Here is a 55812-nt window from a genome sequence, read left to right on the forward strand (position 1 = left end):
TGGAGTGATGACGCGATGACACCACGCCCGTGTTCCGGGTGCAGCTCCGTCCCACCTCGAAAATGGTGAAGCCGGTCTCTCCGGGCCGGAGGTCGGACGAGGCCATGCGAGATGAGTCGAGATCAGGCGAGGCCCGGCGAAATCAGGCGAGATCGAGCAACTGCTCGTAGAAGCCGCCGAATTCGCGCCGACGGTCCACGAAGTGCAGTTCGAGGATCCAGTGGCAGACCCGGCCCGCTCGGTCGGTGCGGCGCAGCCGCGTGGCGTTCTCCGGGGCGATGTAGGACTCCGCCTTCGCCCCGTCATTGGTCTCGTGCGGGAACTCCCCGACGAGATGCCCGGTGTGCCAGATGCCGATCTCCCATCCCGCTTCGGCCGCCAGACGTTCCACTTCGGCGTGGAGCTGCTTGCCGGAGATGTCCGGATCCGCCTGGAACGCCGCGCGTCCGGCGTCGAACACGCGGGGCAGGTCCTGGAGCAGTCGGTGCTTGACCGGGTCGTCGCCGAAGACGTAGGTGCGGCCGAAGTCGGCCTCGTACTCCTCGAAGATCGGGCCGAAGTCGGCGAAGGCGACGTCGTCCTCGCCGATGACGCGGTCGGGCGGGTTGTCCCGGTAGGGCAGCAGCGTGTTCGGGCCGGATCGGATGATCCGCTTGTGCCAGTGCTTGGTCGTGCCGAACATCTCGTTGGCCAGGTCCCGGATCCGGTCGCTCACCTCCCGCTCAGCGACGCCGGGGGTGACCAGTTCGCGGGTCTCCACCTCGGCGAAGAGAGCGACGGCCTTCTCCTGCGCCGCCACCAGGCCCGCCGCCCGCCGGTCCTCGTCCGGTCCGGAGAATTCGGACGTCATGTGGTTCCCCCGTGTCCTCCGTGTCCTGGCACCCCTCGCCGGCTCGGCGCGGCCGCCCGGCACGGAGCCGGCAGGTCCTGGGGTGGCGTCCGTTCCGTTCCCAGCCTGCCGGAACGGCGCATCTGCCACCTTAGACAATCAGGAGGCTCACATCTGCGCGCTTTTTCGCCAGATGATGGCGCACTTCAGTGGAAAGGTCCCGGGCGAATCCAATCCGGCGATCGGACCGCACCGAATAGTCGGTAGAGGGCTGCGGAGTGTGCCGCTCTCCTTCCGAGAGGCGGTACGTCATGATCACGCTGGTGCTGATCGGGGTGTTGGGAGGGCTGATCACCGCCGTATCGCCGTGCATCCTGCCCGTCCTGCCCGTGGTGTTCCTGGCCGGCGGTACCGGGCGGGCGGACGACGACGCGACGTCGGCCCCGGGCGCGAAAGGGGCCGAGGCCGCAGGCGGCGGGGTGATCACCGCCCCGGCCCCGGCGGCCCCCGTACGCACGCCCCGCAACCGGCGCCCGTACGCCGTGGTCGCCGGACTCGTCGTCAGCTTCGCCTTCTTCACTCTGCTCGGGGTGACGATCATCTCCGCCCTCGGCCTGCCGCAGGACATCCTGCGGTACGTGGGACTGGCGCTGCTCGTCCTGATCGGGCTCGGCCTGATCTTCCCGCCCGTCGAGCGCCTGCTGGAGAAGCCGTTCGCCCGCATCCCGCAGCGCCAGGTCAACAAGGAGGGCAGCGCGTTCGCCCTCGGTCTGGGCCTCGGCCTGCTGTACGTGCCGTGCGCCGGGCCCGTCCTGGCGGCGATCACCATCGCGGGCGCCCGGGGCGAGATCAGCTCCGACATCGTGGTGCTGACCCTCTCGTTCGCCGTCGGCACCGCCGTACCGCTGCTCGTGTTCGCCCTCGCCGGGCGCAGGGTCGCCGCCCGCGTCACCGCGTTCCGCAGGCGGGCCCGGGGGCTGCGGATCGCCGCCGGGTCCCTGATGATCGTGCTGGCGCTGGGCCTGGCCTTCGACGTCACCGCGGCCATCCAGCGGTCCCTGCCCGACTACACCTCCGGCGTCCAGAAGAAGATCGAGGACAGCGACGCCGCCCGGCAGCAACTGTCCGGTCTGTACGACGACTCCAACAAGGAGCTGTCCCGGTGCGAGGACGGCGCCGACGAACTGCGCTCGTGCGGGCAGGCCCCGGCGCTGGAGGGCATCGACTCCTGGTTCAACACGCCCGGTGACCGGCCCGTCGACCTGAAGAGCCTGCGCGGCAAGGTCACCCTGGTCGACTTCTGGACGTACTCCTGCATCAACTGCCAGCGCGCCGTGCCGCATCTGCGCGACTGGGAGCGCGCCTACCGGGACGCCGGGCTGCGGATCATCGGGGTGCACTCCCCCGAGTTCGCCTTCGAGAAGAAACGGAGCAACGTCGTCTCCGGTGCCGAGAAGCTGGGTGTGACCTGGCCGGTCGCCCTCGACAACGACCTCACCACCTGGGACAACTACCGCAACCGGTTCTGGCCCGCCAAGTATCTGATCGACGCCGAGGGCACCGTCCGGTACTTCAAGTTCGGCGAGGGCCAGTACGACCGGACGGAGAAGATGATCCGCGAGCTGCTGCGGCAGGCGGACCCGACCGTCGTCCTGCCGAAGCCCACGGACCGCGCCATGGACGATCTGGCCGCCGACCGGACACCCGAGACCTATCTGAGCAACCTGCGCGTCCGCGGCTACACCGGCACTCCGCTGGTGGACGACAAGCCGGCCGCGTACCGCTTCCCGAAGGGCACGCTGCCCCTCAACAAGCTGTCGCTGGACGGGACGTGGACGGCGGGGTACGAGAACTTCACCGCCGGGCGCGACGCCCGCCTGGCCTTCACCTACCGCGCGAAGAACGCCAACCTGGTCCTCGCCGGCACCGGAAAGGTCACCGTTCTGGTGAACGGCGAGGCCACCAAGACGATCACGGTGACCGGGACGCCGACGCTGTACCGCCTGACCGACGACCGGGACGCGCGCACCGCCCGCCTCGAACTGCGCGTCGACGAAGGTCTCCAGGCCTACGCCTTCACCTTCGGGTAGACCGCCGCCTCTTCCGGGCGGGCCGACGGTCTCACACGCTCCCGCCAGGCCGTGTGCGTGAGGTGTAATCCCCCGCGTTCCCGGAGCGTGACGGGGCGGAAACCCGGCTCTCCTACCGTGTCGGTCGGAGGGCTGCCCGCCGCGTTCCGCGCGGCCCAGGAGGTTCGCAGGCCGGAAGGTGGGAGGTTCGGTGCCGGTTGGCTCGGAGAAGGACAGCGTGCGTACGGTCTGTTCGTACTGCGGGGTCGGCTGCGGCGTCGTCCTCGACATCACGCGCGACCCCGCCGACGGCCGCCGTCGCGCGGCCAGGGTGTCCGGCGACAAGGAGCACCCCAGCAACTTCGGCCGCCTGTGCGCCAAGGGGGTGACGAGCGCGGACCTGATGGCCACACCCGGACGCCTGTCGAGGGCGCTGGTGCGGGACGAGCGCGGCGCCGAGCCCGCCGGGGCCGACGTGGACGAGGCGATCACGGCGGTGGCGGGCCGGCTCCGGGCGCTCCTGGACGAGCACGGGCCGGACGCGCTCTCCTTACTACGTTCTCCGGGCAGATGTCGCTGGAGGCGCAGTATCTGGCCAACAAGCTGGCCAAGGGGTTCGTCCGGACCAACCGGATCGAGTCGAACTCCCGGCTGTGCATGGCCAGTGCGGGCACCGGCTACAAGCTGTCGCTGGGTGCGGACGGTCCGCCGGGCTCGTACCAGGACTTCGACCGCGCGGACACGTTCTTCGTCATCGGCGCCAACATGGCCGACTGCCACCCGATCCTCCTCCTCCGCATGATGGACCGGGTCAAGTCGGCCGGGGCCAGGCTGATCGTCGTCGACCCGCGCCGTAACGCCACAGCCGACAAGGCCGATCTCTTCCTCCAGATCAGACCCGGCACCGACCTCGCCCTCCTCAACGGCCTCCTGCACCTCCTCGTCGCGAACGGCCACACCGACGAGGCGTTCATCGCCGAGTTCACCGAAGGCTGGGAGGAGATGCCCGCCTTCCTCGCGGAGTACCCGCCGGCGAAGGTCGCGGCGGTCACCGGGATCCCGGAGGCCGACATCCGGCAGGCCGCGCGGTGGATCGGCGAGGCGGGCGAGTGGATGAGCTGCTGGACCATGGGCCTCGACCAGTCCACCCACGGCACCTGGAACACCAACGCCCTGGTCAACCTGCACCTGGCCACCGGTGCCCTCTGCCACCCGGGATCGGGGCCCTTCTCGCTGACCGGCCAGCCCAATGCCATGGGCGTCCGGTAGATGGGCTACATGGGCCCGGGCCTGCCCGGGCAGCGATCAGTCCTGGTCGAGGACGAACGGGCCTTCAGCCTCCAGCCCCGCCTGTACTCCATCTCCTCCAGCCCGCTCGCCCACCCCGGCGAGGTGCGGCTCACGGTCTCCGTCGTCCGGTACGCGGGCGACCTCGGCCGGGACCGTACGGGCGTCTGCTCGGCCTACCTCGCCGACCACGCCGAAGACGGCCCGGTCCACGTCTTCGTCCAGCGCTCACCGCACTTCCGGCCGCCCGCCGACCCGGCCACGCCCATGGTCATGGTCGGCCCCGGAACCGGCGTGGCCCCCTTCGTCGACATCCTCGAAGAGCGCCGGGCCCTCGGCCATGCCGGACCCAACTGGCTCTTCTTCGGCGAACAGCGCCGGGCCACCGACTTCTCCTACCGCGAGGAGCTGGAGGCGTACCGGGCATCCGGCCACCTCGACCGGCTCGACCTCGCGTTCTCCCGCGACCAGCGCAACAAGGTCTACGTCCAGGACCGCATGCGCGAACACGGCCTCCGCCTGTGGCAATGGCTCCAGGACGGCGCCCACTTCTACGTCTGCGGTGATGCCTCCCGGATGGCGAAGGACGTCGACCAGGCCCTCCAGGACATCGCCGTCACCCACGGCTCCATGGACGCCGACGAAGCGGCCGCGTATGTGCGGCGCCTGGCCTCGGACCGGCGCTACGTCCGCGACGTCTACTGATCACCACGCGGAGGTTTCCGGACAGGTTCGGCATGTGAGGGAGACCACGACTTTCGGCGTTTGACAGGAAATTCTTCACGAAGCTGACGCTCTTGCCTCAAGAACTCCTGTCGCGATCCGGATTCACCACCCGGACAGCAAGATCAACTTGGTTGAACCCTGCACCGCCCACTTCGCCCTGTCCGTATGGCGGCCAACCGCTCCGACGCGACTACTGCCTGCCGCGCATGAGGCTGTAGGCATATTCCGCAACGGCACGCCGGACGCGTCGACCCTGACCGAGTCGATCACCCTTCCGGTGATGCGCCGTCATTCAAGGGGATTCGGGAGGCTTCAGCCTTCGATTCCCGCTCACCACCGCCATACTTGGGGGACTTTCCCATGTCTCAACTCACCCGTCGTCGCGCCCTCGGGGCTACCGCGACCGTGCTCACCGGCCTCGTCCTGACCGGCTTCGCACGGACGGCAGGGGCATCGTCCGAATCTCGGACCGCAGACCCGAAGCACCACGCGGAGCACGCGGCGCACGAGGGGCACGGAGGGCACGCGAGGCACGAAGGCCCGCAGCCGTTCAGCGAGACCTTCCGGGGGCGCCGCATCGAGGGCGCGCCGTCGCACGGCGACGGGCATCACGGGGGCTATGCCGTGCAGATCGACGGCGAGGAACTGCACGTGATGCAGAACGCGGACAGCACCTGGGTCAGCGTCATCAACCACTACGAGACGTTCGCCACCCCGCGCGCGGTCGCCCGGGCGGCCGTGATCGAGCTCCAGGGCTCCGAACTCGTACCCCTGGCCTGATCCCCCCTTGCCGCCCGAGCGATTCCGCCGACCTGACCCTTTCCTGAACCGGGGAGCACTCTCATGACCGTACGCAAGAACCAGGCGAGCCTCACCGCCGCCGAGAAGCGCGGCTTCGTCGACGCGCTGTTGGAGCTCAAGCGCACCGGCCGGTACGACACGTTCGTCACCACGCACAACGCCTTCATCATGAGCGACACCGACAGCGGTGACCGGGTGGGTCACCGGTCACCGTCCTTCCTGCCCTGGCACCGCAGATTCCTCATACAGTTCGAGCAGGCGCTCCAGGCCATCGATCCCGCTGTCGCCCTGCCCTATTGGGACTGGACGGCGGACCGTACCGCCTCGGCCTCCCTGTGGGCGCCCGGCTTCCTCGGAGGCACCGGCCGGAGCAGGGACGGGCAGGTCACCGAGGGGCCGTTCGCCGTCAGCGGCGGCAGATGGCCGGTCACGGTGACGGTCGACGGGCGCGGCTTCCTGCGCCGCGCCCTCGGGTCCGGCGTACCGCAGTTGCCGACCCGCGCCGAGGTCGACTCGGTCCTCGCCATGCCCACGTACGACACCTCGCCCTGGAACAGCGCCTCGGACGGCTTCCGCAACCACCTCGAAGGCTGGCGCGGCGTCAATCTCCACAACCGCGTGCATGTGTGGGTGGGCGGGCAGATGGCCACCGGCGCCTCGCCCAACGACCCAGTCTTCTGGCTGCACCACGCGTTCATCGACCGGCTCTGGGCGCAGTGGCAGGCCCGTCACCCCCGCTCCGCCTACCTGCCCGCCGGGGCGACACGGAACGTCGTGAGCCTCAACGACGTCATGCGCCCCTGGAACGACGTGACGCCTGCCGAGATGCTGGATCACACGGAGTTCTACACCTTCGACACGCTGGTGTAGCGCCGACCACCGGGGCGGGGGGATGGGGTCAACGGGGAGCCCGTGGTACGAGGCCGGCCTCGTACGCGGAGATGGCGGCCTCCACCCGGTTGCGTGCGCCGAGCTTCGCGAGAACCGCGCTGACGTGCGCTTTCACCGTGCCCTCCACGAGGTGCAGCCGGCTCGCGATCTCGGCGTTGGACAGGCCCGCCCCGAGTCCGGCCAGCACCTCGCGCTCCCGTTCCGTCAGCCGCTCCAGCGAGCGGTGCGGGTGTGCCGCCCGGTACGCGCGCATCCCGGCGATGACCCGGCCGGCGACCCGCGGGGACAGGTAGGCACCTCCGGCGCCCACCGCCCGCACCCCGTTGAGGAGTTCTCTCGGGTCGTCGGCCTTCAGCAGGAAGCCGTCGGCGCCCTCTCCCGGGGCGCGGATGGCCCGTACCCCCCGCCCGGACGGGTTCAGTGTCACCGCCGTCCTGCCGAAGTCCGCCCAGCGGCTCGCCTCCGTGCGGAGCGACGCCCGTCGCCGCTCCGCCGTCGCCTTCGTCGCCCCCGTGGTCGCAGCCCTCTTCCTCGTGCCGTCCGCCGGCTACCAGGCCTGACAGTTGACGACGAGCGTGCTCCCCCCGTCCCAGTTCGAACAACTGGTCACCGGCCGGCCGCGCGCCGAACTGGCACCTCTGCCGCCGGAGCCACAGGGTTACCGACGGATCTCCGGAAAGCCGCGTGCTCCGACGCGGTGGCCGATGACTTGAGAGGGGCAACAAGTGGCCCGGCGGAAGGGGACCTATGGAGCGGGCTGTTCCGGGACTGTCGGATTTCTTGGGCTCTCTGCTCATGACCGGTATCGGGGGGACCTTTCTCTACTTCGGTCTCCCCAGCAGTGGGCCGGTCACGTGCGGTGATGCCGTCATGTCCCCCGGGGAGTGGTGCGGACCGGCGGGCCACACCCAGATCCACGGGGGCAGCAATTACGACGCCATCGCCGCCGAACAGCACGCCGCCTCGGTTCCTCTGGTGGTCTTCGGCACCATTCTGGTCGGACTCGGACTGATCTGGTTCGTCATCCTCGTCTACGCGTCGCTCCGTGACAGCCGCTGAACCGAGCTTCGAGCAGGTCAGCTCATCCCCGCTCTCGCTGCGGGCATCACGTCCAGCCAGCCTTCGGAGTACGGCCGGGGCCCGCTTCACCCGTCGCTCTTCAGCGTCTCCATGATCGCGTTCACGGCCTGCTGCACCGTCTGTCCGCGCGGCAGGGATGGCGGGCTCCCGATGACGGCTCGGTCGGCGAAACCTGACTCGACGTGGTCCAGCCGCAGGTCCAGTACGCGTACGCCCTTGCGGCGTTGCTCGCGGCGTACGCAGGTCAGCCACAGCGCCAGGGCCGCCTTGGACGCGGTGTAGTCAGCCATGCCGACCGGGGCCAGGTCGACCACGACGCCGGTGGCAGCGGCCACGACGCCCCCGCGCGGCATCAGCGGGAGGGCGGCGCGGAGAAACGCCATGGGCGCCAGCGCGTTCACCGTGATCAGGTGCTCGGCGATGGCGTCCCCGACGGCATCCGCCCGTCCGAAGCCGGCGACCCCTACACATACGACGACGGCGTCAAGGCCGCCCAGCACCTCCTGCGCCCAGGTGACCGTGCCCGCGCACGAGTCGAGGTCGTAGGCATCGAAGCGCCGGGACGGTGCGCCGGAGCAGGTATCGGCGAGCCTTGTCAGAGCGGCCGCGTCCCGTCCGGCGATCGCGATACGGGCCCCCTGCTGGTGCAGTTGCTCGGCCAGAGCACTGCCGATGGCACCGGTGGCGCCCGGGATGAGGATGCGCGCGCCTGAGATCTTCACTTCGGCCCTCCTGTCGAATGATCCCCGGAGAGGCATTCCCGGCTCGGGTCGGCGGCGGATGCGACGGACTCGCCCGATGACCTGACCGGCCCTGCCGGGCCGCCCGACGGCCCCGGCGATCGACGGCTTGAAAAGGGAGTCGCGAGGCCGGCGCGACATCGGCGCGTGGAGATGCTCAACGCCCCGGAAGGCGTCCCTACGAGAGCCGGCCGAAAAGACGCCTCAGTACAGGCCGGCCCTCCGCGCGATGTCCTCCCCGTGCTGCATACGGTTGCGCGCGTCGTCGCCCAGGGTCGCGATGACCCCCGCCACGACGGTCTCCAGCACGGCGAGGGTCGGCACGAGGCTGTCGTACGGGGAAGGTGCCGTGACCCGGCTGGGCAGCACGACCTCGGCGTGGGGGGCGGCGGGGGAAAGCCAGGTGTCGGTGAACAGGACCACCTTGCCGCCCTTCTCCTGGACGAGCGTGGCGATGGTGGTCTTGTCGCTCTCGTAGCGGCGGTAGTCGAAGACGACCAGCACATCACGGCGGGTCAGAGCGGCGAGGACGGCGGTGCGTTCGACGTCGCGGTCGGGCAGGAACCGTACGTCGTCGCGCAGCTGCATCAGGTGCAGGCCGAGGTACTGGGCGAGAAGGTGGGTGAAGCGGCCTCCGGCCAGCGTGATGCGGCGCTTTCGGTCCGAGAGGAGGCGTACGGCGTGCTCGAAGTCGTGCGGCGGAAGCTCGGCGAGCGTGGCGGTCACGGCGTCGGCGAACAGCCGGCTGCCGTGCCGCAGGAGCGCCGCGTCAGGGGCGTCGTCCGCGCGGGTGCCGTCGCCCTCGCGGGTGGTGTCGTCCGCGGCCGGGCCGGCGCCTTCGCTCCCGTCCGTCCCGTTGCGGCCCAGGTCCGCGGACTCGTAGAGGGAGAGCGGGGAAGCGTTGCGCACGTCGAGTTCGTCGCGCAGGGCGGCCTGGAAGTCGGGGAAGCCCCGGTAGCCGAGCCGGTTGACGAAGCGGATCACCGTGGGCGCGCTGACGGCGGCCCGCTCGGCGAGCACCGCGACCGTCTCGAACCCTGCCGCCGGGTAGCCCGCCAGAAGCACCCGGGCGACCTTACGCTCCGCCGGACTCAGCGTGCCCAGCTTCTGCCGGATGTGGTCGGCGAGCGCGCCTGAGGTCATGGTGTCGGGGCTCCTTCGGATGTGCGGGCTGTCGGGGGAGCCTACTGGCGGGGCCGGCCGCTGATGACGACCGGCCCCGCCGTGCCCCGGTCAGCGGGCGGTGATCCGGATGTCCAGCCCGGTGAGCGTCTGCGGGGCGGCGTCGTCCGTCCCCCAGGCGGTGAACCCCGGCGCCTTGCGGAAGGTGACGGTGAAGCGCGGCCCGTCCTCGTACGTGGTCGCTTCGGCCTGATGCTGGACGCGGGTGGCCGCCAGAGCGCGGGCGGTGGTCAGGAAGGAGTACGGTACGCCGTCGGGGTTGGCGACCGAGTGGAAGACGTCGGTGTTGGCGGGCACGGGGGTGACCGAGCGCGGGGCGAGCGGCCGCTTGCCGGGGGCCGGGAGCGCGCGCCGGTGCCGGGGGTCGTACTGGTCCCCGTCGGTGAGATAGCTGTAGCGCACGCCGCTCAGCGACCAGCCCGGGCCGGTGGTGCCGCCGGCCTCTGTCACCTTCCGTGGCGCCCGCTCCCGGCCGCCGGGCATGGCGGTGGTGGTGCGGGCCCGGCGCAGGTCGAGGACGGCGACCCCGCGCGGTCCCAGGATCCGCAGCCGTTCGCGCGGCCCCCCGGGCTGCTCGACGACGAGCGCCGTGTTCTCCTCCAGGGCGTACACCCGGTCGTGCCCGGTGTCGGCGGCCAGCCGTATCGCCCGGCCCTCTCGGCCGTACGCCCCGGTGTGGGTGTCGATCAGCCCGGACCGGAGGAAGCCGAAGCCGCCGTCCGGCTCGTACCCGAGGCGCGTCGCGTCCTCGAAGTAGCCCGGGCTGCTGCCGTCCCGCAGTCCCTCGTAGGACTCGCCGCCGGTCACCATGTCGGCCCCCGCGGCGATCTGCGCCCCGGCGCTGGACCCTGCCACGACGGCTCCCCCGGCCAGCTTGGCCCGGATGGCCGCCAGCACCTTGGAGTCGGTGTGCGCGGCCCCGTTCAGAAGGGTGGTGAGGTAGCGGGACTGGTCCCCGCCGCCGAAGAAGAATCCGCTCATGGAGTTGACCTGGCGGACGACGGCTGCCGAGTCGGCGTTCGCGATGTGGTCCAGGTCGACGGGGATCCACTGGGCGTCGGCCGCACCGTGACGCTTGAACAGGGTCGAGTAATAGGCCCCGTTGCACTCGGAGTTGCTGCACCTGTCGGGATCGTCGGCGTACGGGTCCTGGGCGGCGGGCACCGAGGACGCGGTGATCACGCCGATGCGCGCGCGGGCACCGCCGGCCCGCTCGATGATCTCGCCGTAGACCTGGGTGTTGTTCTCCTTGAGGCCGCCGCCGACGAGCACCAGCGAGCCGCCCTGCCGCTGGGCCTGGTCGGTGTCCGCGACGGCTGCCGGGCTGACGGCCAGGGTGAGCAGGAGCGCGGTGGCACCGGTGAGAGCGGTGCGTCGGGAGCGGAGCGGGGTGCGCATGGAACCTCCGGAAGGACGTGGTGGAGAGGGGACGCGTGGGCAGGGGGGCGGAAGGGGTGGTGCTCAGCGGGCGGGCGGGCGGTGGCGGTGGCGCCGTACCGCATATCGCGAGAGGCGGCGGCGCGGGCGTCACCCGTGGCGGGCATCTCCCAGCGTGGCGACGAGCGCTGCCAGCAGGGCGACCCGCGCGGGTACGGACCTGGTGTCGAGCCATTCCTCGGGGCTGTGGTCGGCCCCGCCGACGGGCCCGAGTCCGTCGAGAACGGGTACGCCGACGCCCGCGATGATGTTGGCGTCTCCCACTCCGCCGGTCGCGGTCGCTCCCAGGTCGAGGCCCAGCTCCGTGCCCAGGGCGCGTACGTGGGCCATCATGCGGTGCGCGGTCTCGGTGTCCTCCATCGGCGGGCACAGGTCGAGTTGCTCCACCACCACGGAGGTGCCGGGCACGCGGGGGCGGGCGGCGGCCTCCTCGATGGCGGCCCGTGCCCGGGCTATCCCGGACGTGGTGGCCGAGCGGATGTCGACGCGCAGTTCGGCCTCGGGGCAGACGATGTTGGTCCGGGTGCCCGCCCGCACCACGCCGACGTTGACGGTCACGTCCTCCCAGCGCCCGTTGAGCGCCTGGAGTTCGACGACGAGGTGGGCGGCGGCGAGGGCGGCGTTGGCGCCGCGCTCGGGTTCGATGCCGGAGTGGGCGGCGCGCCCGGTGACCGTGAGGAGGAGGTCGGCGACCCCCTTGCGGGCGATGACCAGGTCGCCGTTCTCCCGGGCGCACTCCAGGGCGAGGGCGAAGTGCGCCTCCCGGGCGGCCCGTTCGGTCACGGGGCGGCTGGCGGGCGAGCCGATCTCCTCGTCGGGGGTGGCCAGGAAGACGATCTCGGCGTACTCGTCGACGCCGGCCTCGCGGAGGACGTCCAGGGCGGTGAGCCCGGCGAGCAGACCGCCCTTGTCGTCGCTGACGCCGGGGCCGTGTGCGAGCGGCCCCTGAAGGGTGAAGGGGCGGCTCGCGGCGGTGCCGTCGGCGAAGACGGTGTCCATGTGGGCGGCGAGCAGGACGCGCCGCCCGCCGTCCCGGGCGGTGAGCCGGCCGGGACGGCGGCCGATCAGGACGTCTCCGGTGGTCCCCCCGGCCGCCCCGCAGGGGGTGACCCGCTCGACGGCGAAGCCGAGCGCGGAGAGCCGGCCGGCTGTCCAGTCGGCGACCCGGTTCACCCCGGCGGGGCTGTAGGAGCCGGAGTCGATCGCCACCAGCCCAGCCAGCTCGGAGAGGAACCCCTCCAGGCGGGCCTCGGCGGACAGCAGCAGATCCCGGGAGCGCGGACGCTGCTTCACGGGCCCGGTCACAGGACCTTGGACAGGAAGGCGCGGGTGCGTTCCTGCTCCGGATCGGCCAGCACCTGCCGGGGGGCGCCGGCCTCGACCACGACACCGTCGTCCATGAAGACCGCCGTGTCGCCGACCTCGCGGGCGAACCCGATCTCGTGGGTGACGACGACCATGGTCATACCGTCGGCCGCCAGTTGCCGCATGACGTCCAGGACGTCGCCGACGAGTTCGGGGTCGAGCGCCGAGGTGGGCTCGTCGAAGAGCATCAGCTTCGGCTTCATGGCCAGCGCCCGGGCGATGGCGACGCGCTGCTGCTGCCCGCCGGAGAGCTGGGCGGGGTAATGGCCGGCCCGGTCCGCCAGCCCGACCTGCTCCAGCAGCCGCCGGGCGTCGGCGCGGGCGGCGGCGGTGCTCGCGCCGCTGACGCGGACGGGCGCCTCCATTATGTTCTGTTCGGCGGTCAGGTGCGGGAAGAGGTTGAAGCGCTGGAAGACCATGCCGATGTCCCGGCGGTGCGCGGCGATCTCCTTCTCCCGCAGCTCATGGAGCCGGGGGCCGCGCCGCCGGTAGCCGACGAGTTCTCCTTCGACGGCGAGCGTGCCGCCGTCGATCTTCTCCAGGTGGTTGACGCACCGCAGGAAGGTGGACTTGCCCGAGCCCGACGGGCCGAGCAGGCAGCACACCTGTCCGCGTTCGACGGTGAGATCGATGCCCTTGAGGACCTCCACCTTCCCGAAGTGCTTGCGCACACCCTGGGCGTGCACCATGGGCGCGGTCAACGGCCCTCTTCCTTTCCGGTCTTCGGCGTGGCCGGGCGGGTGAACCCGGTCAACATGCGCCGCAGGGGGGAGTTACGGGCTCCGTGTGCGGTGCCCCGGCCGTAACGGCGCTCCAGCCATGCCTGCGGAACGCTCAGCAGGCTGACCAGCGCCAGGTACCAGAGCGAGGCGACCACGAGCATCGGGATGACCTGGTAGTTCTGCGCGTACACCTCCTGGATGTTCGACATCAGGTCGTGGGCGGCGATGACCGAGACCAGCGCGGTCATCTTGAGCATGTTGATCGTCTCGTTGCCCATCGGAGAGATGATCACCCGCATGGCCTGCGGGAGCACGATCCTGCGCATCGTGAGGGCGGGCCGCATGCCGAGCGAGTGCGCGGCCTCGGCCTGACCGGGGTCGACGGACTGGATCCCGGCCCGGACGATCTCCGAGGCGTACGCGGCCTCGTTGAGGCCCAGGGCGAGCAGAGCGGCGACGGCCGGGGTGAGCAGGGAGTTGGTGTCGGCCTGGAAGAAGGTGACGTCGGTGAAGGGGATGCCGATGAGCACGTTCTTGTAGAGGGCTCCCGCGTACCCCCAGAAGATGATCTGGACGAGGAGCGGGGTCCCGCGGAAGGCCCAGACGAACAGCAAGGAGAGGCCGCGGAGGACCGGGTTGGACGAGAGGCGCATGACCGCGATGACGGTGCCCAGGGTGAGCCCGAGGGCCATGGCCGCGACGGTCAGCCAGAGAGTGGTGACCAGCCCGTCGAAGATCAGGCCGGCGAAGAGGTAGTGGCCGATGACGTCCCAGCGGAGATTGGCGTTGGTGGCCAGCGAGCCGACCAGCCCCGCCAGCGACACGACGGATACCAGGGCGGCGATCCAGCGGCCGTAGTGGCGTACGGGGACGACGGTCAGGTCCTGTTCGGCCTGGGCGGGGCGGGTGCCGAGTGTGGTGGCCATCTCAGTCGACCGCTGCGTTCCGGGTGGCTTCCTGGAGCGCGATGGAGGCGACTCCGTACTTCTCGAAGATCTTGGTGGCGGTGCCGTCGTCGATCAGGGACTGGAGCGCCTTCTGGATCGCGTCCGTCAGCTCGGGCAGCTTCTTGGAGACGGCGATGCCGTTGGGCGAGGCGTTGTAGCCGCCGCTCGCGGCGGGGTCGTCGACGACCTCGAAGGCGCTGCCTCCGTCGGCGGTCTTGGCGGTCCAGCCGGCCGCCGGTTTGGTCAGCACCTGGGCGATGACCTTGTCGGCGCGCAGGGCGAGCTGGGCGTCGGAGTCCTTGGGGAACGTCTGGATGCCGATCTCACCCGCACCGGCCTTCTCGCACGCCTTCTGGTGCTCCTTGAGCAGGTCCAGTTGGTTGGTGGCGGCCTGGACGGCGACCTTCTTGCCGCACAGGTCGTCGAGGGTGGTGATCTTCTCGGGGTTGCCCTTGACGACCATGATCCCGGAGCCGGAGACGGAGTAGTCGACGAAGTCCACGACCGCCTGCCGCTCCTTGTTGTCCGTCATCGCGGACATCGCGACATCGAACTTGCCGGCCTGGATGGCGGGCACGATGCCGTCGAACTTCTGCGGGGTGAAGGCGAACCTCACCCCGAGCCGGGCGCCGATCGCCTGCCCGAGGTCGTAGTCCAGACCGGTGAGCTCCTTCTCCCCCTCCGTCACGAACATCTCGAAGGGCGCGTAGGGCACGTCGGTGGCCACCCGTACGGTGCCGGACTTCTTCACCGTGTCGGGCAGCGATTCGTGCAGCTTCGCGTCCTTCTCCACGGTCACCCCGGCGACCTTCAGCGACGCGGGAGCCTTGGCCGCGGGGGCACTCCCGTCGCTCCCGCCGCAGCCGGCGAGCGCCAGCAGGGCGGTGGTGGTCACTGCGGCGGTCACAGCACGACCGGAGACGTGGGCGTACTTCATGTCGTTCCCTCCCGGAGGTTTTCCGGCCGGCGGTGACTTCCTCGCCCGGCCCGCCCCAGAAGTTACACATCGCGCATAATTATGCATAGATGTAATGAGCGTTACTTGTCCGTGACGCGCCGCTGCACTACGCGAAACATGCCGCCGGGACCCTGTCCGGACCGGATCACGCGGCTGCTCCTCCCTGAACGGCCGACCGGAACAACCGGCGTCGCGTTACATCTGGCGCACCGCACTCCACATCTGTAAGTTCCATCACCGCCGGCCCGGTCGGCCCCCACTGCGCCGTCCTCAGGAGACTCCATGCCCCGTAAGCCCCTGCGCCTGGCGACCTGCCTGGCCGCGTCCCTGGCCCTGCTGGCCCCCGCCCTCATCACCGCGGAACCCGCCCACGCCGCCGCCAAGCGCATCCGGCTGGGCAACTCCGCCGACGTCAGCCGCGGCGGCTGGTCCGGGCCCGCGTACACCATGAACGGTTCCGGCGGGGTGGTCCCCGCGACCATGAGCAAGGCCATCGACGCGATCCGCGGCGGCACGGGCACCTTGGACGTCGTCGTCCTCGCCGGCTCCGCGCCCACCTCCGGCAGCGCGACCCCCGAGTGCGACGCCGTCATGCCCCTCGCCGGCGTCAACTCCTGTACCACCTGGACCCTCACCAGCCGCAGCGACGGCAACAACAGCGCGGCCAACACCGACATCCGCAACGCCGAGTTCGTCTACTTCGCCGGCGGTAACCAGTGCGACTACGCCGACTGGAAGGGCACCGCCCTCCAGAACTCGGTGAAGTCCGTCGTCGCCAAGGGCGGCGGCTCCGGAGGCGGCAGCGCGGGTCACCACGTCAACAGCGCGGTCGTGTACGACGCCTGCCGCGGCAGCGTCACCTCCGACGAGGCGCTCTACGACCCCTACGATCCGGCGATCACCTTCACCACCGGCATGTTCGCCTGGCCGAACTACGGCAACACCGTCAACGACTCGCACTTCGTCTCGCGCGATCGCATGGGCCGCACCATGGCCTTCGTCGCCCGGGCGATCGAGGACGGACTGACCTCGGGAGGGGCGGCCTGGGGCGTGGGCGTGGACGACGGCGGCTCCCTCTTCATCGACAGGAACGGCCGGGCCACCGTCGCGGGCGCCGACACCTTCGTCGTCCTGGGCGACCACCGCCCCGAGCGGACCGACCCCGATCGCTACCTCACGTACCACGACTACAAGATCTGGCGGCTGCGCCCCGGCCAGACCTACGACTTCAAGAACCGTCCCACCTGCGGCCACTACCTGCGCAGCATCGTGAACGGCGTGCCCGACCGCGACCTCTACAGCGGGACGCCGGTCACGAACTGCGGCTGAGCCCGCACGGCCCCCTCACTCCGCCCGGCGCAGCGTCAGCATGCGGGCCGACGGGCCGGCCCGCCGCCCGGCCGGTTCGGTGACTTCCGGTCAGCGACGGCCGGCGGTGAGAGTGACGAGGAACTGGCCGCCTCCCGCTTGGATATCGGCGGTCACCGGCAGTTCCGGCACCAGTCGGGAGAACCGGTCCACGAGCCAGTCCGCCGCCGCTTGGGCATCCTGCCGGCTCGGACAGCGGCCCACCATCTCACGGCCCCCCTTGCGCTCCAGCCGGGAGGCGACGGTGAGCAGCGGCGCGGGTTCGACCACGTACAGGCTGTCCGGCCAGGCGATGACCACCTTGACCGCTCCCTTGCGGGAGTTGCACCCGCGGTGCGCGAGCCGCTCGGCGACCTTGGCCTTCCGGTCGGCGGTACGACTGTCGACGCTGGGGCCCTGCGGGTCGTTCACCGACTTGTCGGGGTCGACCGGTTCGTCGCACACCCAGCATCGCCAGCCATCGCGCTCGGCCACATCATGGAGAAGGCTCATCCGAGCAAGGTAGCCCCCTCGTCCGCCGCCCGCGCACGCGGGCCACGGTGAACCCTCCGGCCGGTGTACTCGGCAGACACGGCAGGTCGGAACATCCCCGCGTGCGCGTCAGGCGGCCAGCGGGGCGAGCCGGGTGCCCAGGGCCATGATCCGCATCGCGCGCTCCGTGGCGTCGGCCAGGAACTCGCCGCTCCTCCCGATCGCCTCCACCAGCGTCATCGGCGCGGGCAGGATCGCGCTGTACGCGTCCACACCCACCGCCCGCACGTCCTGGGCGCCCGGCCCGATCGTCCCCGCCAGCACCAGAACAGGCACCCCGCACGCGTGCGCCCGCCGGGCGACCTCCGCCGGAATCTTCCCGCGTACGGTCTGGCTGTCGAGCGCCCCCTCCGCCGTGATCACGAAATCGGTGCGGGCGAGGCGCGCGTCGAGGTCGAGACCGTCGAGCAGGACGTCGTAGCGGGGCAGCAGCCGCGCGCCCACGGCGGCGAGGCCGGCCCCGAGACCGCCGGACGCCCCCGTGCCGGGAGCTGTGCGCAGGTCGACCGGGGCGCCGGTCGCCGGGGGGAAGGCCGGGGCGAGGTCCCGGGTGAGGACATCGGCCAGCCGCTCCAGGCCCGCGGAGAGCAGCTCCACCTCCGCGGGGGTCGCCCCCTTCTGCGGCCCGAACACCCGGGCCACCCCGCGCTTCCCGCACAGCACGTTGTACGGGTTGCAGGCCACCAGCAGTTCGGCATCGGCCAGCCGGGGGTCGAGGCCGGAGCGGTCGATGCGCTCCAGCTCGTGCAACGCCCCGCCGCCCCGGCGCAGTTCGCGGCCGTGCCGGTCGGTGAGCCGGGCCCCGAGTGCCTGGAGCGCACCGGCGCCCCCGTCCGACGTACCGGAGTCGCCGCAGCCGATCAGGATGCGCCGGGCGCCCGCGTCCAGGGCCGCCCGGATCAGTTCGCCGACGCCGTACGTGGTGGTCGCGCCCGGGTGGCGCAGGCCCGGCGGCACCAGGGCGAGGCCGGCGACGGCCGCCATCTCGACGACGGCGGTGAGCGGCCCCGGTGTCGTGCCGCCGCCCAGCAGCGCGAAGTGCGAGCGGACGGGGTCGCCCACCGGGCCCGTCGCGGTGCACGGGACCAGCCGGCCCCCGCCCGCCAGGGCCAGTGCCTCGGCCGTGCCCTCGCCGCCGTCCACCAGCGGGATGAGGTCGAGTTCCGCGTCGGGGATCACGCGCCGTACGCCGACGGCGATGGCCTCGGCCACCCGGGCGGCCGAAAGGGACTCCTTGAACCCGCTGGGGGCGATGGCGATGCGGTGGGTCATGGGCGGGGCTCCAGAAGTACGGGCACGCCGAGCGACGGCCAGACGAAGAGGGCGAAGGCGAGGACGATGAGCGCGCTGAGGGGCGCGAGGAACGCGGACAGCCGCAGCAGGTCGCGCGGGGTGTAGGTGGGGGTGCCGGGCACGTCCGCGAAGAGCGCGACCGGCTTGGCGGAGGAGGGCAGCGTGTGGCAGAACCCGGCGGCGGCCGTGGAGGCCAGCGCCGCCGCGACCGGGTTGACCCCGGCGCCGACCGCCGCCGCGACCACCAGCGGGACCAGCACGGAGGACCGGGCGGAGCGCGACTGGAGCGCCAGATGGGCGGCCGTGCTGACCACGACGACTCCGGTCAGGAACATCCAGGGGGGTGTGGACGCCCCGAGGGGTATCCAGCCCACCAGCCAGTCGGCCGCGCCCGAGTCGGAGAGGGCGACGCCCATCGCCATGGTGGCCGCCATGAACAGCAGCAGCGGCCAGGGGACCGTCCGCAGACCGTCCTTGAAACGCACGGTCCCCAGCGCCGGAGAGGTCGCCACCAGCGCGCCGATGAGCGCGACCACGGCGGGCGACACCCCGTGCAGGGGCTCGCTGCACCACAGCACGACGACCGTCGCCAGCAGGAGCAGGCACCGGGACTCCTCCGGGGTGAACGGTCCCTCCACGGCCGTCTCGGAGTGCTCCTGGATCTGCGCCGCCGCGATGGTGACCGGACTCTTGCGGTCCGCCCGCCGGGTCGTCGTCAGCAGCACCAGTTCGGCGGCGAGATGGGAGGAGACGACGGCCAGCGGCAGCCCGAGGACGAGCCACCGCACGAAGCCCAGCCGCTCACCGGTCTGCTCCAGGAGCACCCCGGCGGTGATCAGATGCGCCCCCGCGCCGATCAGGGTCGCGACGGCCGACAGCAGGATGACCGTGGGGAAGAGCAGCGCCAGCATCACCACCAGCCGGGCGCGCTCGCGCAGGGCGGCGGCCAGCGCCACGAACACCGGGAGCGCGAGGGCGGCGCGCCCGGACGTGGCCGGCACGGCGAACGCGGTGACGACCAGTCCGGCCGTCGTCAGGTGCACCAACTGCCGTACGGTTCTGGCCCCGCCGACCAGGAAGACGGCGGCCCGCCCGGCCAGGCCGGTCCGGGTCACGGCCGCCGCCAGGACGAAGGCGCAGATCAGCAGCCATACCGTCTCGTCGCCCAGGGTGGCGAACAGGGTCTCACTGCTGATCACTCCCGTGACTGTCAGCGCGAGGCCCGCGCCGAGCGCGATGTAGGCGTCGTCCACCGGAGTGGCGATCCAGGCGGCGGTGGCCAGGGCGAAGACGGCGAGCGAGAGCCGGCCGTCGACACCGAGGCCGGGGGCGGCGCCGGGGACGGCGAGGAGAGCGCAGAGTCCGAGGACGGCACAGAGGCCGACGGTCTGCCGGAGTGGTAGAGGCACGCTGTACAGCCTCCGAAGGCGGGGTGAGTATCCGATGAGCTGCCGATGAAGGCCCTTTCATCGAATCCGCCGAGCGGCACCCACCCCGCTCGCCGTCCCGCCGGGGCCGGGCTCAGGGCAGGCGGTAGCCCATGCCCCGGATCGTCTCAAGACGCTCCGCGCCCAGCTTCCGGCGCAGCGCGCGCACGTAGACGTCCACGATGTTGGATCCGGGATCGAAGTCGTACCCCCACACATGGGAGAGGATCTGCTCACGCGACAGCACCTGGCCGGGGTGGCGCAGGAACATCTCCAGGAGCACGAACTCGCGCGCCGTCAGATCCACCGTCCGCTCCCCCGCGCGGGCCCGGCGCGTCCGCAGGTCCAGGGCGAGGCTGCCGCTGCGCAGCATGGTGACCTCGGGCGCGCGGGCGGCGGTGCGCTGCCGCAGCCGTACCCGGGCGAGCAGCTCCTCGAAGCGGAACGGCTTCGTCATCCAGTCGTCGGCCCCGCCTTCCAGCCCGGCCACCGTGTCCCGTACGGAGTCGCGGGCGGTCAGCACGATGACCGGCAGCGTGACGCGGGCCTCGCGCAGCTCCCGCAGCACGGTGAAACCGTCCCGTCCGGGCAGGCCGATATCGAGCACCATCAGGTCGAACCCGCCGGTCAGGGCGTGGCCCAGCGCCAGGTCCCCGTCCTCGGCGACGACCGTGGTGAAGCCGTTGGCCCGCAGGCCCTTCTGGACGAACGAGGCGATGCGCTCCTCGTCCTCGGCGATCAGTATGCGGTTCATGAATCGGCCTCCAGCATGAGTACGAAGGTGGCTCCGCCGCCCTCGGTCGGGCGTAGTTCGACGCGGCCGTGGTGGCCCTCCGCGATGGCCTTGACGATGGCGAGGCCCAGCCCCGCGCCGCTGGTGCGGGTCCCGCGCCGGGACGTGCCCCGGCGGAACCTCTCGAAGATCACTTCGGCGTCCTCCGGCGGAATCCCGGGCCCGTCGTCGGCGACGTACAACTCGACGCCGTCCGTCCCGTCCCGGCCCGCCTCGGCCCGCGAGCCGATACGGATGCGCTGGCCGGGCACGGTGTGCTGGACGGCGTTCTGCGCGAGCTGCACCATCGCCTGCGTCATCCGCTGCGGGTCCAGACGCACTTCGAGGTCCGCGACGCCGTCGAGCTGCCACTCCCGGTCTCCGAGGGTCCGCACCTTGACGAACACGTCGGCGGTCAGCTCCGCGAGCTGGACGGGTTCGGGGCGCACGAAGTCGGGGCGCTCGGCCCCCGCGAGCAGGAGCAGGTCCTCGACGATGCGGCTCATCCGGTCCAGCTCGTCCGTGACCAGCCGCACGGTCTCCTCCCGGTCCGCCGGGTCGTCGCCCATCAGCTCCAGGTGGCCCCGGACGATGGTGATGGGGGTGCGCAGCTCGTGCCCGGCGTCGTCGACGAACACCCGCTGCGCGGCGAACGCCCGCTCCAGCCGGTCCAGCATCCCGTTGAACGTCTCGGCGAGGGCCGCGATGTCGTCCCGGCCCTCCACCGGGATACGCCGGGTGAGGTCCTGCTCGGTCAGCTCCGCCGCCGTCGTCCGGACGATCCGGACGGGCGCGAGGATACGCCCGGCGACGGCCCAGCCGATCCCGGTCGTCATCAGCAGCGCCACACCGGACAGGGCGAGCAGCGTCCAGAACGTCTGGTCGGCGACGGACCGTTCGCGCTCCGGGTGGAAGGCGACGACGAACGCGCTGGGCTGCTCGCCCGTGGACGGCTCGATGGCGACCTTGGCCCAGCGCAGCTCTCCCTGCGGGCGGTCCAGGGTCCCGAAGGATTCCGGGGAGGCGTGGATCCGGGTGAGCGAGGCGTTGTCCTGCCACAGGGCGATGTCCCGCGGCAGTTCGCGGCGCTGCCGGATGGCGCCGGGGCGGTCGCCGGGCCGGCCGGTCAGGCCCAGCAGCTCCTCGTCGGGGTCCGCGTACTGCCGTTGCAGATAGACGCGGAGCAGCCTGTCCGCGGTGTCGAACCGGCCGCCGGTGTCCGGGTCCACCCCCTGCGGCACGAAGTTCGCGAACTCGCCGGTCTCCTGGGTGAGGAGCTGGCTGATGCGGTGGTCCACGTCCCGCTGGAGGAGCGAGCGTACGGTGACGGCGACCGCGCCCAGCGCGACGGCCATCACGACCAGCAGCCACAGCAGGATCCGTACCCGGGCGGAGATTCTGGGCAGGCTAACCGTCATCACCGAAGTCGTCGTCGTCATCGTCGTCGGCCGCCGAGGGGCCGGGGACGACGGAGCTGTCCGGTGTACGGGTCGGGGTGGAGGAGCCGCTCGGCGACGGGGCGTCGGTCGGCGAGGTCACACCGCTCGGCGGCGGTGTACCGCGCGGACTCTCCTCCAGCCGGACGGTGGGAGGAACCTTCGGTGGATCCGGGGTGTCGGTCATGGCATAGCTGGTGGCCGCTATGCCGAGGGGCACGGCGACGACGGCTGCCAGGGCCGCCAGACGAGGTGAGAAAGCCATGCGTTCACCCTGACGGTCCCGGACGGTACGAAGATGAAGCGAAAATGAACAATCCTTCATCTTGGATGCACGCGCCGTCCACCTGGGACTGTCGCGTCCATCGGGGACTCTCGGTGGCGACTCGGCAGACCCCGGCCTCCGGTGTGCGTCGACAGCGGCCGATCACGGCTCGCAGCCGGGCGGCACGTCGTCCGCGATGTGCCGCATCACGCCTCACTGATCCTTCGCCGCGGTCCTGTCGAACCGGTGGTCGTGCACGGCACGGATCTCGGCCTCGGCGCCGGGACTGCTGAGGTCGGGGAAGGAGTGGTGCTCGTGCGCGATCACCCAGCGGCCGGCCTCCTTGCACAGCCCGAGGGTGAGCCGCAGCCGGAGCCCGGGGTGAGCCGTGAGTTCGCCCTCCGTGCCGCATCGCACGAGTGCGTGGGCGAAGGCGACGTCCTCACCCGCGGTGACCTCCAGCTCCTCGATGTCGAAGGCCGCCCCCTGAGCCTGCCACGCGAAGAAGGCCGGCCAGACCTTCCGGTAGGCGTCGGCCCCGCGTACACCTCGGTAGGGCGGCGGAACGTCGAACATCACGACGTCCTCGGCATGATCGGCGACGACCGTATCGATACGGCCCTGGTGCACTGCTTCGGCCCAGCCCTCGATGAGCGCTCGGATCTGCTCGGCGTCGTCCCGCATGGTTCTTCGGTCCTCTCGGTCTCCGTCTGCATGTGCGCAGGGAAGGTCCGGCATCGGTGGTGAAGCCTCTTCCACAGGAGACGTCGAAGCTGATGGCGATCGTTCGACACGCGGCGGCGGGTCGCGGCGCGAGGACTCACGCGGAACTCTCACCGATGCCCCTTCGGTGACGAGTGCCCTGTCGTCATCACCGCCTGGCGCCGCGCCCCGCTTCTCGGTGTCGTGTGCCGGTCAGTTCTGGGTGAGCATCTCCTTGCGGAGCTTGGTGAGCAGCCGGGTCAGCAGCCGGGAGACATGCATCTGCGAGATGCCGAGGTGTTCGCCGATCTGCGCCTGCGTCATCTCCTGGCCGAAGCGCATCGCGACGAGCTCCCGCTCCCGGTCGTCCAACCGGTCCAGCAGCGGAGCCAGCGCGTGCAGGTCTTCGACCAGTTCCATGGCCGGGTCGACGTCACCCTTGATGTCTCCGTAGGTGACCGTCTCGGCGCTGTTCTGCTCGCCGCCGATGGGCAGATCGAGGGAGCCCGCGGTATAGCCGTTGGCGGCTATGAGTCCCTCGATGACCTCCTCCTCGCTCATGTTCAGGTGCTCGGAGAGTTCGGCGACGCCGGGGTCACGGCCCAGGACGGAGGTGAGACTCTCCTTGGCCTTGGCCAGGGCGACGCGCAGTTCCTGCAGGCGGCGCGGGACGTGGACGGCCCACGTCGAGTCGCGGAAGAACCGCTTGATCTCGCCGACGATGTAGGGGATCGCGAAGGAGGTGAACTCGACCTCGCGCGACAGCTCGAAGCGGTCGATCGCCTTGATCAGCCCGATCGTACCGACCTGGACGATGTCCTCCATCTCGCCGCTGCCACGGTTACGGAAGCGCTTCGCCGCGAAATGCACCAGCGACAGGTTCATCTCGATCAGCGTGTTCCGCGCGTACTGGTACTCCTGCGTGCCTTCTTCCAGTACCTGCAACTGCTCGAAGAACAACGACCCCAGCGCCCGCGCGTCCTTCGGAGCGATCTTCCCGGGATCCTCGATCCGCGGAAGTGCCGTGGGAGTGCCTGTGGCGGTTGCCCCGTGGTCCAAGGCGGCGGAGGGCCGGAGGCGTTGGGATGTGGTGGTCATGCGCGTCTCCCGATGACTGCTGTTCATGGACAACACGGGAGGGCACCGACAGGAACACCTCACGGCGGCCGGATGCCGCTCCCGCGAGTGTGTGCCTGTCTGCCCAAGCACGTCGAGCCGACGTATGTCCCCGATCGACGTCCTCAAACACGGTCGCCTGTCCGCTCTGCGCGTCGGAGGCCGACAGACCGCCCGAGGGCTGTGGTGCCTCCGTCCGCGAAGCCGAGCAGGTCCGGCTCGGGACCGGCCGGGACGCCGGGTGTCCCACCGGACCACCCGGCGGGCGGATCGTCCTGGGCCCAGGTGTAGGCGCGGAGCATGTTGCGGAGCTGGGCCATACCGGCGGCGGCTTCCAGGTCGTGACCGACGACGTCGCCGATGACCAGGGCGGTGTCGCCCTTGGGGAGGGGGAAGGCGTCGTACCAGTCGCCGCCGACGGGGGAGGCGTCCGGCGAGGGAAGGTAGCTCGCGGTCATCTCCACCCCGGTCAGCCGGGGAAGCTGCGGCAGGAGGCAGCGCTGCATGGTCGCGGCGACCTGCCGTCGGCGCTGGTAGTGGCGGCGTTCTCCAAGGCGATGCCGATGCGCCGGCCAATGTTCTCGAGCAGGTCCAGGGGGGCCACCGTGAACGGTTCCTCACCCCCGGTACGCCCCAGCGTGATAGCTCCGAAGACCTCCCTCGGTCCCTTGACGGGTGCGACGGCCGCCGTCTTGATGTACGAACTGACGTCACGCACACGTCCGCCCCGGCGTCCATGGCCCAGGTGGGCAAGTAGGGGTGAAAGGGCAGATGCACCCCAGGCTTCGTCCACGGTCAGCGGCAACCCTCTCTCATGGCATAGCGTCGCCGTAGCCTGCAGGTCGGCCCAAGTGCCGTAGGGGGCCGGACTGGTGATCCAGGCGCCCTGCGCGTCCGGATGCTCCGCGAACGCCGACTTGGGTGCTCCCAAGGTTGTTCATGCGTCATCGACAATGTGGCGAATTGCGTCCCGCCGGTGGGTAATTCGCGTAGCCGAAAGGGCTTTACGATCTCCGCGGACCGCGCCTCCCGGTCCGGCTGCGCCTCCAGCACCTCCGTACTCCATCCCGCGGTGGCGAGAGGATTCACCGCGACGAGATCACTCAGGCTCGCGCGGACGACCGTCGCGTCCGGCATCGCCGCCTCCTGACGTTCGCGCCGAGTCTCGACCGAGAAGCTGCCCTGCCGTCCCCTGGCCGACCGTGACGGTCACGCGACCTGGCGCTCACCCCTTGGCGTCCACTCGACCGCCGGTCGACCGGCGACGAACCGAGGCCGCCCTCCTTCTCCGCGTGAAGGTGGGGCCGCCTCTCGCGCGGCACCCGGCGTCGTCGGCCGCGTCAACGCTGCCGTCTCCCCTCCTCGACCCGGCCCGGGAGTCCGGATGCCACTCGTGCGCTATCTGCCGAACAGGGCACTTCCGTCATATTCACGTGTCTTATCTGACTTTTACGTCGATTCATGACATGCCTTAGGCGATCAGGTGATCAGTACGACAATCATCTCGGCTTGAAGGAGCCTCCATGCGTATCTCCAGTTCCGTCCGCTCCCGCAGCGCCCGCACGGGGGCCAAGGTGGCCGTCGCGGTCGCGGTCGCCGGCGCCACCCTGGCCGGAGCACCCGCCGCCTACGCCCTCCCCGGCGACAGCGGTGACATCGACATCACTTCGGTCAGCTGGCACTCGCGCGGTGACCGCGACGGGGTCGAGGTCTGCAAGTTCGTGCTGTCGGCGAGCAACTTCGAGTCGTTCCCCTCGGTCCCCTGGACGATCACCGAGCAGCCCCCGACCGTGCCGCCGGGCACCACCCTGCTGGACACCCTTCCGCTCATCAACGGCAGTGCGCGTAGTGAGACGTACCGGCTCCCGGAGGGCACGTACCAGCTGGTGTGGGTCGTCCCGGCGGGCCCGAAGCAGAAGAGCTTCAAGGTCGAGTGCCCCGACCGCGGTCACGGCGGCGGCAAGCCTCACAAGCCGCAGCGGCCCATCGGCGGGGTCCCCGCGGGCGGCGGCGGTGTCCCGGACATGGAGCCCGCCGGCTCCGAGAGCGACTCGAACACGGGAACCGCCGCCGCGCTGGTCGCCGGGGCAGCAGGAGCCGCGGGTCTGATCATGATGCGCCGTCGCCGTGCCCGTGGCGAGGCGTAACGCCCGCTGCCGACGGCGACGACGAGGACCGACACGCGCGTGCCGTCTCACCATGACGCTGTGCGTGACGTTCTCTCTGGTGGCCGGCATCGTCCGGGTGTCCTCGGACTCCTCCGAGGACACCCGGACGGTCACCGCCGCCCGCGGCAGCGACGCCGCGGGCGGCGGGCCCGAGCCCTTCCGTCGGGCACCGCACACACCGGAGAAGCACGTGCCCGCCTCGCACGCTCCCCTGGTGCCCTCCCGCCCGCTCAAGGTCGCCATTCCCGCCATCTTCATCGAGGCGCCGGTCACCGGACTCGGCCTCGACACGAAGGGCCGACTGGAAGCACCGCCGTTGAGCAAGCCCAAGCTGACGGGCTGGTACGAGAAGGGGCCCTCGCCCGGTGAGAACGGCACAGCCCTGCTCGTGGGCCACCGGGACACCCGGACCGGCCCCGCCATCTTCCTCAACCTCAACGCACTACGCCGGGGCGACAAGGTCAACGTGGTGCGCGCGGACCGCAGAACCGCGGTGTTCACCGTGGATGCGGTCAAGACGTACACGAAGGACAAGTTCCCCGACGACAAGGTGTACGGGGAGACCGGGCGCCCCGAACTCCGCCTGCTGACCTGCGGCGGGCGTTTCGACGAGAAGGCGGGCTACTCGGCGAACGTCGTGGTCTTCGCCCACCTCACATCACTGAAGAAGGTTGCCTGATCAGGGCGCTCAGGATGGGCCGGTACCTCGGGGACGAGGTACCGGCCCCCTTCACTACCGGGAGTCAGGGAGCGGGTGGGCCGGACGTCCTGCCGGCGGCCATCAGGAGTGACGGCCCTTCTTGCGGAGGGCGCTGGGCTTGTGGACGGCGGAGCGCCCGGACGTGTCGCTCTCCACCTCGTACTGCGGTTCATCGGGGGAAGCGTCGACGGTGCGGCCTGCCGCCTCGGTGCGACCGGTGATCTTCTTCTTCACCTTGCCGCTCACTTCCTGGCCATGGCTCTTCCACGACACTTCGTCGTCCTTCCCGAGCTTGCCCTTTCGAGGCATGGAGATTCCCTTCCCTGCGGCTGATTCACCCACACTCCAGGCTCGCCCCAGCAGGCCGGCTGCGCATCCGCTGGGGAAATGCCGAGAGTCATGACCCCGCCGCCGGACCGAGGAGAAGCGGTGACTTTGCGTATCAGTCATCCCGCCGGTCCGGGGTACAGGCGTGTCAAGAATGGGCGGGGCTTCGGCTTCGCCGACATCGACGGTCACCGGATCACCGCTGAACAAGAGCGCCGCAGACTCAAGGACCTCGCCATCCCGGTTGCCCCATCAGCAGGAACGGACGGTCGGGGACAAGGCCGCGGGCGATCTGGAACGCGAATCCGGTGAGTCCGTCGACGCCTTCCGCCAGGTGAACGGTGCCCGCCGACGCGGCAGCCGAGCTGCTCCAGGGACTGGGCCCGTTCAGCGCCCCGTCCACCTTGAAGGTAGCGAAGTCCCACGGGAACCGCCGCATGTCGTCCAGCAGCCGACCGGGCAGGTGCGCCGAGGCGATCAGCGAGCCGTAGAGACGTGGAGCGGAAGCATCGGCCAGGACGGCCCGGCGAGCAGCAATCGCCTCCGCGAACTCTGTACGGACGCCGACCGCGCGCCCTTGCCGTACGACGATCTCGGGCACCTGGTGGCTACACCGCACGCTTCCCCCGCGGCACTGCAGCCGCCGTCCCAGCGTGCTGGTGAGCGCCCCGGCGCCGCCGATCGGAACGGGGAAAGCCGAGCGACTGCCCCAGCCCGGAGAGGCCCAGCGAGCCGCCGCCGGCGCCCGTGCGCGGGCGTGACGCGTCCCACGAGTTGTCGCGGACAGGAGGGACGCGGCAGGCCTGCCAACTCTCAGCGACCGAGGCGCCCTTCGCAGGGGCGCCAGGTATGTGCAGGATCATGAGAGGCGGTCAGCAGCTCACGGCCCCGCCCGACGCCTCACGAACATCAGGTGGCGGGTGGACAGGCAACTCGGCAGCAGGTCAGCATCAGTACCGCTGGAGGACGCTTCCGGGCACCGAGGACCGCCACGATCGATATCTCACCGCACCTGCTTTCGCCAGGGAAAACGCAAGTCGACAAGCCCTGTTACGCGCACGAGGAGACAGACGTGAAAATGCTCATCAACGTCCCCGAGACCGTCGTCGGCGACGCCCTGCGGGGCATGGCCGCCGCGCACCCGGAACTGACCGTCGATGTGGAGAACCGGGTCGTCGTACGGAGGGACGCCCCGGTGGCCGGGAAGGTGGCGCTCGTCTCGGGGGGCGGGTCGGGCCACGAGCCGTTGCACGCCGGGTTCGTCGGGCCCGGGATGCTGTCGGCCGCCTGCCCCGGGGAGGTGTTCACCTCGCCCGTACCGGACCAGATGGTGCGGGCGGCAGCGGCGGTGGACAGCGGGGCGGGGGTGCTCTTCGTCGTCAAGAACTACACCGGTGACGTGCTGAACTTCGAGATGGCCGCCGAACTCGCCGAGGACGAGGGCATCCAGGTCACCCAGGTCGTGGTGGACGACGACGTGGCGGTGAGCGACAGCACCTTCACGGCCGGGCGGCGCGGTACGGGGGCGACGCTCTTCGTCGAGAAGATCGCCGGGGCCGCCGCGGACGAGGGCGCGCCCTTGGAGCGGGTGGCCTCGGTGGCCCGGCAGGTGAACGGGTCCGCGCGGAGCTTCGGGGTGGCCCTCGGCGCGGTCACCACCCCGGCGAAGGGCAGCCCCACCTTCGATCTGCCTTCCGGGGAGCTTGAGTTGGGCATCGGGATCCACGGTGAGCCGGGGCGGGAGCGGCGGCCGATGATGACCTCGGGCGAGATCGCCGACGTCGCGGTGGACGCGGTGCTGGAGGACCTCCGGCCGACCGGACCCGTGCTGGCGCTGGTCAACGGGATGGGCGCCACCCCGCTGCTGGAGCTGTACGGATTCAACGCCGAGGTCCAGCGGGTGCTCTCCGAACGGGGTGTGGCGGTGGCCCGTACGCTCGTGGGCAACTACGTGACCTCGCTCGACATGGCAGGCTGCTCGGTGACGCTGTGCCAGGTCGACGAGGAGCTGCTGCGGCTGTGGGACGCGCCCGTGGAGACGCCCGCGCTCCGCTGGGGCCGGTGAGCCCCGCGCCGGACCCGACCGTGCTCGTCACCCGTACCGACCGTGCCGGACAGGCCCGGGGAACAGGAGATCATGTGCTCGACGCCGACTTCTTCCGCCGCTGGATGGCGGCCACCGCGGCCGCCGTGGACCGTGAGGCGGACCGACTGACCGAACTGGACTCGGCGATCGGCGACGCCGACCACGGCAGCAACCTCCGGCGCGGCTTCACGGCGGTGGCGGCCGTGCTGGAGAAGGACGCGCCCGCGACTCCGGGCGCGGTGCTGACCCTGTCGGGGCGGCAACTGATCTCCACCGTCGGCGGGGCGTCCGGTCCGTTGTACGGGACGCTGCTGCGCCGTACGGGCAAGGCGCTCGGCGAGGACGCCGAGGTGTCGCGGGACCAGCTCGCCCAGGCGTTCGCCGCGGGTGTCGCCGCGGTGGGGCAGCTCGGCGGGGCGCAGGCCGGGGACAAGACGCTGCTGGACGCGCTGCTCCCGGCGGCGGAGGCGCTGGCCCTGTCGTTCCGGGGAGCCGCGGACGCGGCCCGCGCGGGCGCCGAGGCCACGGTGCCGTTGCAGGCGCGCAAGGGGCGGGCCAGCTATCTCGGCGAACGCAGCATCGGGCACCAGGATCCGGGGGCGACGTCGGCGGCCCTGCTGGTCGAGGCTCTGGCCCGCACCGCTGAGGACGGGGGTGCGGAGGCATGAGCGACGCACCACAGGTGGGCATCGTGCTGGTCTCGCACAGCGGTCCGGTCGCGGAATCGGTCGCCGAACTGGCCCGGGGCCTCGCCGCCGGGGGCGTGACGGCCCCCGTCGCCGCGGCGGGTGGGCTGCCGAACGGCGGGCTCGGCACCAGCGCCGAGCTGATCGGCCGGGCCGCCGCCTCGGTGGACCGGGGCGCCGGGGTCGCGGTTCTGGTGGATCTGGGGAGCGCGGTCCTCACGGTGAAGGCGATGCTCGCCGAGGGCGACGAGCTGCCGGAGAACTCGCGGCTGGTCGACGCGCCGTTCGTGGAGGGCGCGGTCGCGGCCGTGGTGACCGCGTCGTCCGGCGGGGACATCGCCGCTGTGGAGGCGGCGGCCTCGGAGGCGTACGGCTACCGCAAGACGTAGGGAGTCGCGCCACGCACGCGGAAGGGGACGGAGCCCGCATGGGCTCCGTCCCCTTCCGCGTCTGCCGCCCGTCGGTTGGCGTGCCGCCGACCGTGATTGCAGACTTGACGACATGTCGGCAGGCAAGCGCAGTGCGGGACTTCTCCTCTTCCGGACCGTCGGTACGGGAGGTGAGCGGGATGTCGAAGTGCTGATCGGGCACATGGGCGGGCCGTTCTGGACCGGGCGGGAGGCGGCCGCCTGGTCGGTACCGAAAGGTGAGTACGGCCCTGACGAGGAGCCGGCGGCGGCCGCGCGGCGGGAGTTCGAGGAGGAGCTGGGGCTGCCGGTGCCGGACGGGGCCTGGCTGCCGCTCGGCGAGTCGCGTCAGCGCAGCGGCAAGACGGTGACCGTGTGGGCGGTGGAGGCCGAGCTGGATGTGGCGGCCGTGGTGCCGGGGACGTTCGCGATGGAGTGGCCGCGCGGCTCCGGCGTGCAGCAGGAGTTCCCGGAGATGGACCGGTTCGCCTGGTGCACGCCGGAGGAGGCCGCCGAACTGCTGATCGTCGGCCAGCGCGTCTTCGTCAAGCGGCTGCGCGCTCAGGTGCGCGGGGAGGCCCCCGCTTCCCCGGAGGCGTAGGCAGGTTCCGGGCCGGAGAGCGGTTCCGGGCCGGAGAGCGGTTCCGGGCCGGAGGCCGGTGCCGGGCACGAGACCGGGCGGCCGGACCGCAACTCCAGTACGTCACCGGTGAAACGGGCCCGGAAGCTGCGGTCGTGCGACACGACGACGACGGCTCCCGGATACTGCGCGAGCGCCGCCTCCACCTCCTCCACCAGGCTCAGCGCGATGTGGTTCGTCGGCTCGTCCAGCACCAGCAGATCGGCCGGCCGGGTCACCAGCCGCGCCAGGGCCAGCCTGCGCTGCTGGCCGATGGAGAGCGACGCGACCGGCACGCCGAGGTCCTCGGGGCGGAACAGGCCGAGGCCGATGAGCTCGTCCGCGTACTCGTCGGGGAAGCCCGGGCGGCCCGCCGCGAAGGTCGCGAGCAGGGTGCGCCGGGTCGGCCGGGCGGGCAGCTCCTGCGGGAGGTGGCCGACCCGGGCGCGGCGGCGGACCGTCCCGGTGTCGGGCGCCAGCTCCCCGGCGAGGACCCGGAGCAGGGTGGTCTTCCCGGCCCCGTTCTCCCCGGTGACCAGCAGACGGGCCCCGGGCTCCACGCGCAGGGCGGGGAGGTGGAGCCGGCCTGCGACGGAGATGTCGTCCAGCTCCACCAGGGGGCCGGGACCGGACTCCCCCGCCAGGGCCGGGCGGCCGGTGAAGGCGAGCGGCTTCGGCGGGGCCGGTACGGGGGTGCGCCGCAGCGCCTCCAGCCGGGTGCGCGCCGCCCTGACCTGGCCGGAGAGTTTGGCCTCGTGGGAGCGGCGGTGCTTGCCGAACCCCTGCTTCGGGTCCTTGCCGGTGGCCGCGAGCCGCTGCCCGGCTGCGTCCACCAGCTCCGCCGTACGAGCCAGGTCGCTCAGGTACTCCTGGTGCTCCTGCGCCCAGCGGCGGCGGGCCGCCGCCTTCGCGGTGCGGTAGCCGTCCCAGCCGTCCCCGTACCGGGTGACCGTGCGCAGGTCGCGGTCGACCTCCAGGATCACCGAGGTGACCCGCTCCAGGAACGCCCGGTCGTGGGTGATGGCGACGACGGTGCCCCGGTGGGCGCGCAGATAGTCCTCCAGCCAGTTCACCGCCCGTACGTCGAGGTGGTTGGTCGGCTCGTCGAGGAGCAGCAGCTCCGGGGCGGCCGCCAGGACGCAGGCGAGGGCGAGGCGGGACTGTTCGCCGCCGGAGAGGGTGGAGAGCACGCGGTCGCGGGTGAGGTGGGCGAGGCCCAGGCCGTGGAGGGCTGCCTCGGTACGGGCGTCGGCGCGGTAGCCGTCGCGCTCCTCGTAGGCGGTGAGGAGGTCTCCGTACGCGGCGAGTTCCGTGTCCGTGGCCTCGCGGCCCGCCGAGAGTGACTCCTCCGCCTCGCGGATGGCCGCCTCCAGGGCGCGGAGTTCGGCCAGGGCCGCGTCGACGACGTCCTGCACGGTGTCGGCCGGATCGAGGGCGAGGGTCTGGGCGAGATAGCCGGTGGAGCCGGGGAAGCGGACGGTGATCTCACCGCTGTCCGGGCGCTCGGCCCCGGCCAGGAGCCGGAGCAGCGTGGACTTCCCGGAGCCGTTCTCGCCGATGACGGCGGCCTTCTCGCCGGGGCGGACGGTGAGCGTCACCTGGTCGAGTACGGAGCGGTCCCCGTACGCCTTGGAGACGTCCTTCATGGTCAGTTGGGCGCGGTCGCGCTGGGGGTGCATGGGTGTGCCTGCTCCCTGATTCCTGGGTGAGCGCCCGCGGCGGCGCGTGCGAGGACGCGCGGGGGCGGGGGCGTGGATTACCGGACGGCGGTGGGACAGCGGCGCACCGGGGCCGGATACGGCGAGGAGCCGCCCGGTGCGGTCACGGGCGGTGCTCGGCGGTCGGCCGGTGAGCCTCAGCCGGTGACGTCAGGCGTCGCGCGGCGGCTGTCCGGGCCGGGAATCAGCGGAAGTAGTAGTACGAACGCATGGCATCGAGTGTAACGGCGGGCCGGGGGCGGGGCCGGGGATTTTTCACCGGCCCCGCCCCCGACGGAGGAGGAGGCGCACTCAGCCGTTCGGGAGAATGACCGCGCGGCCGTTGATCCGGCCGTCGTGCAGCCGCTCGTAGGCGAGCGGGGCCTCGTCGATGGAGTACGTCTCCACGTGGACGTCCACGGCGCCCACGTGGGCCAGGTCGAGCACCTCGGCGAGTTCCTTGCGCGAGCCCCAGTAGGGGGCGCTGACGTTGGTGCCGTACGGGAGTGTGCCGAAGCCGACGGGGAGCGCGCCGCCGCCGATGCCGACGATGGTGACGTCGCCGTCGATCCGGGCGACGGCCCCGGCGGTCTCCACGGTGGGCGGGGCGCCGACGAAGTCCAGCACGACGTGCGCGCCGAGTCCGCCGGTCAGCTCCTTGACCCGGGCCGCCGCCTTCTCGTCGGAGACGACGGCCTCGTGCGCGCCGACGGCCCTGGCCAGGTCGAGCTTGTCCTCGGTGACGTCGAGGGCGATCACCCGTGCGGCCGTCATGGCGCGCAGGAGCTGGATCGCGACGTGGCCGAGACCGCCGGTGCCGATGACGACGGCCGTCGCACCGGGCACGAGCTTCGCCAGCGAGCGCTTGATCGCGTGGTACGGGGTGAGTCCGGCGTCCGTGAGCGACACCGTCTTCACCGGGTCCAGGCCGCCGATCGGCACGAGGTGGCGCGGGTCGTCGACGATCATGTACTCGGCCATGGCGCCGGGAGCGCCGAGCCCGGGCGGCATGATGCCGAGCTCCTTGGCGCGCAGGCAGTAGTTCTCCTTGCCCTCGGCGCAGTTCACGCAGATGCCGCAGCCCCAGGGCCCGTACACGGCGACGGAGTCGCCCTCCGAGAGGCCGTGCACACCGTCGCCGAGGGCGGCGATCTTGCCGACGCCCTCGTGGCCGAGGGTGAGGGGCAGCGGGAAGGGGATCTGGTCGGCGGGCCAGCTCATCACCGCGATGTCGGAATGGCAGACACCGGCGGCGGTGACCTTCAGCAGGATCTGGCCGGGGCCGGGCTCGGGGTCCGGCACGGTGACGACCTCGGGGGCTTCACCGACGGCCCGGTACTGGACGGCTTTCATGGGTCTCCTCGCTTCTTCGCTGCCTGGTGCTCTTGCTGTCGGCCCCCCGCGATGTCCCGCAGGTCCTTTGTCGCCCGCGGCTCCCCTGCCCGCCACTCGGGCGCCGTCACGGGGCGGAGTAGCCGCCGTCCACCAGGTGGTAGCTGCCGTGGATGAAGGAGGCCTTGTCGGAGAGGAGGAAGACGGTGAGTTCGGCGACCTCCTCCGCGGTGCCGAGGCGGCCGGCCGGGTGCAGGGAGATCAGGTGCTCGCGGGCCTGCGGGTCGGCGTTCCGCAGGAGCGGGGTGTCGATGAAGCCGGGGCCGACCGCGTTGATCCGGACGTTCTGTGCGGCGTATTCGAGCGCCGCCGTCTTGGTGAGGCCGACGACGCCGTGCTTGGCGGCGACATAGGCGGGCGAGCCCGCGAAGCCGTTGGTCCCGAGGATCGAGGACATGTTGACGACGGCTCCGCCGCCCGACGCGACGATGGCGGGCAGCTCGTGGCGCATCGAGTAGAAGACGCCGCTGAGGTTGGTGGCGACGACGCGGTCCCAGTCCTCGACGGGGTAGTCCCCGGTGGGGGCGGCCGGACCGGCGATACCGGCGTTGTTCACGGCCAGGTGGAGGGCGCCGAAGGTCTCCACGGTGAACCGCACACCGGCTTCCACGGAGGCCGGGTCGGTGACGTCCATGCGGACGGCGGCCGCCCGCGCTCCCGCGCTCTCCAACTGGGCGGCGGCCTTGCGGGCGCTCTCCTCGTCGTGGTCGGCGACGACGACGGCCGCGCCGGCGGTGGCGAGCAGCCGGGCCACGGCGAGGCCGATGCCGGAGGCGCCGCCGGTGACGAGGGCGATACGGCCGGCGAACTCGGCCGAGGGGGTGGTGGGGGTGGTGGTGGGGCTGGTGCTGGTGGGGCTGTTGGTGGTGCTGGTGGTGCTGGTGGTGCTCATGAGGTTGCCTCTTCTGCTGTGTCTTCTGTGGTGCTGTCCCGGCCCGGACCCTCGGTCGTGCCCGCTGCCGTGAGCAGGTCCGCCGACAGGGCGTCGAACGCCCCGGTGACCAGGGCGGGCAGGGCGTCCGGGCGGCCTCCGCGCACCCAGGCGGCCTGGGCGGCGAGCAGGGCGCCCGCTCCCGCCGCCACGGTCACGGCGGGCCGGATGTCGTGGCGCGGGTCGACGCCGAGCCGGTCCGCGACGATGGCGACCGAGTCCTCCTGGGCGTCCACCCGGATGTGGTGGAAGGCCGCGTAGAGCGTCGGCTCCTCCTCGGCGGCGGTCAGGAGGTCGAAGATCCGGGGGCGGCGGTGCCAGGGCTCCGCCTCGGGGTCGGCGAGCCAGGCCAGGACGGCGCGCCGGTAGGCGAGGAGCGGGGGCTCCTCGGCGGGGCGGGACCGCAGTGCCTCGTTGATCCGGTCGCCGTCGCCGCGCAGGGAGTCCAGGGCGGCGGCTTCCTTGCTCGCGAAGTACCGGCTGAAGGTGCGGCGGTCGACGTCGGCGGCCTCCGCGATCTCCTCGACCGTGACGTACCGCAGCCCCCGGTCCAGCACCAGCTCGAACGCGGCCTGCGCCAGCGTGTCGCGGGTGCGGCGGGCCTTGCGGCTGCGGCGCTCCGGGGCCGGAGGCTCCGGGACCTTCTCTTCCGGCCTCTTTCCCAGGCTCTCTTCCGGGCTCATATGTGCACCGTACACCCGAAAATGTCCCCACGCGACATTTGTCTCACAGGGACATCGGAGTCGGCGCGCTCAGTCGCTCACGGCCCCCGCGACCGGCCGGACGTCCTCGGCGGCGGCCGAGGACCGGGATGAGCCGCCTCCCGGCGCCCGGCCCAGGGCGAGCACGGCGACGTCGTCGCGCCGGATGCCTCCGGTGAACGTCTCCAGGTCGACGTGGAGCGCGTCCAGCAGCTCGCGCGGGCCGTGTCCGGCCCAGTCGGCCAGCCGCCGGTCCAGCGGGTAGAAGGCGTGGGCCGCGTCGCGGGCCTCCGTCACGCCGTCGGTGACGACGAGGAGGGTGGCGCCGGGCGGGAAGGCGAACGACTCCGCCGTACGGGTCTCCCGGCTGAGGCCGGCGAGGCCGAGGGGCACGTAGGTCCGCTCCAGCCGTACGGCGGAGGCGCGGCCCTCGTGCAGCAGCCGCGGCGGCAGATGGCCGCAGTTCACCGCCTGCACGCGGTCCTCCTCGTCGAACCCGAGGACCAGCGCGGTCACGAAGCGTTCGGCCTCGCCGGTCTGGGCGGAGAACGCGTTGTGCCGGACCACGGCGGCCTCCAGGGCCTCCACCACCCCGGTCAGCGTGGGTTCCCGGACCGCCGCCTCGCGGAACGCGGCGATCGCCGCGAACCCGGCCCCTATGGCCGCGATCCCCTTGCCCTGGACGTCCCCGATGATGACGCGGGTCCCGTACGGCGACTGGACGACCTCGTAGATGTCACCGCCGACGAAGCGGTCCTCCTCGATCGGCTCGTAGAGGCCGTACGCGAAGACCTGGTCGGTGATGACGGGCAGGGGGCGCAGGATCTGGCGTTGCAGGGCGACGGCGGCGGACCGGAGCCGGTCCATCTCGGTGGCGTGGCGTATGCGGGCCGCGCAGGCGGCGACGCCGAGGGCACAGGCCAGCACGGTGAAGCCGATACCGAACACGAAGTCCCAGAAGGTGCCGTTCCCGCCGAGCCCGGAGCCGACGACGACCAGCGTGATCCAGACCGCCACCCAGACGGTCTGCCGGAGGCTGCAGAAGACGGAGGCCAGGGCCGGGACGACCACGAGGAGGGGGATGACCCGGAGATCCTCACCCGTGACCACGTCGAGGAGGACGATCAGCGCGCTCAGCAGCAGCACCAGGCCGGCCAGCGCCCAGTTCCCGATCCGGCCCGCGGCCGCCGTGGCGCCCGCTTCCGTACCCGGTAGGACCATCGTCCGGCCCGGCGCCCTGCGCCCTTTCCCCAGCCTGCGCCCTCTGCCCAGGGACACGCGCCCTCTCCTCCTGTTCGATGCTCGGTGCCGCCCGTGGTCCGGACGGTCCCTTCCAGTTGACCGGCATCCGGGCCCCGGCGCAGCGGGGCATAGGGCCCGGAGGCGGGGCCGAACGTCCCGACCGGGACGTCCGGCCCGGGACCTTCGGCCCTGTACGGGTGCCCGTGGGCCCTGATCACCGCTGCGGAAAACGCACCGGGGCCAGGGCGGAGAGGAACTCGGGGTGGGCGCGGAGCTGGAAGCCGAGCGATTCGTAGAGCCGGATCGCCACCGCGTTGGCGGCGGAGGTGTGGAGGAACGGCGTCTCGCCGCGCTCACGGATCCCGTACGCGACCGCCCGGACCAGGCGGCTCGCCAGGCCCTGGCCCCGTACGGACGCATCGGTGCAGACCCCGCTGATCTCGGTCCAGCCCGGCGGGTGCAGCCGCTCCCCCGCCATCGCGACCAGGGCGCCGCCCCGGCGGATGCCCAGATAGGTGCCGAGTTCCACGGTGCGCGGCAGGAAGGGGCCGGGACGGGTGCGCGCCACCAGGTCCAGCATCTCCGGCACATCCGCCGGGCCGAGCCGTACGGCTTCCGCGTCGGGCTCCGGGACCACCGACATGTCGACGAGCTGCACTCCGCCGATCCGGTGAAGAATCTCCCAGCCCTGCGGCGGCTCCCCGCTCAGCGTGTTCATGCTGATGGTTCCGCCCGGACCGGCCAGCGCCGCGAGATCGGCCCAGTCCCGCGCGTCGGGGACGGTGGGGTGGGCGGTCCAGGGGGTGACGTCGACGGGGTAGCGCAGGATCCGGCCGCGGCGCTCGGCGAAGTGGGCGTGCGGGCCCGTGAGCGAGGCGAGCGCGGGGTTGTCCAGCGGATGGGGCGCGGCGGGGGCGGCGGCCGGGGCGGAGGTCCGCTCCTCCCGCGTCGCGGGGTCGACGGTGCTCACGGGCCCACCTCGGCGATCGGATCGGGCCTTTCGGCCGCACCCCGTGCCACCCCTCCGCGGCACTCTTCGTACGCGTACGGCTTGCGCATGCTCTCCCTCGATCCGGTCCATCGCGCGGTTCCTCCCGGCGGGCACCCCGGTGCCCTGGCGCCGCGCGCCCGCCACCCGCGAAAAGCTGAGGGACGCAGGGCGTATTCCGTGCCGGGGAACTGTTCACGATGCCGCAATCAACCGGGGTGCCCGACCGGCTCCACGACCCCGGACGGAGAGGTTCCGAAGCACGCCGACGACGGGTGTGCGCCTGCCCGGCGGAGCGGCGAATTCGACTCATCTCTCGGCCGATCCGCGCCGGTCCGGTCCCAACTGCCCGCCGGTTGTGGCACTCTGGTGGCGACCGCCCCACCGGGCTCCCCCGTACCGGTGGGGCGGTTCTGTGCGCCCCCTGTGGTCCGGCCCGTCCCCATGACGGTGTTTCAGGGCCGAGCGGGGCCGGTTTCCGGCGCTCTCCAGCCGTTTTCGGTCAACTCGCGGCGCCTGGCGCGATCGAACCCCGTCCCGCACGCATGAGGACCGGACGGCCGGGCAGGCGAGTAGACCTGAGGGCCTACGACCAGGGGAGGGTGACGAGATGACGGCGCACACCGCGCGCACCGACGGTACCGAGCAGCACACCACCGGTACCGGGCAGCGGACGGGCACCACGGAGGACCTCCCGTGGATCGAGGATGCCGGAAAGATCGCCCCCATGGACGCGCGAGCCCTGTCGAAGGTCTTTTTCGACCGCCTCCAGGTCCTGGAGGAGGGCACGCACGAGTACCAGTACGCGCGCAACACGCTCATCGAGATGAACCTGTCGCTGGTCCGGTTCGCCGCCAACCGCTTCCGCAACCGGGGCAGCGGCGACATGGAGGACATCATCCAGGTCGGCACGATCGGGCTGATCAAGGCGATCGACCGCTTCGACCTCTCCCGCGAGGTCGAGTTCACCTCCTTCGCCGTCCCGTACATCGTCGGTGAGATCAAGCGCTTCTTCCGCGACACCAGTTGGGCCGTCCACGTGCCCCGGCGCCTCCAGGAGCTCCGGGTCGACCTCGCCAAGGCGAAGGAGGCCCTCGCCGCCGACCTCGACCGGGACCCCACGGTGCGGGAACTGGCCGAGCACCTCGGGATGGACGAGGCGGAGATCACCGAGGGGATCGTCGCGTCCAACGGCTACACCGCGGGCTCGCTGGACATGCCGACGGACTCCTCGGAGTCGGGCCCCCAGAGCACCCTCGGGCGGACCTTCGCCGATGTGCTGGGCGAGTCGGATCCCGCCATGGAGACCGTGGAGAACCTGCACGCCCTCGCCCCTCTGCTGGGCGAACTGGACGAGCGGGAGCGCCTGATCATCGACATGCGGTTCGGCCAGGAGCTGACGCAGGCCCAGATCGGTGCCGAGCTGGGGATCTCCCAGATGCATGTCTCGCGGCTGCTGAGCCGGATGCTGGGCAAGCTGCGCAGCGGGATGCTCACGCAGGAGTGACGCGGCCCGACCTGTCCACCGGTCAGGTCTCCGGTGTTCTGTCCTGTCCCACGCCGGCCCTCTCCAGCATGCGCCGCTGATGCCCGCGCCCGATCGTCTCGTAGCCGATCACGGTCACGAAGGGCGCGAGCATGACGACGATCAGGCAGAGGGCCAACGGCGCCGCCGTCACGGCCAGCAGGCCGGCCGTCAGCAGGACCGCCAGGGTCAGCGCGATCAGGAGCAGGTGGAAGCGGTCGGCCGCCGAGAGCAGCAGGGTGTGCAGCAGGTGGACCACCAGGAGGTAGAGGCCCACCGGGAGAGCGAGGGCGAGGACGACCGTCGTCTCGGAGATTTCCGCGTGGTGCTCCAGGTAGAGGCCCGCCACGTGCAGCCCCGCCCCGGCTCCGGCGACGGCGATGAACAGGGGGATGTGGCCGTAGCCGAAGAGATAGCCACGGTTGCGGCGGCGCTCCAGGACATGGCCGAACGGGGTCGTGAAGTAGACCCACCACATGCCGAAGGTCAGGCCGACCCCCGCGACGACGACGGCGATCGCGTTGCCGGTCCAGGCCGTGCCGTCGGCCCCGCCGAGCAGTTCGCCCGATGAGGCGACCGTGCCGACCACGCTCTCCCCGAGCACGATGATCGCGAAGAGGCTGTACCGCTCGGCCATGTGATGCGGATGCCAGGGCGTGCCGCCCGCCGCGCCCTGGGCGAAGACCGGCAGGGCCAGCTCCAGCACGCCGAGGACGACGAACCCTCCGAACACGACGTAAACGGGCAGTGCGACGAAGGCCAGGATGACCCATCCGACCTGGGCGATCACCGTCCAGCGGATGTTGGCCAGGGAGACGCCCCGGAATTCGGGGGCGTCCCGGGCGGCGCGGGCCCACTGGAGCACCATGGCGATCCGCATCACGATGTAGCCCGCGACCATGGCGCGCAGTTCGAGATGGCCGCCCTCGTCGACGGAGCGGAACATCGCCGGAAGGCCGAGCGAGAACACGACGACGCCGACCATCTGGACCATCGTCAGGACTCGGTAGAGCCAGTCGTCGGTGGCGAAGGCCGAGGCGAACCAACTGAAGCTGATCCAGGCGACGCTGATCGCGAACATCGCCATGACGAACGCGGCGACCGCGTGCCCCAGGTGCCCCTCGGCCAGCAGCTCGGCGAACCGCGACGACGCCGTACCGACCGCGACGACGAACGTCAGGTCGAACAGCAGCTCCAGCGGTGAGGAGACCCGTCCGTCCTCGCCGGGGTCACGTCCGGTCATCGGGGCGAGCCGCCGTCGCGACCGACCGGATCCGTCGGACCTGGTACGCGTACCGTTCCTACCGCTTTCGGGATGTTCTGGCATGTGCGCCATCATTCCGAGGTGAGGCCGCCGCGACGGGGCGTCACACGCCGTCGCGCGCGGGGAGTACGGGTACTCCACCGCGATGGCCGGTCCGGCCCCGGGCCGGCCTCCGCGTTGCCGCCGTATTGCAGGTTCGTGGCCAAGCCGGCGACACGCTTCCGGGCCGGTCCGGCACGTCCTACGGTCCGTAATCAGCCCGTCGCCACCCGGGCTTCCGCCGACCGGCGGACGTACACCGCCGTACGGCGACCGAACCACGTGCGAGGAACCATATGAGCCAGCCCCTCGACTCCGTCACCGCAGGCCACACCCCCGAGGACGTCAACCGGCAGGAACCCGGCGCCGCGTGGTCGTTCGAGACCAAGCAGATCCACGCGGGCGCCGCCCCGGACCCGACGACGGGTGCCCGCGCGGTGCCGATCTACCAGACGTCGTCGTTCGTCTTCCGCGACACCCAGCACGCCGCCGACGTGTTCTCCCTCGCCGAGCCGGGCAACATCTACACCCGCATCCACAACCCCACGCAGGACGTCCTGGAGCAGCGCATCGCCGCACTGGAGGGCGGGGTCGCCGCCGTGGCGCTCGCCTCCGGGCAGGCGGCCGAGACCCTCGCCCTGCTGACACTGGCCGGGTCCGGCGACCACATCGTCTCCTCGCCCTCGCTCTACGGCGGCACCTACAACCTCTTCCGTCACACGCTGCCCCGGTTCGGCATCGAGGTGACGTTCGTCGACGACCCCGAGGACCTCGACGCCTGGCAGGCCGCCGTCCGCCCCGACACGAAGGCGTTCTTCGCCGAGACGCTCGGCAATCCGCGCGGCGACGTGCTGGACATCCGGGCGGTCGCCGACACCGCGCACGCCGCCGGAGTGCCGCTGATCGTCGACAACACCGTCCCGACGCCCTTCCTGCTGCGGCCCATCGAGCACGGCGCGGACATCGTCGTCCACTCCGCGACCAAGTTCCTCGGCGGGCACGGCACCACCATCGGCGGGGTCGTCGTGGACGCCGGCACCTTCGACTTCGGCGCGCACGCCGAGCGCTTCCCCGACTTCCACGAGCCCGACCCGAGCTACCACGGGCTCCGGTACTGGCCGGCGCTCGGCCCGAGCGCCTTCGCCGTCAAGCTCCGCGTCCAGCTCCTGCGCGACCTGGGCCCGGCGCTCTCGCCGCACTCGGCGTTCCTGCTGCTCCAGGGGGTCGAGACGCTGAGCCTGCGGCTGGAGCGGCACACCTCCAACGCGCTGGAGCTGGCCCGCTGGCTGGAGCAGCGCGACGAGGTGGAGACCGTGCACTACGCGGGTCTGCCCTCCAGCCGCTGGTACGAGGTGGGGCAGCGCTATCTGCCGCGCGGCGCCGGAGCGGTGCTGGCCTTCGAGCTGAAGGGCGGGGCCGAGGCGGGCAAGCGGTTCGTGGACGCGGTCGAGCTGTTCAGCCACCTCGCCAACATCGGTGACGTACGGAGCCTGATCATCCACCCGGCCTCCACCACGCACAGCCAGCTCACCGAGGAGCAGCTCGTCGCCACCGGGGCCACGCCCGGCCTGGTGCGGCTCTCGGTCGGTCTGGAGAACGTGGACGACCTGAAGGCCGACCTGGAGGCCGGGTTCCGGGCCGCGAAGGCGGCGTCCTGAACCGTGGCGCCGCGCCCGCCGCACTTCCCCTCCCTCCGGCCTCCGGTGGCCGGAGGGAGGGGGACCCGCCCGGTCGCCGCCGCTGGGTGACGATCGAGGACCCGCTGCCCCTGGAGTCCGGCATCCGGCTACCGGGGGTCCGCCTGGCGTACGAGACCTGGGGGCAGCGGGCGGCGGACTCCTCCAACGCCGTGCTGGTCCTGCACGCGCTGACGGGCGACAGCCATGTGGCCGGTCCCGCGGGCCCCGGCCACGCCACCCCCGGTTGGTGGGACGCGCTGGTCGGCCCGGGCCGGGCGCTGGACACCGACCGGTGGTTCGTCGTCGCCCCGAACGTGCTGGGCGGCTGCCAGGGCAGTACGGGCCCCTCTTCCCCGGGGCCCGACGGCACGCCCTGGGGATCCCGGTTCCCGTATCTGACGGTACGGGACCAGGTGGCGGCCGAGGCGGCGCTGGCCGATGCCCTGGGCATCGGCCGGTGGGCGGCCGTGGTCGGCGGCTCGATGGGCGGGATGCGGGCCCTGGAGTGGGCGGTGAGCAGGCCGGAGCGTACGGGTTCGCTGCTGGTGCTCGCCGCCCCGGCCGCCGCCTCCGCCGAGCAGATCGCCTGGGGTTCGGCGCAGATCGGGGCGATCCGCTCCGACCCGGGGTGGCGGGGCGGTGACTACCATGGCGCCGCGCCCGGCGGCGGTCCGCACCGGGGCCTCGGCCAGGCGCGCCGCATCGCCCACATCACGTACCGCAGCGAGCCCGAGCTCGGCTCCCGGTTCGGCGGCGCGCCGCAGCCGGGCGAGGAGCCGGGGCGCGGCGGGCGCTACCAGGTGGAGTCGTATCTCGACCACCACGCGGCCAAGTTGACGCGCCGCTTCGACGCGGGCAGCTATGTGGCGCTCACCGAGGCGATGAACGGGCACGACATCGGCCGGGGCCGGGGCGGCACCGCCCGGGCGCTGCGCCGGGCGGAGATGCCCGCACTGGTGGCGGGCGTCGACTCGGACCGGCTCTACCCGCCTTACCAGCAGGAGGAGTTGGCGGAGCTGCTGCCGGGGTCCGACAGCCTGCGGCTCGTCAACTCACCCTACGGCCATGACGGTTTCCTCATCGAGACCGGGCAGGTGGGTTCGCTTGTAAGGGAGTTGCTCCCACCGACCCCCGCCCCCCTCCCCTCCCCCGCCCTCACCAAGGAGCTTCCATGAGCCCGCATCCCCCACTGCCCGAGGACGCCTACGACCGGACACGGCTGCGGCAGTGGTCCGCCGGAACAGCGCGTTCCGCCGGGATCGACCGCCGCGATCTGCTGAAGCTCGTCGCGGCGGCGGCGGCGGCGACGGCGACGGCCGCCGTGCCGCCGGCCTCGGTCGCCGCCGCTCCGGCACACGCGGCCCCGGCACACGCGGCCCCCGCCACCGCCGCCGGGCTGCCCGGGGTGGTCAAGCCGCTGCCCCCGGAGCTGTTCACGTTGCGCGGCACCAACGCGGAGACCGACTTCGCCGCGCTGAAGGGCACCGGGCTCCTCACCCCCGCCGACCGGTTCTTCGTCCGCAACCACACCGCCACCCCGCACATCGACCGGGACACCTGGAAGCTGACGGTCTGGGGCGACGGGCTCACGGGCGGCCCGGTGGAGTTCACGTACGCCGATCTCCTACGGCTGCCGTCGGTGAGCCGCACCGGGTTCGTGGAGTGCGCGGGCAACGGGCGCAGCTTCTTCGCCTCGCAGCAGGGGCAGGCGGTCAGCGGCACCGCGTGGACGCTCGGGGCGATCGGGACGGCCCGCTGGCGCGGGGTGCGGCTCGGGGATGTGCTGCGCCGGGCCGGGATCGGGCGGCACGCGGTGGACGTGCTGCCGCGCGGGCTGGACGCGGAGGTCGTCACGGACGGGGTGAACCTGGGCCGGGTGCGCCGGCCGCTGCCGGTGGCGAAGGCGCTGGACGACGTGCTGCTCGCGTACGAGATGAACGGCGAGCCGCTGCCGCCCGACCACGGGTATCCGGCCCGCATCATCGCGCCGTCGTGGGTGGGCATCGCCAACATCAAGTGGGTCGGGGACATCGAGGTGAGCGCCGACCCGCTGCTCACCCCGTGGAACACGGGCCTCTACCGGCTGTTCGGCCCCGGATATCCGCCGGAGGGCAGCGCCCCGTTGACCCGGCAGACGTTGAAGAGCGCCTTCGAGCTGGTGCGGGGCGCCTCGTTCACCGCCCATCGCCGTACGGTGCTGACCGGCCGTTCCTGGTCGGGCGGGGCGCCGGTGAAGTCGGTGGAGGTCAGCACCGACGGCGGGCGGCGCTGGCGGCGGGCCCGGCTGCACGACGTCCCCCGGGCCGGGAGCTGGGTGCGGTGGTCGGTGGACTGGATGCCGACGCGGCAGGGTGCGACGGAGCTGCTGGCCCGGGCCACGGACCGGTCGGGGCGTACCCAGCCGAAGGCGACGGCCCACAACACGCAGGGGTATCTGTTCGACGCGGTGGTGCGGCACCCGGTGACAGTCAGCTGAGGCGGGCTCCGGCCCGTACGGCGGTGTGCACGGCACGGGCGATCCGCGCACCCCAGGTGGAGCGGGGTCCGGCGAAGGGCTCGCCGCCGTCGGGCCCCGGTTCGGGGGCGGCGACGCACACGGCGTCCGTGGGGGTGCCCGAGCAGTCGAGTCCGGCGTCCAGGAGTGCCTGCACCTTGGCCTCGGTGGCGGTGGCGACGGCGTTGACCAGGGCGGCGTCGGAGAGGGCGACCGGGAGCGTGAGGACGATGTTGATCGTGCCGGGCCGGTGCGGGGTGGCGGCTTCCGGGTCGGGGGCCGCCGCCCAGCCCCGTACACCGAGGCCCGTGGTGACGGTCGCGGTGACGCCGCCGTCGTGGCCCGTCGTGTACGCGGCGACGTCGGCGGCGGTCATCAGCCCGGCGCCGGGGCCGGTGAGCCCTTCGGAGGCGGCGATCTCGGCGAGGTGGCGGTCCGGGTCGAGGCGCGGGTAACCGCCGGGGACCTGGGCGTTGAGGATCCAGGCGCGCGGGCCGATGCCGCCGCCGAGCACCGCGCTGCTGCACACCCGCACCCCCGGGCCCAGCCGCCACACGAGGTGGTGGAGGTGGTGTCCGTCCTCACGCCGGTCGTGGAGTTCCGCGCGCGGTTCGCCGCCCGGTTCGCCGCGCTGGGCCGGGAGCTGGAGACGTACGGAACGAATGGCGCACCCCTGGTGGCTCGGCGGGACCGGCGGTGGCCCGTCCTCCCGGGGCTGCCGTGCTCCGCCGATCCTATGCGGGCCCCGCACCCGCTCACCCGATTGGCCTAACTGGTCCGGGGGCCGCTCAGCGGCGTCGTACGGGGCCAGCAGGGACCGCCGGGCCGTCGGATCCCCTCCGGCCGGGTGGCCGGGCGGTTGCAGCGTCCAAGGGGGTGGGGCGCGATGGAAGCCGGACGTGCCTACATCTGGTGGAGCCACCCACAGGGCGCGCCCAGCGAGGAGGGTTCGGTTATGGGAGCCGCTGACGGTTTCACGGATTCCGGAGAGCTCGACGGTCTGACCGTGTACGACAACGACGGCGAGAAGGTCGGCAGCGTGGGCCGGGTGTACGTCGACGACGACACCGGCAAGCCCGACTGGGTCACGGTCAAGACCGGCATGTTCGGCATGAAGGAGAGCTTCGTACCGCTCGCCGGAGCCCGTCGAGTGGGCTCCGACCTGCATGTCTCGCACTCCAAGGACACGGTCAAGGAAGCGCCCCGCGTGGATGCGGACGCGCACCTTTCCGTCGCCGAGGAGGAGGAGCTGTACCGGCACTACGGCCTGACCAGGAAGTCCGGCAACCTCGGTGACACCGGCAAGGACACCGGCACCGGTGCCGACGCCAAGACCGCCGCCGGAACCGGCGCCATGGGCGCGGCCGGAGCCGGTGCGGCGGGCGCGGCCCGCGGCACGGGCACTCCGCCGAACGCGAAGGCGACCGGCAGGACCACCACGAGCGCCGGAGCGGCGGGCACGACCGGAGCGGCCGGCATGGCCGGCACCGGCAGGCACCGCGACACGGACACCTCCGCCACGTCCCGCCCGCTGGCGGGCGCGGGAGCGGGCACCCGGGCCGCCGATATGAGCGGCACGGAGGAGATGATCCGCTCCGAGGAGCAGCTGCACGTCGGTACGGAGGAGTACGAGAGCGGCCGGGCCAGGCTGCACAAGTACGTGGTGACCGAGGAGGTCACCCGGTCCGTGCCCGTCTCCCACGAGGAGGTGCGGGTGGTCCGCGAGCCGCTGCGGCCCGGTGAGAAGGTGACCGGGACGACGGACTTCGGCGAGCAGGACGTGGAGGTCACGCTGCACGCGGAGCGCGCCACGGTCCGCAAGGAGGCCGTCCCGGTGGAGCGGGTCCGCCTGGAGACCGAGAGGGTCACCGAGCAGAAGGAAGTCTCCGCCGAGGTCCGCAAGGAGAAGATCGACTACGGCGACGGCAAGGACATGGACACCGGCAAGGACACCGGTGGCGAGTTCGGCCAGGGGCGCCGCCGCTGACGGCGGATCCCCTCCGGCGGCCGGAAGGCCGCTCCCATGTCCTCGGCCTTCGGGCGGGCCCGTGCGAACGGGTCCGCCCGGCGGGCTGTCCGGGGGCTGTCCCCGGGGGCGCCCTCAGCCTGCTGTTCAGCGGCGCGGCAGGAACCGTACCGAAGGGCGTCCGTCCGGTCCGTCCGGGGTGACCACCGCCCGGACCCCGTACACGTCCTCGATCAGCTCCTCCGTCATGACCTCGGCCGGGGTGCCGCCCGCGATGACCCGGCCCGCCTTCATCACGGTGATCCGGTCGCAGAACATCGCCGCGAGGTTGAGGTCGTGCAGGGCGATGACGCTGGTGAGGGGCAGTTCGGCGACCAGGGCGAGGAGTTCGAGCTGGTGCTGGATGTCCAGGTGGTTCGTCGGCTCGTCGAGGAGGAGTTCGCGGGGCTGCTGGGCGAGCGCCCGGGCGATCTGGACGCGCTGGCGTTCACCGCCGGAGAGGGTGTGCCAGGACTGTGCGGCCCGCTCGGTGAGGCCGGTGCGCCGAAGGGCCTCGGTGACGGCTTCCTCATCCGCGCGGTCCGGGGCGGACCAGGCGCGGCGGTGCGGGATGCGGCCGAGGCGGACGACGTCCAGGACGCTGAGGTCGACCTGGGTGACGGCGTGCTGGTCGACCACGGCGATCCGGCGGGCCACGGTGCGGCGGCCGAGGGCGGCGAGGGGGTCGCCGTCCAGGGTGACGGTGCCGGTGTCCGGGGCGAGGAGGCCCGCGAGGATCCGCAGGAGCGTGGACTTGCCGGAGCCGTTGGGGCCGAGCAGGCCGACGGTGGCGCCGGGCGGCGGGGTGATGTCGACCCCGTCGAGGATGAGGCGCCCGCCGGCCTCCCGGCCGACCCGCTCGGCACGCAGGCCGCTGTTCTCGATGAGGCTCATGGCGTGCTCCGGGTGCGGTACAGGACGGCGACGAACGCGGGCACGCCGATCAGCGCGGTGACGACCCCGACCGGCACCTCCTGCGGATCCAGGACCGTGCGGGCGAGCGTGTCGACCCAGACGAGGAAGATCGCCCCGGCGAGCGCGGTGACCGGCAGGAGCCTGCGGTGACCGGAGCCGGTGAGGGCGCGGGCGGCGTGCGGCAGGACCAGGCCGACGAAGCCGATCGCCCCGGCCGAGCTGACGAGGGCGGCGGTCAGCAGGGCGGTGGTGCACAGCAGCACGATCCGGGTGCGGGCGACGTTCACGCCGAGTGCGGCGGCCGCGTCCTGCCCGAAGGCGAAGGCGTCGAGCGTACGGGCGTGGGCCAGGCAGATGGCCAGGCAGACGGCGAGGACGGCGGCGCACAGGGCCACCTCGCCCCAGCCGACGCCGCTGAGCGAGCCGAGCAGCCAGAACAGCACCCCGCGGGTCTGCTCGGCGTCGGCGGAGGTCATCACGACGAACGAGGTCAGGGCGGAGAAGAGCTGCATCGCCGCGACACCGGAGAGCACCACCCGGTCGGTGGTGGAGCCGAGGGTGTGGCTGAGCAGCAGGACCAGGGCGAACGAGCAGATGGCCCCGACGAAGGCCCCGGCCGACAGCGACACCGCTCCCCCGCCGACGCCGAGGACGACCACCACGACCGCACCGGTGGAGGCCCCGGAGGAGACGCCGAGCACGAACGGGTCGGCGAGCGGGTTCCGTAGCAGCGACTGCATCACCGTGCCGCACACCGCGAGCCCCGCCCCGCACACGGCGGCGAGCAGCGTACGCGGCATGCGCAGGTTCCAGATGATGCCGTCCCGGATCGGGCTCAGCTCCGAGGCGCCGAAGCCCAGGTGGGAGGCGACGGCGGACCAGACGTCGGGGACGGAGATCCTGGCCGGCCCGATCGTGACGGCGACGGCGACGGAGAGCAGCAGGAGCAGGAGTCCGCCGGTCCAGATCAGCGCCTGGACCGGCCCGCCGACCCGCCGTACGTCAGTGGGCCGCTCCACTGTCGGGCCTCCGCCGCTCGCCCCGCACGCCTTCACCGTCGGGCTGCCGCCGCTCGCCCCGCACGCCTTTACCGTCGGGCTGCCGCCGCTCGCCCCGCACGCCTTCACCGTCGGGCTGCCGCCGCTCACCCCGCGCGCCTTCACCGTCGGATTCCCGTCGCTCACCCCGCGAGCCCGAAGTCGCGCAGCCCTGCGGCGACGCGCTGCAGTCCCTCGACCGTCCGGATGGTGGGGTTCATCGCCTGGCCGCTGAGCAGCACGTACCGCCGGTTCTTGACGGCGTCCATCGTCTTGGTGACCGGGTTGGACTCCAGGAACTCGATCTTCTTCTCGGCGCTCTCCGCCGTCTGCATCGTGCGGCTCAGGTCGCCGATGACCAGGACGTCGGGGTTGCGGTCGGCGACGGTCTCCCAGCTGATCTGGGGCCATTCGTCGTGGGTGTCGTCGAAGACGTTCTCCGCGCCGAGCTCCCGGGTGATGACACCGGGGGCACCGCAGCAGCCCGCGAGGTAGGGGGCCTTGGAGTCGGAGAACCAGTAGAGGAGGGAGGCCTTCGAGCCGTCGATGCCGTCGGTGGCCTTCGCCACCCGCGCCCGGAGCTTCTTGACCAGGGCGTCGCCGCGCTCGGGCACGCCGAACACCTGGGAGAGCTCACGGACTTCGGTGTAGACGCTGTCCATGGTGAGGGGTGCGGTACGGGCTCCGTCGCCGCCGCCGCTGTTGTCCTTGCCGACGCAGTCGGCGGGCGAGATGTAGGTCGGGACGCCCAGCTTCTCGAACTGTTCGCGGGGGGCGACGCCGCCCTTGGCGAGGGTGGAGGCGAAGGAGGCAGAGAGGAAGTCGGGCTCCTTGTCGAGGACCTTCTCGGACGAGGGCCGGTTCTCCGATATGCGCTCGACGCCCTTGTTGGCCTTCTCCAGGCCCTTCATCACCGGGTCGCTCCAGGTCGCGGTACCCGCGAGCCGGTCGGCGAGGCCGAGCGAGAGGAGGATCTCCGTCGATCCCTGGTCCACCGAGACGGCCCGCTGGGGCGGCGCCTTCACGGTGACGGTGCGGCCGCAGTTCTTCAGGGTGAGCGGGAAGCCCTCGGCCTTGGCGCCGCCGTCGGACGACGAGGTGGTGGTGGACCCACCGCCGCAGGCGGTGAGGAGGACGACGCCGGCCGCGAACAGGGCGGCGGTGCGTATCGGGGCAGGGGTGGCCTTGGACAGCACGGAGGACCTCGGTGTCTCTGGGCCCAGCCGCGGAGCCCGTCGTACGGTTCCCGTGCCCCGGTGCGGGGCGCGGGTGCCAGCAGGTCTTCGGACTCGGGTTCGTCCGGGCGGGACGCCTTCCCGGAGCACCCGTGTGCTCCAGTGGCCGTGGCCCCGCCCGTCCCCCTCACCGCTGCGCGTCAGTTCCGGTGTCGCACCGGATTCCCTGACCCCGTCGCTGGGGTTCGACTGGCCCCGGCAAGCTATCACGGGTCTTCGCGCAGCTCAGAGCCGGTGCGCGGACCGCTCCCCCCGGGTGGGCCGGTGCGGCGCGGGATCGTCCCGCCGCACCGGCCCGACAGTCGGCGAATGGGCTCAGGGAGCCTGGAGCGCGATCACCGCGTTCTGTCCGCCGAACCCGAAGGAGTGGCTGACGGCCCGTCGTACGGGCACCTCACGCGGTGCCTTGGTGACGCAGTCGATGGCGAACCCGGGGTCCGGCGCGTCCAGGTTGGCGATCGGCGGGACGATGCCGTGCTGGAGCGTCAGGACGGTCAGCCCCGCCTCGATGGCTCCGGCCGCCCCCATGCAGTGGCCCAGGACGCCCTTGGGGGCGGTGACGGGCGGCCGGTGCGGGTAGGCCCGGCCGATGAGCGCGGCTTCGGTCGCGTCGTTGAGGGGCGTCGAGGTCCCGTGGGCGTTGACGTGGCCGACGTCCTCGGCCCGCCACCCCGCGTCGGCCAGCGCCGCGTCGACGGCGGCCTGGGCGACCGCCCCGGAAGGGTGCGGGGAGGTCGGGTGGTGGGCGTCGGTCGTGGCGCCCGTACCCGCCAGCAGCGCCCGGGGGGCCGCTCCTCTGGCCCGGGCGTCCGCCGCCCGCTCCAGGACCATGATCGCGGCGCCTTCGCCCATGACGAGCCCGGCCCGGTCGGCGGCGAAGGGGCGGCAGAGGCGGGCGGGGTCCCCGTCCTCCTGCCGCAGGGCCGCCGCGCCGGAGCGGGCGAAGCCCGTCATGGCGACCGGGAAGACGATCGACTCGGTGGCTCCGGCGATCGCGATGTCGCACTGCCCGAGCGCCAGCATGTCGCGGGCCACCGAGAGGGCGGTCACCCCGGAGGAACAGGCCGTGCAGGGGGCGAGGCTGGGGCCCGTGGCCTTCATCTGGATGGCGATCTCGGCCGCGGGCATGCTCGGGATGGTGAGCAGGATGCCCGAGGGCGAGGTGGCCTCGGGGCCGCGCCGCTCCAGGGCGACGGCCTGTTCGGTGAGTCCGGCGGATCCCCCGCTGCTGGTGCCGACGACGACCGCGACCCGGGCACCGTCCCAGTGGGCGGGGTCGAGCCCGGCGTCGGTCACCGCCTCCCGAGCGGCGAGGACGGCGAACTTCACGTACCGGCCCATGCGGAAGGCGGTGCGGCCGCCGACCGCGTCGTCCAGGTCGATGCCGGAGACCGTACAGGCGAAGTCGACGGCGCAGCCGTGCAGTTCGGGGACGGTGCGGGCGAAGGACTCGCCGCGGCAGACGCCGGCCCAGGTGGTGTCGGTGGTGTGGCCGGCCGGGGTGATCATCCCCAGGCCGGTGACGGCGATGGCGGGTCGGTTCATCGGGTGTTGCTCACCGGCACCGCACTGCCTGCCGCCTCGCCGCCGACGGCCGCGTCGATGAACGCGGAGATGTCGGCCAGCGTGGCGTCCTTGTAGAGCTTCTCGGAGTCGGCGGCGACCCCCAGGGTCTCCTTGATGATGACGGCGAACTCGGCGACCGCCAGGGAGTCCATCTCCAGGCTGTCCATCGTGGACTGAGGCAGGATTTCGGCTGCGGGCACCTTGAACGTCTCGGTCAGCACCTCGGTGATCTTCGGGTGGATGGTCTGGCTCTTCACGGTGTTTCCTCTCATCGGCGGCCTCATGGACGGCGGGTGGCGATACGCACAGGCCCACCGCCGAAATAACTGGAGGGTGCCCCTCCGGTTACGCCCTGGGGCGAACCGATTCGTCTACGCTCACCTGCGGCTTCTCGAACCACCGGGAGAGCATCGACGTGGTCCCCCAGTACGCCAGCAGCACGCCACGGGTGCCGAGCGCCGCCACCTTCTCGCGCAGCGGACGCCGCCGCTTGCTGCCGCAGGCGGGCCGCAGGAAGTCCGCCGTGCGGAGCCCGGTCGCACCCGCCGTGCGGGCCCCTGCTCCTGTCGTCCCGCGGCGCTGGTGCCAGGAGCCGTCCGGATCGTCGTAGGCGTCCGCGTAACCGGGCCCTGCGATCGGCCAGTCCGCCATCAGGCGCTCCGGCAGCGCGAACGACTTCACCAGATCGGGGGCGTGGCGGGCCACGGTCGCGATGAGCCGCTCCACCGCCTCGGGCAGCGAGAACACCTGTTCGGCGGTCAGCCGTCCGGCCGCCAGCAGATCACCGCTGTTGCGGGCGATCCACCGGAGGGCGAAGAGCCGGTGCAGCTCGGTCAGCCGCTCGCGGGCCGGCCCGGCGGGCAGGGATGCGGTGGCCTGCTCGTACGCCTCGCCCGCCTGCCGGTAGCCGTACGCCTCCACCCCGCGCAGCGCCGGACCCGAGGCGGCGTTCCACCGGCCGAGCGGGTCGCCGGGCGGGGCGGCGCCGATCCGCTCCCGGGCCCGGTCGAACCAGATGTCCTCCACCGCCGCGAGCAGCCGGCCCAGGAAGCGGGGGTCGTCCAGGTCGCCGGGGCCGTCCCCCTCCTCCTCGTCCCGGACGGTGACGCTGAACAGCATCTCGGCGGCGGCCTTGGCGTGCACGGCGAGGTTGTCGCCCTCGGCGGTGATGGCGCCCTCGATGCCGGTGAACAGCTCGGTCATGCCGTTGTTCTCCAGCAGCCCCTGCGCCCCGCACCGCTCCCGGCACTCGACGATGACGCCGCGCGCCTGCCAGGTGATCCACCCCTTGGCGACGGCGACCAGGCGCTCCGCCTCGTCCCGGTCGGCGGCGGGGGCGGACTCCCAGCGGTCCAGCGCCCTGCGGTGGAGGAGGCTCATCGCGAAGACGGTGGCCATCGCCTCGGCGAGGGGGCCGTGGTGGGTGCGGTGCGCGTAGACGGGCACGCGTCGCGAGCCGCGCGATCCGGAGACCAGCCGGTGTCCGGCGTACCGGATCGCGAGGGCGAGGGTGACCCGGGCGGAGCCCACCGCGCAGGCGCTCATGGAGAGCTTGCCGGGGGTGACGCGGCCGATGGAGAGGAGGAACCGCCTTCTGCGGTTGGCCAGTTCGCTGGTGAACCGCCCGTCCTCACCGATCCGCCCCTGCTCCCCGGCGAGCAGGGCCGCGCGCGGGACGAAGTACCGGTCGAAGGAGGTGAGGCAGTGGTCGACCGGGGAGCCCATGCGGGCGGGCAGCCGCCGAACCCGTACGCCGGGCAGGGCGCTGACGGCGTCGGTGAGCGGGGCGAGGAAGAGGAAGACCCCGTGGTCGGCGCCGTCGGCGAGGAGGCGGGCGGCGACCACACCGGTCTTGGGGCCGCCCGCGGGGCTGGTGTTGGGCATGAACTTCTGAGCCCCGGAGTTCGGGGTGTGCAGGACGAAGCCGTCGCGTTCGCGGTCGTACGTCGCGGTGGTCCGGAGGGCCGCCGCGTCGTTGCCGTGCGCCACCTCCGTACAGAGGAAGGTGCCGATACTCCGCAGCTCCAGGAAGTCCGAGAGGTCGCGCGGCGTGCCCGGGTCGTGGTCGAGGAGGGAGCCGAGGAAGAGGTTGTAGTGGATGCCGGCGACGGTGGTGAGCGCCGGGTCGACCGGGCCGAGCCATTCGTGCAGGGCGGCCAGGGCGCGGGGGTCGGCGGCGAGCCTCGCGCCGCTGTCCAGTGCGTCGTTGAGGATGCGGAGCCGGTGGTAGGAGAGGGCGAGCCGTTCGTCGGGGGTGCCGCCACCGGAGCGCCGAAACGGTTCTGTTGTGAGCAGCCGTCGCCAGAAGCCGTGCTCCTGGCGGAAGTTGTCGCCGTAGAGCACTCGGGTGAGCAGATCGTCCGTGGAGGGCTGTCGTGGTTCATGCGTGGATACGGTCACGACAGAGTAACGATCAAGGAACGGCGAGGACACCCCTCGCCGTTCCCGAACGGCCCTGCGGGGTCAGGTGCGTTGGAAGGCGAGCGCCACGTTGTGTCCGCCGAAGCCGAAGGAGTGGCTGACCGCGCGCTCGACCCGCTGGTGGCGGGGCTCCTTCATCACGCAGTCGAGCGGGAACGCGTCGGGGAGGGCGTCCAGGTTGGCGATCGGCGGGATGAGGGAACGTTCCAGCGTCAGGACGGTGGCGACCGCCTCGATCGCGCCCGCCGCCGCGAGGGTGTGCCCGATGACGCCCTTGGGTGCGGTGACCGGGGGGCGGTGCGGGAAGAGCCGGGAGATGAGGGTGGTCTCCATGGCGTCGTTGAGGGGGGTGGAGGTGCCGTGGGCGTTGATGTGGTCGACCTCGCCCGCCGCCCAGCCCGCCTGGTCGAGGGCCGCCTGTACGGCGCGCTCGGCGCCGCGCCCGTCGGGGGCCGGGGCGGTGGGGTGGTGGGCGTCCGTGCTGGAGCCGGCCCCGGTGAGCAGGGCGCGGGCCCGGCCGCCCCGGGTCCGGGCCGCCTCCTCGCGCTCCAGGACGAGCATGGCGGCGCCCTCACCGATCACGAACCCGTCCCGGTCGTCGGCGAACGGCCGCGACGCGCCCGCCGGATCGGCGGTACGGGTGGAGAGCGCGCCCATCCGCGCGAACGCGGTCACCACCAGCGGCGTCAGCACCGACTCGGCGCCGCCCGCCACCACCACGTCGCAGGACCCGCCGAGCAGCAGATCGCGGGCGACGGCGATCGCGGTGGCCCCGGAGGCGCAGGCGGTGGCGGGCGCGAGGGACGGGCCGCCCGCCTTCAGGGCGATGGCGACCTCGCCCGCCGCCGCGTTGGGGATCATCATCGGGACGAGCAGCGGCGAGACCGCCTCCGGCCCCGAGGCGGCCAGCTTGGCGGCGTTGTCCACCAGGACGGAGACACCGCCCACGCCGACGCCCAGCACGACGCCGACCCGGCCGCCGTCCCAGACCGCCGGGTCGAGACCGGCGTCGGCGACGGCCTGCCGGGCCGCGACGACGGCCAGTTTCACGAACCGGGCCATCCGCCACACCGAGCGGCCGCCCACCGCCTCGTCCAGGTCGATGGAGTCGACCGGGCAGGCGAAGTCGACCGGGAGACCGGCCAGTTCCGGCCGTCGCCGGGCGGTGGAGTGCCCGGAGCACAGCCCTTCCCAGAAGCTGTGCTCGTCAGCCCCTGCGGGTGTCACCAGGCCGACCCCCGTCACCGCGACGGCGGTGGCGGCTCCGGTGCCCTGATCAGCGGACTGCGACATGCTGTGTTCCTTCCGTAGAGATCGTCGAGTTGGTCTGCGGGGTCCCCGGCCACCGAAGTGCCGCCGAACCCCAGGTCAATCCGCCCCCGAACGCGGTGAGCAGCACCCGGTCCCCGCCCCGGAGCACCCCGCGCCCCGCCGCGTCGGCCAGGGCGAGGGGGATGGAGGCGGCGCCGGTGTTGCCGACCCGCTCCAGATGGGTGACGCAGCGCTGCGGCGCGATGCCGACCCGGTCGGCGACGGCGCGCAGGATCCGGGCGTTGGCCTGGTGCGGCACGAAGTGGTCGACCTCGGCCGGATCCCAGCCCACCCGATCGAGGAGCACCCGGCAGGAGCCGGTCATCCGCTCCACGGCGTGCTGGTAGACGGTCCGGCCCTGCATCCGGAAGTACGCGTCGCCCGGTGCGGGCGGCTTCCCGTCCGCGCGGGCACGGGCGCCGCCGCCGGGGAC

Annotated in this window: 50 protein-coding genes, 5 pseudogenes and 1 riboswitch (1 of these 56 cut by a window edge); of the genes and pseudogenes, 18 read left to right on the forward strand and 37 right to left on the reverse strand. The window is 72.2% G+C overall.

What is annotated here, in order from left to right:
* Positions 1-142 precede the first annotated feature (142 nt).
* Positions 143-850 (reverse strand): M24 family metallopeptidase, encoded by a 708-nt coding sequence (locus tag ACFWRT_RS28680; RefSeq protein WP_380953310.1) that lies wholly within the window; start codon positions 848-850, stop codon positions 143-145.
* Positions 851-1140: 290 nt separating this feature from the next.
* Here ACFWRT_RS28680 and ACFWRT_RS28685 point away from each other — a divergent pair, with 290 nt between their 5' ends.
* The 5 genes and pseudogenes from ACFWRT_RS28685 (at position 1141) to melC2 (ending at position 6582) form a co-directional block, all read left to right on the forward strand.
* Positions 1141-2919 (forward strand): cytochrome c biogenesis protein DipZ, encoded by a 1779-nt coding sequence (locus tag ACFWRT_RS28685; protein ID WP_380953309.1) that lies wholly within the window; start codon positions 1141-1143, stop codon positions 2917-2919.
* 190 nt (positions 2920-3109) lie between these two features.
* Positions 3110-4329: pseudogene (locus tag ACFWRT_RS28690) on the forward strand (molybdopterin-dependent oxidoreductase); the annotation flags it as partial.
* Positions 4330-4470: 141 nt separating this feature from the next.
* Positions 4471-4890: pseudogene (locus ACFWRT_RS28695) on the forward strand (reductase); the annotation flags it as partial.
* A 381-nt stretch (positions 4891-5271) separates the two neighbouring features.
* The gene (gene melC1, locus ACFWRT_RS28700) at positions 5272-5691 is read left to right on the forward strand and encodes an apotyrosinase chaperone MelC1 (RefSeq protein ID WP_380953308.1); all 420 of its coding nucleotides are present in this window, start codon (positions 5272-5274) and stop codon (positions 5689-5691) included.
* Between the two features lie 63 nt (positions 5692-5754).
* Entirely contained in the window at positions 5755-6582 is an 828-nt protein-coding gene (gene melC2, locus ACFWRT_RS28705; protein ID WP_380953307.1) for a tyrosinase MelC2, read from the forward strand.
* Positions 6583-6610: 28 nt separating this feature from the next.
* Here the strand turns inward: melC2 and ACFWRT_RS28710 are convergent.
* Positions 6611-6991: pseudogene (locus tag ACFWRT_RS28710) on the reverse strand (LuxR C-terminal-related transcriptional regulator); the annotation flags it as partial.
* A 482-nt stretch (positions 6992-7473) separates the two neighbouring features.
* On the opposite strand from ACFWRT_RS28710, the gene ACFWRT_RS28715 reads away from it, so the two are divergent.
* Positions 7474-7662 carry a hypothetical protein gene (locus ACFWRT_RS28715; RefSeq protein WP_380953306.1) on the forward strand — a complete coding sequence of 63 codons (189 nt, stop codon included), beginning with the start codon at positions 7474-7476 and terminating at the stop codon, positions 7660-7662.
* 86 nt (positions 7663-7748) lie between these two features.
* Here the strand turns inward: ACFWRT_RS28715 and ACFWRT_RS28720 are convergent, their stop codons facing one another.
* From ACFWRT_RS28720 to ACFWRT_RS28750, 7 genes are all read right to left on the reverse strand, one after another.
* Positions 7749-8405, reverse strand: coding sequence for an SDR family NAD(P)-dependent oxidoreductase (locus tag ACFWRT_RS28720; protein ID WP_380953305.1), 657 nt, complete (start codon positions 8403-8405; stop codon positions 7749-7751).
* Positions 8406-8627: 222 nt separating this feature from the next.
* Positions 8628-9566 carry a MurR/RpiR family transcriptional regulator gene (locus tag ACFWRT_RS28725; RefSeq protein ID WP_380953304.1) on the reverse strand — a complete coding sequence of 313 codons (939 nt, stop codon included), beginning with the start codon at positions 9564-9566 and terminating at the stop codon, positions 8628-8630.
* 90 nt (positions 9567-9656) lie between these two features.
* The gene (locus ACFWRT_RS28730; protein ID WP_380953303.1) at positions 9657-11003 is read right to left on the reverse strand and encodes a cyanophycinase; all 1347 of its coding nucleotides are present in this window, start codon (positions 11001-11003) and stop codon (positions 9657-9659) included.
* A 129-nt stretch (positions 11004-11132) separates the two neighbouring features.
* Positions 11133-12335, reverse strand: a complete 1203-nt coding sequence (locus tag ACFWRT_RS28735; protein ID WP_380953302.1) for a M20 family metallopeptidase — start codon at positions 12333-12335, stop codon at positions 11133-11135.
* Between the two features lie 8 nt (positions 12336-12343).
* Positions 12344-13096 (reverse strand): amino acid ABC transporter ATP-binding protein, encoded by a 753-nt coding sequence (locus ACFWRT_RS28740; protein ID WP_380953356.1) that lies wholly within the window; start codon positions 13094-13096, stop codon positions 12344-12346.
* 8 nt (positions 13097-13104) lie between these two features.
* Entirely contained in the window at positions 13105-14055 is a 951-nt protein-coding gene (locus ACFWRT_RS28745) for an amino acid ABC transporter permease (protein ID WP_380953301.1), read from the reverse strand.
* Position 14056: 1 nt separating this feature from the next.
* Positions 14057-14983 (reverse strand): ABC transporter substrate-binding protein, encoded by a 927-nt coding sequence (locus tag ACFWRT_RS28750; protein ID WP_380953300.1) that lies wholly within the window; start codon positions 14981-14983, stop codon positions 14057-14059.
* A gap of 333 nt (positions 14984-15316) precedes the next feature.
* Between ACFWRT_RS28750 and ACFWRT_RS28755 the strand changes: the two genes are divergently transcribed.
* Positions 15317-16363, forward strand: a complete 1047-nt coding sequence (locus ACFWRT_RS28755; RefSeq protein WP_380953299.1) for a hypothetical protein — start codon at positions 15317-15319, stop codon at positions 16361-16363.
* 90 nt (positions 16364-16453) lie between these two features.
* Here ACFWRT_RS28755 and ACFWRT_RS28760 read toward each other — a convergent pair whose 3' ends face one another.
* The 10 genes and pseudogenes from ACFWRT_RS28760 to ACFWRT_RS28805 form a co-directional block, all read right to left on the reverse strand.
* Positions 16454-16894, reverse strand: a complete 441-nt coding sequence (locus tag ACFWRT_RS28760) for a hypothetical protein (protein WP_380953298.1) — start codon at positions 16892-16894, stop codon at positions 16454-16456.
* Between the two features lie 108 nt (positions 16895-17002).
* On the reverse strand, positions 17003-18205 hold the full coding sequence (locus ACFWRT_RS28765) for a glycerate kinase family protein (protein WP_380953297.1): 1203 nt from the start codon (positions 18203-18205) through the stop codon (positions 17003-17005).
* A complete protein-coding gene (locus tag ACFWRT_RS28770) occupies positions 18202-19635 on the reverse strand; it encodes an SLC13 family permease (protein ID WP_380953296.1) in 1434 nt (477 codons plus the stop codon). Before ACFWRT_RS28770 ends, ACFWRT_RS28765 begins: the two co-directional genes overlap by 4 nt.
* Positions 19636-19747: 112 nt before the next feature.
* Positions 19748-20407 carry a response regulator transcription factor gene (locus tag ACFWRT_RS28775; protein ID WP_018514968.1) on the reverse strand — a complete coding sequence of 220 codons (660 nt, stop codon included), beginning with the start codon at positions 20405-20407 and terminating at the stop codon, positions 19748-19750.
* Entirely contained in the window at positions 20404-21843 is a 1440-nt protein-coding gene (locus tag ACFWRT_RS28780) for a sensor histidine kinase (protein ID WP_380954552.1), read from the reverse strand. Before ACFWRT_RS28780 ends, ACFWRT_RS28775 begins: the two co-directional genes overlap by 4 nt.
* On the reverse strand, positions 21833-22126 hold the full coding sequence (locus ACFWRT_RS28785; protein ID WP_380954553.1) for a small hydrophilic protein: 294 nt from the start codon (positions 22124-22126) through the stop codon (positions 21833-21835). Before ACFWRT_RS28785 ends, ACFWRT_RS28780 begins: the two co-directional genes overlap by 11 nt.
* A gap of 213 nt (positions 22127-22339) precedes the next feature.
* The gene (locus tag ACFWRT_RS28790) at positions 22340-22810 is read right to left on the reverse strand and encodes a YybH family protein (RefSeq protein ID WP_380954554.1); all 471 of its coding nucleotides are present in this window, start codon (positions 22808-22810) and stop codon (positions 22340-22342) included.
* A 231-nt stretch (positions 22811-23041) separates the two neighbouring features.
* Complete coding sequence (locus ACFWRT_RS28795) at positions 23042-23926, reverse strand: SigB/SigF/SigG family RNA polymerase sigma factor (RefSeq protein WP_380954555.1); 885 nt, start codon at positions 23924-23926, stop codon at positions 23042-23044.
* A gap of 278 nt (positions 23927-24204) precedes the next feature.
* Positions 24205-24641 (reverse strand): annotated as a pseudogene (locus tag ACFWRT_RS28800) (SpoIIE family protein phosphatase); the annotation flags it as partial.
* Positions 24642-24646: 5 nt separating this feature from the next.
* Positions 24647-24863, reverse strand: a pseudogene (locus tag ACFWRT_RS28805) (ornithine decarboxylase); the annotation flags it as partial.
* 604 nt (positions 24864-25467) lie between these two features.
* Here ACFWRT_RS28805 and ACFWRT_RS28810 point away from each other — a divergent pair.
* Together ACFWRT_RS28810 and ACFWRT_RS28815 are read left to right on the forward strand one after the other, a co-directional pair.
* On the forward strand, positions 25468-26091 hold the full coding sequence (locus ACFWRT_RS28810) for a hypothetical protein (protein ID WP_380954556.1): 624 nt from the start codon (positions 25468-25470) through the stop codon (positions 26089-26091).
* Between the two features lie 52 nt (positions 26092-26143).
* Positions 26144-26791: a class F sortase gene (locus ACFWRT_RS28815; RefSeq protein WP_380954557.1), complete on the forward strand. Its 648-nt coding sequence runs from the start codon at positions 26144-26146 to the stop codon at positions 26789-26791.
* Between the two features lie 102 nt (positions 26792-26893).
* Here the strand turns inward: ACFWRT_RS28815 and ACFWRT_RS28820 are convergent, their stop codons facing one another.
* Complete coding sequence (locus ACFWRT_RS28820; RefSeq protein ID WP_380954559.1) at positions 26894-27121, reverse strand: hypervirulence associated TUDOR domain-containing protein; 228 nt, start codon at positions 27119-27121, stop codon at positions 26894-26896.
* Positions 27122-27362: 241 nt separating this feature from the next.
* Positions 27363-27740: a phytoene desaturase family protein gene (locus ACFWRT_RS28825; RefSeq protein WP_380954560.1), complete on the reverse strand. Its 378-nt coding sequence runs from the start codon at positions 27738-27740 to the stop codon at positions 27363-27365.
* 477 nt (positions 27741-28217) lie between these two features.
* Between ACFWRT_RS28825 and dhaK the strand changes: the two genes are divergently transcribed.
* From dhaK to ACFWRT_RS28845, 4 genes are all read left to right on the forward strand, one after another.
* Complete coding sequence (dhaK, locus tag ACFWRT_RS28830) at positions 28218-29204, forward strand: dihydroxyacetone kinase subunit DhaK (protein WP_380954624.1); 987 nt, start codon at positions 28218-28220, stop codon at positions 29202-29204.
* Positions 29205-29278: 74 nt separating this feature from the next.
* On the forward strand, positions 29279-29893 hold the full coding sequence (gene dhaL, locus ACFWRT_RS28835; protein WP_380954626.1) for a dihydroxyacetone kinase subunit DhaL: 615 nt from the start codon (positions 29279-29281) through the stop codon (positions 29891-29893).
* Positions 29890-30300: a PTS-dependent dihydroxyacetone kinase phosphotransferase subunit DhaM gene (locus ACFWRT_RS28840; protein WP_380954561.1), complete on the forward strand. Its 411-nt coding sequence runs from the start codon at positions 29890-29892 to the stop codon at positions 30298-30300. The genes dhaL and ACFWRT_RS28840 overlap by 4 nt, the downstream gene beginning before the upstream one ends.
* Before the next feature lie 112 nt (positions 30301-30412).
* Positions 30413-30919: an NUDIX hydrolase gene (locus ACFWRT_RS28845; RefSeq protein WP_380954562.1), complete on the forward strand. Its 507-nt coding sequence runs from the start codon at positions 30413-30415 to the stop codon at positions 30917-30919.
* On the opposite strand, the gene abc-f is transcribed toward ACFWRT_RS28845, so the two are convergent.
* The 6 genes from abc-f to ACFWRT_RS28875 form a co-directional block, all read right to left on the reverse strand.
* Positions 30880-32616: a ribosomal protection-like ABC-F family protein gene (gene abc-f / locus ACFWRT_RS28850; protein WP_380954563.1), complete on the reverse strand. Its 1737-nt coding sequence runs from the start codon at positions 32614-32616 to the stop codon at positions 30880-30882. The two genes, ACFWRT_RS28845 and abc-f, sit on opposite strands and share 40 nt — an antisense overlap.
* 330 nt (positions 32617-32946) lie before the next feature.
* Positions 32947-33987, reverse strand: a complete 1041-nt coding sequence (locus tag ACFWRT_RS28855; protein WP_380954564.1) for an NAD(P)-dependent alcohol dehydrogenase — start codon at positions 33985-33987, stop codon at positions 32947-32949.
* 106 nt (positions 33988-34093) lie between these two features.
* On the reverse strand, positions 34094-34918 hold the full coding sequence (locus ACFWRT_RS28860; protein ID WP_380954565.1) for an SDR family NAD(P)-dependent oxidoreductase: 825 nt from the start codon (positions 34916-34918) through the stop codon (positions 34094-34096).
* Complete coding sequence (locus ACFWRT_RS28865; protein ID WP_380954567.1) at positions 34915-35640, reverse strand: TetR family transcriptional regulator; 726 nt, start codon at positions 35638-35640, stop codon at positions 34915-34917. Before ACFWRT_RS28865 ends, ACFWRT_RS28860 begins: the two co-directional genes overlap by 4 nt.
* A 69-nt stretch (positions 35641-35709) precedes the next feature.
* The gene (locus ACFWRT_RS28870) at positions 35710-36879 is read right to left on the reverse strand and encodes a PP2C family protein-serine/threonine phosphatase (RefSeq protein WP_380954628.1); all 1170 of its coding nucleotides are present in this window, start codon (positions 36877-36879) and stop codon (positions 35710-35712) included.
* Between the two features lie 235 nt (positions 36880-37114).
* Positions 37115-37870, reverse strand: coding sequence for a GNAT family N-acetyltransferase (locus ACFWRT_RS28875; RefSeq protein WP_380954568.1), 756 nt, complete (start codon positions 37868-37870; stop codon positions 37115-37117).
* Positions 37871-38498: 628 nt separating this feature from the next.
* Between ACFWRT_RS28875 and ACFWRT_RS28880 the strand changes: the two genes are divergently transcribed.
* Positions 38499-39395 (forward strand): SigB/SigF/SigG family RNA polymerase sigma factor, encoded by an 897-nt coding sequence (locus ACFWRT_RS28880; protein WP_380954569.1) that lies wholly within the window; start codon positions 38499-38501, stop codon positions 39393-39395.
* 22 nt (positions 39396-39417) lie between these two features.
* Here ACFWRT_RS28880 and ACFWRT_RS28885 read toward each other — a convergent pair whose 3' ends face one another.
* Positions 39418-40656, reverse strand: coding sequence for a low temperature requirement protein A (locus ACFWRT_RS28885; protein WP_380954570.1), 1239 nt, complete (start codon positions 40654-40656; stop codon positions 39418-39420).
* Positions 40657-41012: 356 nt separating this feature from the next.
* Between ACFWRT_RS28885 and ACFWRT_RS28890 the strand changes: the two genes are divergently transcribed.
* The 3 genes from ACFWRT_RS28890 to ACFWRT_RS28900 are packed head-to-tail and all read left to right on the forward strand — an operon-like array spanning position 41013 to position 44871.
* Positions 41013-42374 carry a bifunctional o-acetylhomoserine/o-acetylserine sulfhydrylase gene (locus tag ACFWRT_RS28890; protein WP_380954572.1) on the forward strand — a complete coding sequence of 454 codons (1362 nt, stop codon included), beginning with the start codon at positions 41013-41015 and terminating at the stop codon, positions 42372-42374.
* A complete protein-coding gene (metX, locus tag ACFWRT_RS28895; RefSeq protein ID WP_380954630.1) occupies positions 42371-43570 on the forward strand; it encodes a homoserine O-acetyltransferase MetX in 1200 nt (399 codons plus the stop codon). Before ACFWRT_RS28890 ends, metX begins: the two co-directional genes overlap by 4 nt.
* Positions 43567-44871 carry a sulfite oxidase gene (locus ACFWRT_RS28900; protein ID WP_380954573.1) on the forward strand — a complete coding sequence of 435 codons (1305 nt, stop codon included), beginning with the start codon at positions 43567-43569 and terminating at the stop codon, positions 44869-44871. The genes metX and ACFWRT_RS28900 overlap by 4 nt, the downstream gene beginning before the upstream one ends.
* On the opposite strand, the gene ACFWRT_RS28905 is transcribed toward ACFWRT_RS28900, so the two are convergent.
* Positions 44864-45622: an adenosylcobinamide amidohydrolase gene (locus ACFWRT_RS28905; RefSeq protein WP_380954632.1), complete on the reverse strand. Its 759-nt coding sequence runs from the start codon at positions 45620-45622 to the stop codon at positions 44864-44866. The genes ACFWRT_RS28900 and ACFWRT_RS28905 overlap by 8 nt on opposite strands.
* Before the next feature lie 222 nt (positions 45623-45844).
* On the opposite strand from ACFWRT_RS28905, the gene ACFWRT_RS28910 reads away from it, so the two are divergent.
* Positions 45845-46876, forward strand: coding sequence for a PRC and DUF2382 domain-containing protein (locus ACFWRT_RS28910; protein ID WP_380954574.1), 1032 nt, complete (start codon positions 45845-45847; stop codon positions 46874-46876).
* A 126-nt stretch (positions 46877-47002) separates the two neighbouring features.
* On the opposite strand, the gene ACFWRT_RS28915 is transcribed toward ACFWRT_RS28910, so the two are convergent.
* The 8 genes from ACFWRT_RS28915 to ACFWRT_RS28950 form a co-directional block, all read right to left on the reverse strand.
* Positions 47003-47788, reverse strand: coding sequence for an ABC transporter ATP-binding protein (locus ACFWRT_RS28915; protein ID WP_380954575.1), 786 nt, complete (start codon positions 47786-47788; stop codon positions 47003-47005).
* Positions 47785-48828 carry a FecCD family ABC transporter permease gene (locus ACFWRT_RS28920; protein ID WP_380954633.1) on the reverse strand — a complete coding sequence of 348 codons (1044 nt, stop codon included), beginning with the start codon at positions 48826-48828 and terminating at the stop codon, positions 47785-47787. The genes ACFWRT_RS28915 and ACFWRT_RS28920 overlap by 4 nt, the downstream gene beginning before the upstream one ends.
* 161 nt (positions 48829-48989) lie before the next feature.
* Positions 48990-50042, reverse strand: coding sequence for an ABC transporter substrate-binding protein (locus ACFWRT_RS28925; protein ID WP_380954577.1), 1053 nt, complete (start codon positions 50040-50042; stop codon positions 48990-48992).
* Positions 50043-50103: 61 nt separating this feature from the next.
* Positions 50104-50290: riboswitch (cobalamin riboswitch) on the reverse strand.
* Between the two features lie 106 nt (positions 50291-50396).
* The gene (locus ACFWRT_RS28930) at positions 50397-51626 is read right to left on the reverse strand and encodes a beta-ketoacyl-[acyl-carrier-protein] synthase family protein (RefSeq protein ID WP_380954579.1); all 1230 of its coding nucleotides are present in this window, start codon (positions 51624-51626) and stop codon (positions 50397-50399) included.
* Entirely contained in the window at positions 51623-51904 is a 282-nt protein-coding gene (locus ACFWRT_RS28935; RefSeq protein WP_380954581.1) for an acyl carrier protein, read from the reverse strand. Before ACFWRT_RS28935 ends, ACFWRT_RS28930 begins: the two co-directional genes overlap by 4 nt.
* A gap of 88 nt (positions 51905-51992) precedes the next feature.
* Entirely contained in the window at positions 51993-54047 is a 2055-nt protein-coding gene (locus tag ACFWRT_RS28940) for an acyl-CoA dehydrogenase family protein (RefSeq protein ID WP_380954583.1), read from the reverse strand.
* Positions 54048-54110: 63 nt separating this feature from the next.
* The gene (locus ACFWRT_RS28945; RefSeq protein ID WP_380954585.1) at positions 54111-55361 is read right to left on the reverse strand and encodes a beta-ketoacyl-[acyl-carrier-protein] synthase family protein; all 1251 of its coding nucleotides are present in this window, start codon (positions 55359-55361) and stop codon (positions 54111-54113) included.
* Positions 55345-55812, reverse strand: the 3' portion of a protein-coding gene (locus ACFWRT_RS28950) for a beta-ketoacyl-ACP synthase 3 (RefSeq protein ID WP_380954634.1). 567 nt of this gene lie beyond the right edge of the window; 468 of the gene's 1035 nt are visible here — the last part of the coding sequence; the start codon falls outside the window, past its right edge; it ends in the stop codon at positions 55345-55347. The genes ACFWRT_RS28945 and ACFWRT_RS28950 overlap by 17 nt, the downstream gene beginning before the upstream one ends.

The sequence above is a fragment of the Streptomyces cyaneofuscatus genome, from assembly GCF_042718795.1.
GTDB classification, from domain to species: domain Bacteria; phylum Actinomycetota; class Actinomycetes; order Streptomycetales; family Streptomycetaceae; genus Streptomyces; species Streptomyces cyaneofuscatus_A.

Bases quoted from the DNA above. Each gene is read 5' to 3' on its own strand.
- ACFWRT_RS28855 (WP_380954564.1), bottom strand. From the start codon at position 33,987: ATGAAAGCCGTCCAGTACCGGGCCGTCGGTGAAGCCCCCGAGGTCGTC.
- ACFWRT_RS28815 (WP_380954557.1), top strand. From the start codon at position 26,144: ATGACGCTGTGCGTGACGTTCTCTCTGGTGGCCGGCATCGTCCGGGTG.
- ACFWRT_RS28795 (WP_380954555.1), bottom strand. From the start codon at position 23,926: ATGACCACCACATCCCAACGCCTCCGGCCCTCCGCCGCCTTGGACCAC.
- ACFWRT_RS28840 (WP_380954561.1), top strand. From the start codon at position 29,890: ATGAGCGACGCACCACAGGTGGGCATCGTGCTGGTCTCGCACAGCGGT.
- ACFWRT_RS28880 (WP_380954569.1), top strand. From the start codon at position 38,499: ATGACGGCGCACACCGCGCGCACCGACGGTACCGAGCAGCACACCACC.
- ACFWRT_RS28790 (WP_380954554.1), bottom strand. From the start codon at position 22,810: ATGCGGGACGACGCCGAGCAGATCCGAGCGCTCATCGAGGGCTGGGCC.
- ACFWRT_RS28820 (WP_380954559.1), bottom strand. From the start codon at position 27,121: ATGCCTCGAAAGGGCAAGCTCGGGAAGGACGACGAAGTGTCGTGGAAG.
- ACFWRT_RS28945 (WP_380954585.1), bottom strand. From the start codon at position 55,361: ATGTCGCAGTCCGCTGATCAGGGCACCGGAGCCGCCACCGCCGTCGCG.
- abc-f (WP_380954563.1), bottom strand. From the start codon at position 32,616: ATGCACCCCCAGCGCGACCGCGCCCAACTGACCATGAAGGACGTCTCC.
- ACFWRT_RS28685 (WP_380953309.1), top strand. From the start codon at position 1,141: ATGATCACGCTGGTGCTGATCGGGGTGTTGGGAGGGCTGATCACCGCC.
- ACFWRT_RS28785 (WP_380954553.1), bottom strand. From the start codon at position 22,126: ATGGCTTTCTCACCTCGTCTGGCGGCCCTGGCAGCCGTCGTCGCCGTG.
- ACFWRT_RS28755 (WP_380953299.1), top strand. From the start codon at position 15,317: ATGCCCCGTAAGCCCCTGCGCCTGGCGACCTGCCTGGCCGCGTCCCTG.
- ACFWRT_RS28860 (WP_380954565.1), bottom strand. From the start codon at position 34,918: ATGAGCACCACCAGCACCACCAGCACCACCAACAGCCCCACCAGCACC.
- ACFWRT_RS28760 (WP_380953298.1), bottom strand. From the start codon at position 16,894: ATGAGCCTTCTCCATGATGTGGCCGAGCGCGATGGCTGGCGATGCTGG.
- ACFWRT_RS28885 (WP_380954570.1), bottom strand. From the start codon at position 40,656: ATGACCGGACGTGACCCCGGCGAGGACGGACGGGTCTCCTCACCGCTG.
- ACFWRT_RS28865 (WP_380954567.1), bottom strand. From the start codon at position 35,640: ATGAGCCCGGAAGAGAGCCTGGGAAAGAGGCCGGAAGAGAAGGTCCCG.
- ACFWRT_RS28915 (WP_380954575.1), bottom strand. From the start codon at position 47,788: ATGAGCCTCATCGAGAACAGCGGCCTGCGTGCCGAGCGGGTCGGCCGG.
- melC2 (WP_380953307.1), top strand. From the start codon at position 5,755: ATGACCGTACGCAAGAACCAGGCGAGCCTCACCGCCGCCGAGAAGCGC.
- ACFWRT_RS28870 (WP_380954628.1), bottom strand. From the start codon at position 36,879: ATGGTCCTACCGGGTACGGAAGCGGGCGCCACGGCGGCCGCGGGCCGG.
- ACFWRT_RS28740 (WP_380953356.1), bottom strand. From the start codon at position 13,096: ATGGTGCACGCCCAGGGTGTGCGCAAGCACTTCGGGAAGGTGGAGGTC.
- ACFWRT_RS28730 (WP_380953303.1), bottom strand. From the start codon at position 11,003: ATGCGCACCCCGCTCCGCTCCCGACGCACCGCTCTCACCGGTGCCACC.
- ACFWRT_RS28810 (WP_380954556.1), top strand. From the start codon at position 25,468: ATGCGTATCTCCAGTTCCGTCCGCTCCCGCAGCGCCCGCACGGGGGCC.
- ACFWRT_RS28780 (WP_380954552.1), bottom strand. From the start codon at position 21,843: ATGACGGTTAGCCTGCCCAGAATCTCCGCCCGGGTACGGATCCTGCTG.
- ACFWRT_RS28775 (WP_018514968.1), bottom strand. From the start codon at position 20,407: ATGAACCGCATACTGATCGCCGAGGACGAGGAGCGCATCGCCTCGTTC.
- ACFWRT_RS28890 (WP_380954572.1), top strand. From the start codon at position 41,013: ATGAGCCAGCCCCTCGACTCCGTCACCGCAGGCCACACCCCCGAGGAC.
- ACFWRT_RS28725 (WP_380953304.1), bottom strand. From the start codon at position 9,566: ATGACCTCAGGCGCGCTCGCCGACCACATCCGGCAGAAGCTGGGCACG.
- ACFWRT_RS28845 (WP_380954562.1), top strand. From the start codon at position 30,413: ATGTCGGCAGGCAAGCGCAGTGCGGGACTTCTCCTCTTCCGGACCGTC.
- ACFWRT_RS28745 (WP_380953301.1), bottom strand. From the start codon at position 14,055: ATGGCCACCACACTCGGCACCCGCCCCGCCCAGGCCGAACAGGACCTG.
- melC1 (WP_380953308.1), top strand. From the start codon at position 5,272: ATGTCTCAACTCACCCGTCGTCGCGCCCTCGGGGCTACCGCGACCGTG.
- dhaK (WP_380954624.1), top strand. From the start codon at position 28,218: ATGCTCATCAACGTCCCCGAGACCGTCGTCGGCGACGCCCTGCGGGGC.
- ACFWRT_RS28715 (WP_380953306.1), top strand. From the start codon at position 7,474: ATGTCCCCCGGGGAGTGGTGCGGACCGGCGGGCCACACCCAGATCCAC.
- ACFWRT_RS28680 (WP_380953310.1), bottom strand. From the start codon at position 850: ATGACGTCCGAATTCTCCGGACCGGACGAGGACCGGCGGGCGGCGGGC.
- ACFWRT_RS28910 (WP_380954574.1), top strand. From the start codon at position 45,845: ATGGGAGCCGCTGACGGTTTCACGGATTCCGGAGAGCTCGACGGTCTG.
- ACFWRT_RS28765 (WP_380953297.1), bottom strand. From the start codon at position 18,205: ATGACCCACCGCATCGCCATCGCCCCCAGCGGGTTCAAGGAGTCCCTT.
- ACFWRT_RS28900 (WP_380954573.1), top strand. From the start codon at position 43,567: ATGAGCCCGCATCCCCCACTGCCCGAGGACGCCTACGACCGGACACGG.
- ACFWRT_RS28930 (WP_380954579.1), bottom strand. From the start codon at position 51,626: ATGAACCGACCCGCCATCGCCGTCACCGGCCTGGGGATGATCACCCCG.